Origin of the sequence: Stenotrophomonas acidaminiphila (assembly GCF_014109845.1) — a bacterium.
In the GTDB taxonomy this organism is placed as follows: domain Bacteria; phylum Pseudomonadota; class Gammaproteobacteria; order Xanthomonadales; family Xanthomonadaceae; genus Stenotrophomonas; species Stenotrophomonas acidaminiphila.
In genome coordinates this window covers 3,728,088-3,782,493 of sequence record NZ_CP043567.1, presented here as the reverse complement: position 1 = coordinate 3,782,493, position 54,406 = coordinate 3,728,088, and the positions used below count along the sequence as shown (strand labels likewise).

Here is a 54,406-nt window from a genome sequence, read left to right as displayed (position 1 = left end):
CACATGTGGGTGGCGCTGACCCTGCGCGAGGACCAGCTGCACGGGCTCGCGACCGGCGCCACGCTGCACGGCACGATCCCGGCGCTGGGCGGGCGCAAGGCCGCGTTCGAGGTCTATTTCATCAGTCCGGCCGGCGACTATGCCACCTGGCGCAGCACCCGGCAGTCGTCCGGTTACGACGTACGCAGCTTCGAGGTGCGGGTGCGTCCGCGGCAGCCGATCGACGGGTTCCGCCCGGGCATGAGCGTGCTGTTCGCATGGCCGCAGGGCTGACGGCGGGCGCCGGGGCCGCGTTCGTCGCCTCGCTGCGGCGCGAGCTGCGCCATTGGCGCGGGGATCGCTGGGAACTGGCGCTGGTCACGCTGATGCCGTTGCTGGCGATGGCGCTGATGATGGCGCTGTTCTCCGGCTCGGTACTGCGCCAGGTGCCGGTGGCGCTGGTGGACCTGGACGGCAGCGCCGACAGCCGCGCCTTGGCGCGCGCCATCGATGCCAGCCCCGGGGTGGCGCTGGCGCGACAGCCGGCATCGCTGCAGCAGGCGCAGGCGCAGCTGCGCGCACTGGAGGTGTTCGCCATCGTGCTGGTGCCGCGCGACATGAGCCGGCGCGCGCTGCGCGGCGAAGCAGCACCGGTCTACGCGTTCTACAACGCCACCTACATGGCCACCGGGCAATCGGCCGCGCGCGACATCGCCGACGCGGTGGGCGCCTACAACGCGCGCATGCTGAAGGAGCGGATCGGCCTGCAGGCCGGGCCGGCGCGCCTGCGCGCGGCGCCGGTGACGGTGCAGGCCACGGTGCTGTACAACCCGGCGCGCAGCTATGAACTGTTCCTGCTGCCGCTGATCTTCCCCGCGGTGCTGTCGCTGCTGGCGGCACTGGCTGCCGGCGGCGCCTTCGGCCGCGAGCGCCGCGACGGCCTGCTGGCCACCTGGCTGGGGCGGCGGCCGTGGGCCGCCATCGCCGGCAAGCTGGCGGCGTACGTGGCGCTGTTCTCGCTGTATGGCGCGCTGGGCGTGCTGTACGTGGCATACGTGCGCGGCGATGGCGTGGCCGGCAGCCTGTGGCTGCTGTTGCTGGCACAGCCGCTGTTCTACCTGGCCTGTTGCTGCTTCGCGCTGTTGTTCATCGCCCTTGTCCGCGACATGTGCACCGGGCTGTCGCTGGTGGGGCTGAGCATCGGCACCGCGCTGGCGTTCTCCGGCGCCACCTTCCCGGTGATCGAAGCGCCGCTGTTCACCCGCGTGTGGAACGCGCTGCTGCCGCTCACCGCCTATGTGCAGGTGCAGATGCAGCAGGTGTTCATGGGTGCGGCGTGGACGGTGTCGCTGCGCCCGCTGGGCGTGCTGCTGCTGATGGCGGGGGTGGCCGGCGGCACCGGGTCGCTGCTGCTGGTGCGCGCCGCGCGCGGCGTGCCGCGGCCGCTGCCGGCATGAGCCAGGTCGCCGCCAGCTTCCGCACCACCCTGCGCGCGGTATTCGCCGACTCGGCCGCGCGCACGGTGATGATCGGCGCGGTGCTGCTGTACTCGTTCTTCTACCCGGCGGCCTACCGCCACCAGGTCGCCAGCGACCTGCCGCTGGCGGTGGTCGACGCCGACCGCAGCGCCACCAGCCGCGCGCTGGTGCGGCATGTGGACGCGCTGCGCGCGGTGCGGGTGGCGACCCAGCCCCGGGACCTGGCGCAGGCGCGCGCGCAGCTGGAAGCCGGGCAGGTCGACGGCATCGTGCTGATCCCGGCGCGGCTGGAGCGCGACATCCTGCGCGGTGGCAGCGGCCAGCTGGTGTTGCTGGGCAATGGCGCCTACCTGGGCCGCGCCAGCGCCATCCTGGGCGGCCTGGCCGAGGGCATCGGCGCCTTCGGCCGCGACCAGGCGGTGCGCCAGGCCGGCTTCATGGGGCCGCCGCTGGCGGCACCGCTCGAACTGGTGCAGCGGCCGCTGTACAACACCCGCGAGGGCTACGGCAGCAGCGTGGTGCCGGGCGTGGCCGAGCTGATCGTGCACCAGACCCTGCTGCTGGGCATCGGCGTGCTGCTGGGCACCCGTCGCGCGCGGTCGGGGCGGCGCCTGCAGGTGGCGCCGCCGGTGCTGCTGGGCATGGCCGCGGCCTTCACCCTGGTGGCGGTTGCCGGGCTGCTGTACTACGCCGGCTTCAACGCCTGGGCGCAGGACTACCCGCGTGGCGGCAACGTGCCGGGCCTGCTGCTGGCGGTGCTGCTGTTCGCTCTGGCGTCGGTGGCGTTCGGCCTGTTCGTCGGCAGCTTCTTCGCCACCCGCGAGCGCGCCTTCCAGTACGTCACCGGGGTTTCGATCCCGCTGTTCTTTCTGTCCAATCTTTCATGGCCGGCGCTGGCCTCGCCAACGGCACTGGTGGCGCTGGCCACGCTGCTGCCGACCACCGCGGGCATCAACGCCATCGTGCGCACCCAGCAGATGGGCGCGCGCGTGCCCGAGGTCGGTGGCGAGCTGCTCAACCTGCTGCTGCTGGCGCTGCTGTACGGCGCGCTGGCGGCATGGCGGCTGCGCGTGCCGGCGCGGCCACCGGCATGACCGCGGCGCATGCCGGGGCCGACGGCATAATGCGGGCATGGATTCCCTCAGCCAGATCGTCCTCGGCGGCGCCGTCGCCGCCGCCATCGCGCCCGCCGGCCACCGTCGCGCGGCGCTGCTCGCCGGTGCCGCCCTGGGCACGCTGCCCGATCTCGACGGGCTGCTGATCATCGCCTTCACCCGCGACCCGGTGAGCCTGATGACGGTGCACCGCAGTTTCAGCCATTCGCTGTTCGTGCTGCCGCTGCTGGGCACGCTGATCTGGTGGCTGTACCGGCGCTTCGGCCACGGCCGGGTGGCGCAGGCGCCGCTGCGCTGGTGGTGGGCGATGGTGCTGGCGCTGGTCACCCATCCGCTGCTGGACGCGTTCACCGTGTACGGCACGCAGTTGTGGTGGCCGCTGATGCCGCATCCGACGATGTGGTCGAGCGTGTTCATCATCGATCCGCTGTACACGCTGTGGCTGGGTCTGGCCTGCGCGGTGGCGTGGTTCGCGCGGGCGCGCCCGCTGGCGCAGCGCGCGCTGGTCGCCGGGCTGGTGCTCAGCTGCGGCTACCTGGGCTGGTCGCTGCTGGCCAAGCACCGGGTCGAGCGCGACGCCGGCCGCGCGCTGGCGGCGATGGGGTTGGCCGACGCACCGCGGTTCTCGGTGCCGATGCCGTTCAACACGCTGCTGTGGCGGGTGGTGGCGATGACCCCGCAGGGCTACGTGGTCGGCGACCGCTCGCTGTGGGCCGACCACGGGCCGATGCGCTTCACCGGCCATCCCTCCAATGTGCAGGCGCTGCGCCAGGCCGCGGCGATCCCGGCGGTGGCGCGGCTGCAATGGTTCAACCGCGGTTTCATGCGCGCGCAGGTGCGCGACGGCGAACTGGTGCTCAGCGACCTGCGCATGGGCCTTGAGCCGGACTACAACTTCAGTTTCGCCGTGGCCCGCGAGCAGGGGGGCCGCTGGGCGCCGATTCCGCCGCGGCAATTGCGCCCGGTGTACCGCGACGCCGGTGGTCGCGCGGTGCTGGAGCAGCGGCTGGCGCAGGTCTGGCGCCGGATATGGAACGATGAGGGCGTGATGCCGGCGGCGGAGGTGACGGGCGGCTAGACGGGAGATTCCGGCGGAAGGTTGGGTGTGCTGAATTTGGAACAAATAGTGATTTTTTTAATATTTGTTCTGAATTTGTAGGCAATTACACTGGCGCCCATTCCACGAATGGCCGCCTTGCCGGCTTTCCTTCCTTCCGGAGTCACCATGAACAGCCAAGCCATTGCCCTGTACAAGCAGCGTCGTTCCCAATACGCGCTCGGCCGCAACCTGCCCATCGGCCAGGACCAGGCCACCGACCTGATCAAGCAGGCCATGCGCGAGGCGCCGTCGGCCTTCAATTCGCAGCCCACCCGCGCGCTGATCCTGCACGGGGCGCAGAGCGTGAAGTTCTGGGAGCTGGTCAAGGACGCGCTGCGCCCGATCGTGCCGGCCGCCGCCTTTGCCGCCACCGAGGGCAAGCTGGACAGCTTCGCCGCAGGCGCCGGCACGGTGCTGTTCTTCAACGACGTGGACGTGACCCGCGGCCTGCAGGACCAGTTCCCGCTGTACGCCGACAACTTCCCGGTCTGGGCCGAACACGCCAACGGTATCGCCCAGTTCGCGGTGTGGACGGCGCTGGCCGAAGCCGGCGTCGGCGCCAGCCTGCAGCACTACAACCCGCTGGTGGACGAGGCGGTGCGCCGCGAGTGGGGTATCGCCGGCAACTGGCAGCTGCGCGCGCAGATGCCGTTCGGCTCCAATGCGGCGGCCATCGGCGAGAAGAGCTACATGGAAGACGAGGCCCGCTTCAAGGTCTTCGCCTGAGCCTCCCGGCGCGCTCCTCCCCCCGCGCCGGCCCCGGCCCGTCCGCTTCGCGGGCGGGCTTTTCAATGCCCCGGGCCGAGGCCGGAGGCCGTCGGCGGCGGGGACAGGGCGTGGCGGCTCTCAGGCGGCAGCCAGCGGCTGCGCGGCGATCAGCCCGTCGAAGTAGTCGCGGGTCAGCCGCAGCTGCGCGTCGGCACTCTCGGCGGCGTTGACCACGGCGCGGAAGGCCGCGCGCTGTTCATCGGTGTGTTCGGGCCGGTCCTTCGCGTACCAGCCCAGGTGCTTGCGGGCGATGCGCACGCCCTGCGGTTCGCCGTAGAAGGCATGCAGGTCGGCGAGGTGGCCGAGCAGGATGTCGCGCACTTCCTGCAGCGACGGCGGCGGCAATTCCTGGCCGGTGGCCAGGTAGTGGGCGATCTCGCGGAAGATCCACGGCCGGCCCTGCGCGGCGCGTCCGACCATCACCGCGTCGGCACCGGTGTGGGCCAGCACCTGCGCGGCCTTGCGCGGCGAATCGACGTCGCCGTTGGCCAGCACCGGGATGTCCAGCATGGCCTTGATCGCGGCGATGGTGTCGTATTCGGCGGTGCCGGTGTAGTGCTGGTCGCGGGTGCGGCCGTGCACCGCCAGCGCGGCGATGCCGCTGTCCTGGGCGATGCGGGCGATGGCCGGGGCATTGCGCACCTGCGCGCACCAGCCGGTGCGGATCTTCAGCGTGACCGGTACGTCCACCGCGCCCACCACCGCCTCCAGGATGCGCGCCACCAGCGCTTCGTCGCGCATCAGCGCCGAGCCGGCCCACGCATTGCACACCTTCTTGGCCGGGCAGCCCATGTTGATGTCGATGATCTGCGCGCCGTGGTCGACGTTGTAGCGCGCGGCCTCGGCCAGCTGCCGCGGCTCGGTGCCGGCGATCTGCACGCTGATCGGCGCCGGCTCGCCGGCATGGTCCATGCGGTGGATGGATTTGCGGGTATTCCAGAAACGCGGGTCGGAGATGGTCATCTCCGAGGCGGCCAGGCCCGCGCCGAGCCGCTTGCACAGCTGCCGGAACGGTTTGTCGGTGACGCCGGCCATGGGCGCGAGCACCACATTGGGCGCGATGGTGTAGGGGCCGATCTGCATGCGGCGCATTGTAGTGCCCGGCGCGGCGCCGATGCCGGCGCCGGCCCGGTGCGCGGGCGTGGCTTCAGCCATCATCCGGTTTGCCGGTGGCGGCGCCGCGCCATCGCCGCGCCGCTCCGCCGCGAGCGGCCGCCGCCCGTGCACCGGTCAAGGCCAGCGGAGTAGCGGCGCGGAGGCTCAGGCGGCGTCGGCCGGGGTCATCCGCGGCATCGCCGCGGCGGCGCCTTCGCTCTCGGTGGAGCGGGCCGCGTACTGGTTGGCGAAGCGCACGTGCTTGATGAAGGCCGCGTCCGGCGCCTGCGCCAGCGAGGCCGCTAGGGCGCCGTTGAAGGCGTCGCCGGCACCGGTGGTATCGACCACCTGCGCCGCCTCGGCAGCCACGCGGTAGTAGGGCTGGCTGTCGCCGCGCAGGCGCTCTTCGTCGTGCGAGACGAACACGCCGACCGCGCCGAGGGTGACCACCACGGTGTTGCCGGACAGCTTGCGGCACAGCGCATGCAGGCTGGCGCCGTCCAGCGCCGCCACGTCGTCGGCCTCCACCCGCTCGCCGACATGGCGGCCGAGCAGGGCGGCGAACTCGGTTTCGTTCGGGGTCAGCACGTCGGCCAGCTTGAGCAGGCCGATGGTCGACGGGGCGTTGGCCGGGGCGGCGTTGAGCACGGTCAGCACGCCGGCCTCGCGGGCGATGCCCAGGGCGGCCTCGATCGACTCCACCGGCGACTCCAGCTGCGCCAGCAGCACCCCGGCGGCACTGATCAGCGCCGCGTTGGCGGCCATGAACCCGGTGCTCAGCGAGGCATTGGCGCCCGGGCCGATGACGATGGAGTTGCGGCCGCGGCTGTCCACGTAGATGCCGGCGGTGCCGGTGGGCTCGCTGCTGGCCTCGGCGGCCAGCACGATGCCGTCGGCCGCGGCCAGCTGCCGCGCCAGCGCGCCGCCGGCGTCATCGCCGAGCGCGCAGACGAAGGTGATGCCGGCGCCGGCGCGCCGCGCGGCCACCGCCTGGTTGAAGCCCTTGCCGCCAGGACCGGTGCTGTAGCGCCCGGCAATGGTCGCCCCCGGCGCGGGCAGGGCATCGCAGCGCCAGACGTGGTCGACATTGAAGGAACCGGCAACAACAACAGACTTCATGGAATCAATTTCTCTTCAGGTGGCTTGGGGGGAGCCGAAGGGGGAGCGCGCGGGCTCAGCCGAAGTGGCTGAGCACGCCGGCGATGGTCGCCGTCATCAGCGTGGCGATGGTGCCGCCGAGCACCGCGCGCAGGCCGAACTTGGCCAGGTCGTGGCGACGGTCCGGGGCCAGCCCGCCGATGCCGCCGATCTGGATGGCGATCGAGCTGAAGTTGGCGAAGCCGCACAGCGCGTAGGTGGCGATCAGGCGGCCTTCGTCGCTCAGGCTGACGCCGGCGACATTGCCCTTGATGATCTCCGACAGCTGCAGGTAGGCGACGAACTCGTTGATCACCACCTTCTGGCCGATCAGCGAGCCCACGGTGGTGGCGTCGGCCCACGGCGTGCCAATCACCCAGGCGATCGGCGCCAGCACGTAGCCGAAGATGGTCGCCAGGTTGGTCGGCTTGCCGATGGCCTGGGCCAGGCCGGTGACCTCGCCCAGCCAGGTCAGCGGTGCGTTGAGCAGCGCGATCAGGGCGATGAAGGCCAGCAGCATGGCGCCGATGTTGAGCGCCAGCTTGAGGCCGTCGCCGGCGCCGGCGGCAGCGGCGTCGATGATGTTGGACGAGGTCTTCTCCACTTCCATCTTCACCGTGCCACGGGTCAGCGGGGTGCCGGTCTCGGGCACCAGCAGCTTGGCGATCACCAGCGTGGCCGGTGCGGCCATGATCGACGCCGCCAGCAGGTGCTTGGCGTAGAACGCCTGCGCCACCGGGTCGCCGCCGCCGAGCATGCCCACGTAGGCGGCGAGCACGCCGCCGGCGATGTGCGCCATGCCGCCGATCATCATCGTGATCAGCTCGGACTGGGTCATCTTCGGGATGTAGGGGCGCACGGTCAGCGGCGCCTCGGTCTGGCCGATGAACACGCTGGCGCAGACGCTGGTGGTTTCCGCGCCGGACACCCGCATCACCTTGGTGATCGCCCAGGCCATGACCTTGACCACCGCCTGCATCACCCCGACGTGGTAGAGCACGCCCATCAGCGCCGAGAAGAAGATGATGGTCGGCAGCACCTGGAAGGCGAAGATGAAGCCGTACTTGGACACGTCCATCAGGCTGCCGAAGATGAAGCCGGAGCCTTCGTTGACGAAGCTGAGGATCTTGACGAAGCCCTGGCCCAGCCAGTCGAACACGTCGCGCCCGCCCGGCACCAGCAGCACCAGTGCGGCGAAAGCGATCTGCAGGCTGATGCCGGTGGCGACCAGCTTCCAGTCCACTGCCTTCTTGTTGTTGGAAAACAGCCAGGTGATGCCGATCAGCACCGCCAGACCGAACAGGCCGAAGCCGATCCTGCCCAAACCTTCGACCATGAGTATTCCCCGGGCGAGCCCGCAAAAGCGGCAAGCCTAGAGCAGCGGCCAGCACCGGGCAACAATCCCGATGCCGGAAGGGGGCAACGGCGGCGATCAGGCCGGCATCGGCAAGGTCCCGGGCGCTATCGGTACGGTGGCGGCGGTTACACTGGCGGCTGTCCGCGCCGCCGGCGCGCGCCGTGTTCCAGGAGCCAGCCATGCAATACCGCCGCCTCGGGTCGTCCGGCCTGCAGCTTTCCGCCCTGTCCTTCGGGGCCTGGGTCACCTTCGGCAGCCAGATCGCCCGCGGCGAGGCCCGCAACCTGATCGCCGCGGCCTGGGACAACGGGGTCAACTTCTTCGACAACGCCGAGGTCTACGCGCAGGGCCGGGCCGAGCAGGTGATGGGCGACGTGATCGCCGACCTGCGCCTGCCGCGCGACGGCTACTGCGTGTCCAGCAAGGTGTTCTTCGGCGCGGTCGAGGCGCCCAACCCGCTGCAGCGCGGGCTCTCGCGCAAGCACGTGCACGATGCCTGCCATGCCGCGCTCAAGCGCCTGCGGGTGGACTACCTGGACCTGTATTACTGCCACCGCCCGGACCCGGAGGCGCCGATCGCCGAGACCGTGCAGGCGATGGACGTGCTGATCCGCCAGGGCAAGGTGCTGTACTGGGGAACGTCGGAATGGTCGGCCGCGCAGATCGCCGAGGCGGTGGCGTTCGCCCGCGGCAACGGCCTGCATGCGCCGAGCATGGAACAGCCGCAGTACAACCTGCTGCACCGCACCCGGGTGGAGCAGGAATATGCGCCGCTGTACGCCGACGCCGGGCTGGGCACGACCATCTGGTCGCCGCTGGCCTCGGGCCTGCTGACCGGCAAGTACAACGACGGCATCGCGGCCGGCTCGCGGCTGGCGCAGCCGTCGCTGGGCTGGCTGCAGTCGGCGGTGCTGGGCGAACCGGCCGATGCGCGCCTGGACAAGGTGCGGCGCTTCACCGCGCTGGCCGCGGAGCTGGGCGAATCGCCGGCGCAGCTGGCCATCGCCTGGTGCCTGCGCAACCGGCATGTCTCCAGCGTGATTCTCGGCGCCAGCCGGGTCGCGCAGCTGGAGGAGAACCTGCGCGCGCTGGAGGTGTTCGAGCGCCTTGGCGAGGACGCATGGGGCAGGCTGGAAGCCGCGTTCGACTGATGGCGGCGACGGGCCGGGGGCGTTGCCGCCGGCCTGGACACGCGGTGGGATGCACGCGCGTGGCAAAAGCGTGTGCGACCCTCTTGCGTCGCGGATGAGAATCATTATCATCAATTCCGTCCCCGCCACGGAACCGCCGCGATGTTCGCCCAACCTGTCCTGCTCCGTCCCCGTACCCTGCACCTGCCGCAGCGTCCCGCCCCGCGCCCGCTGCCCGTCGATGACGCCATCGACAGCGGCGCGCTGCTGAAGGGCCAGCGCGAGATCCTGATCCGCCACGGCGACCGCGTTTACCGCCTGCGCCATACCAGCAACGACAAGCTGATCCTCACCAAGTAATTCCCGGCCGCATTCGCCGCCAGCCGGCGCGTGCGCGCGCCATGCACGCCTGAATCGCATCTTCTCTCCCCCTCGGCCGCGGCCGGGCCGCTGCGGCGGCCGGCCGCCGCGCCGCGGGCCAACCTTTCGATTCCAGGTACCCATGATCCGTCCTGCCGCCTTGAGCGCCGCCCTGTGGGCGACGCTGTTTCCCGCCCATGCCGACCCCGCCGCGCCGGCCGATGCCCACCAGATGGACCGCGTCCAGGTCACCGCCACCCGCACCGGGCGTGCGGTCGGCGACGTCGCCGCCACGGTCGACGTGATCGAACGCGAACAGCTCGACCGGCAGCTGGTCCATGACATCGACGACCTGGTCCGCTACGAGCCGGGCATCTCGGTGACCCGCAGCGTGGCCCGCTTCGGCCTGGGCGGCTTCCGCATCCGCGGGCTGGACGGCAACCGCGTGCTGATCCAGACCGATGGCATCGCCATGCCGCGCGGTTTCGCCATCGGCAGCTTCGCCAGCGCCAACCGCGACTTCACCGACCTGGAAACGCTCAAGCGGGTGGAAATCGTGCGCGGTCCGGCCAGTTCGCTGTACGGCTCCGACGCGCTGGGCGGCGTGGTCGCCTTCGTCACCAAGGACCCGGCCGATTACCTGGGCGACGGCAAGCACAGCCACGTCGGCCTGAAGCTGGGCTACGACGGCGACTGGCAGGGCCTGCTGGGCGGGGTGACCGCCGCCTTCGGCGGCACGCGCTGGAGCGGCATGGTCAACGTCAACCACCGCCAGGGCCAGGAAACCGGCAATACGGGCCAGGTACGCAGCGCCGACAACACCCGCACCGCGGCGAACCCGCAGGAGCGCGACGGGCGCAGCGTACTGTCCAAGCTGGTCTATGCGCCGGACCCGGACCAGCGCCTGCGGCTGACCGTGGAGGGCAACGAGGACATCACCGACACCGACGTCCTGTCGGCCATCGACCATGCCACCACCACCGGCATGAAGGCGCACGACAGGCAGACCCGCGCGCGGGTGTCGTTCGCCCATGAAATGGACGCCCTGGACGCGGCCTTCGCCGACAGCCTGCGCTGGCAGCTGTACCGCCAGGACAGCGAAACCACCCAGGTCACCGACGAGGCCCGCGCCAACCGCAGCCGCCGCCACCGCGTGTTCGACTTCGACCAGCGGGTGCATGGCGCGCAGGCGCAGTTCGACAAGCGCCTGGCCACCGGCGCGGCGGAGCACACGCTGACCTGGGGCTTCGACGGCACCTGGACCCGGATCCGGCAGAAGCGCGACGGTTACCAGGTGCTGGCCAATGGCAGCACCAGCAGCACGATCCTGCCCGACGCGTTCCCGGTGCGCGACTTCCCGGTCAGCCGCACCACCGAGCTGGGCCTGTACCTGCAGGACGAGGTGCGGCTGGCCGACGGCCGCCTGTCGCTGGTGCCGGGCGCGCGCGTGGACCACTACCGGCTCGAACCGCAGGCCGACGCGATCTTCAGCGGCGACAACCCCGGCGTGGCGCTGGCCTCGCTGCGCAAGACCAGCGTGTCGCCGAAGCTGGGCATGGTCTGGCGCCTGGACCCGCGCTGGTCGCTGTTCGCCGGCTACGCACGCGGCTTCCGCTCGCCGCCGTACAACGACGTCAACCTGGGTTTCACCAACGTCATGTTCGGTTACACCGCCATTCCCAACCCGGACCTGAAACCGGAAACCAGCAATGGCCTGGAACTGGGCGTGCGCTACATGGGGCCGGCGCTGTGGGCCAGCCTCGGCGGCTACCGCAACGACTACCGCGACTTCATCGAATCGCAGCGTTACGTCGGCACCAACGCGCAGGGGCTGATGGTGTTCCAGTCGCAGAACATCGCCGACGCCCGCATCCATGGCGCCGAACTGAAGGCGGGGCTGGAGCTCGGCGCGCTGGATGCGCGGCTGGCCGGCTGGTCGCTGCGCGGGGCGGCGGCCTGGTCGCGCGGGCGCAACCTCAGCGAAGGCGTGCCGCTGGACACGGTGGACCCGCTGCGCGGCAGCCTCGGGCTGGCCTACGACCGCGACGACTGGGGCATGCAGCTGGCCGGCAGCTTCGCCCGCCGCAAGGGCCGGGTCGCCCGCGCCGACGCGTTCCGCCCGGCCGGCTACGGCGTGCTCGACCTGATGGCGCACTGGCGCTTCGCACCGGGCGCCACCGCCCACGTCGGCGTGTTCAACCTGGCCGACCGCAGCTACATCGAATGGTCCAGCCTGGCCGGAACCCTGGCCGCCTCCAGCAGCGTGGTCGACCGCTACAGCAACCCCGGGCGCACGCTCTCGGCCAGCCTGTCGCTGGCCTGGTGAGCGGCACCGGCCGCCTCCCCCGATGGAGCGTCACCCGGCCATGGACGGCCTTCCCACCGCCCCCGAGGAACCCATGATGAAACCGCATTGCGCCAGCCTGCTGCTGGTATGCGCCGCCAGTGCCGGCGCCTCCGCCGCGCCCGCCGACCCCGTCCGCGACCACGCCACCATCGTGCGCATGCAGGGCGAGTACGCGGTGGATTTCGCCTTCGACGAAACCGTGCTGCTGCAGCCCGGCTATGCGCGCGCGCCGGCGATGCGCAGTGGCGGCAACGAACTGGTGGTCGTGGTCGAGGACACCCCCACCCGCATCGTGCTGCAGCACCTGCTGGTGGATCCGGCCAGCGGCCACGTGACCAAGCACTGGCGCCAGGACTGGACCTACGAAGCGCCGGTGCGCTTCGAGTTCAGCGCCGACCAGACCTGGCGGGTGCGCGCGCTTCCCGCCGACCTCACCCGCGGCGCCTGGACCCAGTGCGTCTACGAGGTCAGCGACGCGCCGCGCTACTGCGGCACCGGCCGCTGGCGCTACGACAACGGCGTGCCCAGCTGGACCAGCGACCCGGGCTGGCGCCCGCTGCCGCGCCGCGAGTACACCCGGCGCAGCGACTACAACGCGCTGGCCATGGTCAACCGCCACACCCTGACCCCCAATGGCTGGACCCACGAGCAGTTCAACACCAAGGTGCGCCGCGACCCCGATGGCGGGCAGCATGAAATCGCGCGCGAGTTCGGCTTCAACGACTACGTCCGCAGCACCGATGTGGATTTCAGCCCGGCGCGCGATTACTGGGCCGCCACCGCCGGCTACTGGGCGCGGGTGCGCGGGTACTGGGAGCGGTTCCTGGCGCAGGCGCCGGGGGTACGCCTGAAGACCCCGGTCGACGGCATGGCGATGATCGTGCCGCTGTTCACCCAGGCCGAGGCCGTGCAGGCGGGCCATGCGGTCGACGCGCGCCAGATCGGCGAGGTGTTCGCCGCCTGGGTCGAAAAGGCGCCGGCCACGGACTGAGCGCCGGGGCGGTGGCGTCCGTGCGGCGGCATGGCGCCGCCGCGCGGGCTCATTCCTTGAACATCAGCAGCGCCGCGACCACGATCAGCGCGAACGCGGCCCAGTGGTTCCATTTCAGCGGCTGGTCCAGGTAGACCGCCGAGAACCCGGCGAACACCAGCAGGGTGATGACCTCCTGCATGCCCTTGAGCTGCGGCGCCGAATAGACCGCAGCGCCCAGCCGGTTGCCCGGCACCTGCAGGCAGTACTCGAAGAAGGCGATGCCCCAGCTGACCAGGATCACCGTCAGCAGCGGCGCCGAACGGTACTTCAGGTGGCCGTACCAGGCGATGGTCATGAATACGTTGCTGGCGACCAGCAGCAGTACCGGGTACAGATAGGCGGTGAAGGGCGGGGCGGGCATGTCCGGGTCCGTGGGAAGGCGCGCATAGCATAGGTGCAGCACGGCCGGCCGGGCCGGCCCCGGCGTCGCGGACTTTCTTCACATGGGGTCCACTCGGGGTACGGCATCTTTCACAAAGCTGAAGAACGAGGAGGCTCCATGCGACAGACCAAGGAATCGTCCGGACTGGTGCTCGTCATCGAGGACAACCGCAACATTTCCGAGATGATCGGCGAATACCTGGAGAGCAAGGGATTCGAAGTGGACTATGCCTGCGATGGCCTGGACGGCTACCGGCTGGCGGCGGAAAACAGCTACGACGTGGTGGTGCTGGACCTGATGCTGCCGCGCCTGGACGGCATCGAGGTATGCCGCCGCCTGCGCAACGAGGCGCGCAAGTCCACGCCGGTGCTGATGCTGACCGCGCGCGACACGCTGGACGACAAGCTCACCGGGCTGGGGTTCGGCGCCGACGACTACCTGACCAAGCCCTTCGCCATCCAGGAGCTGGAAGCGCGCCTGCGCGCGCTGATCCGCCGCGAACGCCGCCAGGTGGGCGCCGAAGTGCTCAAGGTGGCCGACTTGGTGCTGGACCCGGTCAGCATGCGCGCCACCCGCGCCGGCACCGAGCTGCAGTTGTCGCCGATCGGCCTGCGCCTGCTGACCATCCTGATGCGCGAATCGCCGCGGGTGGTGACCCGGCAGGAAATCGAGCGTGAAATCTGGGGCAACGGCCTGCCGGACTCGGATACCCTGCGCAGCCACCTGTACAACCTGCGCAAGATCATCGACAAGCCGTTCGACCGGCCGCTGCTGCACACCGTGCAGAGCGCGGGTTACCGCATTGCCGATATCGCCCAGCCGATGGGCTGAGCCATGCGGGGGAGCGTACTCCGTCGCGACCGGGAGGGCCGTGCCGCGGCCCGCCCCGGAGTGCATTTCCCCTAACCGCTCTGGACCATCCACGGAACCGCAATGCTGCACGGGTTGCCGCGCAAGATCAGGACCGCTTTCATGCTGCAGGCGCTGCTGGCCGGCCTTGCAGTGCTGCTGGGCGGCTACCTGGTGCTGCTGGTGGTCAAGTTCGGGCTGGTCAACGCGCTGCTCAGGCAGGAGGCGGCGCACTACTGGGAGCTGTACCAGGCCTCGCCGGTGCAGCCGCCGCCCAATACCAGCAATGTCCGCGGCTACCTGCTGGAGACGGGGCAGTCGCCGCTGAGTCTGCCGCCCGCGCTGCGCGGGCTGGCGCCGGGCTTCCACGAGATCGGCGATGCCGACGAACTGGTGCTGGTGGACGAAAAGCCCGCCGGGCGGCTGTACCTGGTGTTCCTGCGCTCGCAGGCCCAGCACCTGGCGTTCTGGTTCGGGGTGGTGCCGGTGCTGCTGGTACTGCTGGCGGTCTATGGCGCGTCGTGGTTGACCTACCACGTCTCGCACCGGGTGGTGTCGCCGGTGACCTGGCTGGCGCGACGGGTGTCGCAATGGGACCCGCTGTACCCGGATGCGAGCGAACTGGCGCCGGAGCGGTTGCCGGCCGACGTGCAGGGCGAGGTACGGCAACTGGCCGGCGCCCTGCACACCATGGCCGGGCGCATCGGCGACCACGTCGCCCGCGAGCGCAATTTCACCCGCGATGCCAGCCACGAACTGCGCACCCCGCTGACCGTGATCCGCATGGCCAGCGACATGGCGCTGGGCGCGCAGGAACTGAGCCCGGGGCTGCAGCGCAGCCTGCAGCGCATCCAGCGCGCCGGCCGCGACATGGAAGCGCTGATCGACGCGCTGCTGATCCTGGCGCGCGAGGCCAACATCGAGCCGCAGGCCGAGTGGGTCGAGGTGGCCGACGTGGTCCGCTACGAGGCGGCCAACGCCCGCGGCAGCCTGGCCGGGCGGCCGGTGGAGCTGGAAGTCCATGTCGCCGCCGCCAGCCCGCTGCGGGTGCCGCCGCAGGTCCTGCACGTGGTGGTCGGCAACCTGCTGCGCAACGCCTGCAACTACACCGACAGCGGCCGCGTCGATGCGTACGTGGAGGCCGACCGGGTTGTGGTGCGCGACACCGGCATCGGCATGTCGCCCGAGGCGCTGGCGCGGATCTTCGAGCCGTTCTTCCGGGTCGAGCCGGAGCGGCGCCAGGGCCACGGCCTGGGCATGCCGATCGTGCATCGCCTGTGCGAGCGCTTCGGTTGGCGCATCGAGCTGGAAAGCGAACCCGGGCACGGGACCACGGTGACGGTGCGTTTCGCGCGCGATGCCGCGCAGCCCGAACGGGGCGTGGACGACGTCGCTTCCCCCTGACCGGGCGCCGCCGGCCGCGGCTGCCGGGGGGGCCCGCGCGCCCGCGCGGCGCATGCCCGGTGGCGCTGCGGCCGCCCGTCGGCGAGGGTGTGCGAGCAGGCGACAGGGCGCCGGCAGGGCGCCTGTGGCAGAATCCCGCGCTGTTCATCGCCACGGCCGCCTGCATGGATATTTCCCGTTCCCGCCCTGTTCCGGCCGCCCGCGCCGGCTCGACCGAGGGCCGCACGCATGGCTGACGAGATCGGCAACCTGCCGCGCGGCCCGCTGCGCGTGCTCAAGGCCGCGGTCTGGTCCTGGCAGGGACTGACGGCGGCCTGGAAGCACGAATCCTCGTTCCGGCTGGAGGTCTACCTGTTCGTGCTGCTGGCCCCGCTGGCGCTGTGGCTGGGGCAGACCCCGGTCGAACGCGTGCTGCTGGTCGGCTCGATGCTGATGGTGCTCGCCATGGAACTGGCCAATTCGGCCATCGAGGCGGTGATCGAGCGTTACGGCCCGGAGTTCCACGTGCTGGCCGGACGGGCCAAGGACATGGGCTCGGCGGCGGTGTTCATGATGATGATGAATGTCCTGCTGTGCTGGGGGCTGATCCTGGCGCCCCGGATTTTCTGAACCACCCGCCGCGCGATGGCGGCGCATTGTCTTCGTTGAAGGATTGCCTGCATGTCTTTTGAGTTTCTTGCCGACCCGAACGTATGGGTCACCCTGTTCATGCTCAGCGCACTGGAAATCGTGCTCGGCATCGACAACCTGGTGTTCATCTCCATCGCCGTGGGCCGCCTGCCCGAGCACCGGCGCCCGCTGGCACGCCGGGTCGGCATCGCCGTGGCCTGCATCACCCGCATCATGCTGCTGGTCTCGCTGGCCTACCTGGCGCACATGGAGAGCAACCTGTTCACCGTGGCCGGCATGGGCATCTCGATCCGCGACCTGGTGCTGATCGTCGGCGGCCTGTTCCTGCTCTACAAGGGCATCAAGGAAGTGCGCGAACTGGTCAGCGGCGGCGAGGACCAGGACCCCACCACGACCAAGGCATCGGCCGCGTTCGGCACGGTGATCGCGCAGATCGCGATCATCGACATCGTGTTCTCGCTGGATTCGGTGATCACCGCCGTCGGCATCGCCGACCACGTCCCGGTGATGGTCTGCGCGGTGCTGCTGTCGGTGGCGGTGATGCTGCTGGCGGCCAACCCGCTGGGCCGCTTCATCGACGCCAACCCGACCGTCAAGCTGCTGGCCCTGGCCTTCATCCTGCTGGTCGGCGCGGTGCTGGTGCTCGACGGCCTGGAAGTGCACGTGCCCAAGCCCTACATCTATGCCGCGATGGGCTTCTCGGTGATGGTGGAGTGGCTGAACCTGCTGATGCGCCGCAACGCCAGGCAGCACCACATCCCGGGCTCGGACAACTGGTGAGCCCTTGCCCGCCGCCGGCCCGGTGCCGGTGGCGCGCTGCTGACGGGGCCGGCACGCGCCGGCCCCGGTCGTATGCACACGTTGCACGGCGGTGGTGGCATGCTTGGGATTCCAGCCACCCCAGGACCCGCCCATGCGCCAGTTCCTCCGCCTCGTGTTGCTCGCCATCGTGGCGGGCTCGATTTCCGGCTGCGGTTACAACGCCATCCAGCAGAAGGACGAGGCGGTCAAGGCCGGCTGGTCCGAGGTGCTCAACCAGTACAAGCGCCGCGCCGACCTGATCCCCAACCTGGTCAATACCGTGCAGGGCTACGCCCAGCAGGAGCGCCAGGTGCTGACCGAGGTGACCAATGCGCGCGCCAAGGTGGGGCAGATCCAGGTCAACGCCGACGATGCCGCCTCGCTGCAGCAGTTCCAGCAGGCGCAGGGCGAACTGGGCAGCGCGCTGTCGCGGCTGCTGGTGGTCAGCGAGAACTACCCGACGCTGAAGTCCGACCAGAACTTCCGCGACCTGCAGGCGCAGCTGGAAGGCACCGAGAACCGCATCACCGTCGCGCGCGGGCGCTACATCCAGCTGGTGCAGGACTACAACACCTATATCCGCTCGTTCCCGCAGGTGATCACCGCCAAGCTGTTCGGCTACGCGGCCAAGCCGAACTTCAGCGTGGAGAACGAGGCGCAGATCGCGCAGCCGCCGACGGTGGATTTCGGCAACCGCCCGGCACCGCAGCCGCAGACGCCGCCGCCGGCACCCGCGCCGGCGCAGTAAGCCGATGAGCCGCCTGCTGCGCCTGTTGCTGCTGGCATTCCTGCTCGGCCCGGCCGGGCCGGGCACGGCCGTGGCGCAGCAGCTGGCGCCGATCCCGCCGCTGGACTCGCCGGTGGTGGACACCACCGGCACCCTGGATGCGGCGCAGCGCCAGGCGCTGGTGCAGCAGGCGCTGGCGCTGCAGCAGCGCAAGGGCAGCCAGCTGCAGATCCTGATCGTGCCCAGCACCCGGCCGGAGGACATCGCCCAGTACACCACGCGCGTGTTCGAGCAGTGGGGCATCGGCCGCAAGGGCGTGGACGACGGCGTGCTGCTGGTGGTGGCCAGGGACGACCGCCGCGTGCGCATCGAGCCCGGCTATGGGCTGGAAGGCGCGATTCCCGACGCCATCGCCAATCGGGTGATCCAGGAATACCTGGTGCCGCGCTTCCGCAACGACGACTACGCCGGCGGCATCGCCGAGGCGACCGCGGTGCTGGTGCGGTTGATCGACGGCGAGCCGCTGCCGGCGCCGGTGGCCAGCAACCGCGAGCCGGACGGCGGCAATGCCACGTTCGGCATCGCACTGTTCATCGGTGGCTTCGCCGCTGTGCTGGTGCGGCTGCTGTTCGCGCGGCGCTCGCGGCCGATGCGCGGCGCGCTGGCGGCGCTGCTCGGCGGTGCCGCGGGCTGGCTGCTGCTGTCGCTGGCCGGTGGCGGGGTGGCCGCGGCGGTGGCCTTGTTCATGTCCCTGGGCGGGATGTCGCCCGGCGGCTTCGCCCGCGGCGGCGGCTTTGGCAGCGGTGGGTTCGGCGGTGGCGGCTTCGGCGGTGGCGGAGGCTGGTCCGGCGGTGGCGGGCGTTCGGGAGGCGGCGGCGCCTCGGGGAGCTGGTGATGCGTTGGCTGCGCCATCTTTTTTCGCCTTCCGCGCATGCGCGGTTCCCTGCCGCGAGCCTGGACCGCATCGCCGGGGCCATCGCCGACGGCGAGCGCGGGCATGCCGGGCAAGTGATGTTCGCGGTCGAATCCGACCTGCCGCTGGCCGCGCTGTGGCGCGGGGTGTCGCCGCGCGAACGCGCCGAACACGCCTTCGCCGTGCTGCGCACCTGGGACACCCGCGACAACAACGGCGTGCTGCTCTACCTGCTGCTGGCCGACCATGCGGTCGAGATCGTGGCCGACCGCGGCCTGCGTGGGCGCATCGACCCGGCGCAGTGGCGCCAGGTCTGCGAGGAGTTCGGCCGCCGCCGGCGCGAGGGCGACCTGGAGGCCGCTGTGCTGGCGGCCATCGCCACGATCTCGGCGCTGCTGGCCACGCACTTTCCGGCCGACCCCGGCCAGGCCCGTGGCAACGAGCTGCCCGACCGCCCGCAGCTGCTCGGGTGAGGCGACGGTTGAGCCCCGCGGGCGCTGCGCCGAGAATAGGGGTTCGTCCGCCGGACCTGCCTGCATGATCTACCTTCACGACATAGACCCCATCGCCTTTTCCCTGGGGCCGATCAAGGTGCACTGGTACGGCATCATGTACCTGCTCGGTTTCGCCGCGGCATGGTGGCTGGGGCGCGTCCGCATCCGCGCCGGGCGCCTGCCGGGCGTGGACATGAACGCGTTTTCCGACCTGCTGTTCTACGCCATGCTCGGCGTGGTGCTGGGCGGGCGCATCGGCTACATGCTGTTCTACGCCACCGCCGATTTCCTGCACAACCCGCTGATCCTGCTGCGCGTCTGGGAGGGCGGGATGAGCTTCCACGGCGGCCTGCTCGGGGTCATGGCCGCCGGCTGGTGGTGGACCCGCAAGCATGCGCTGCATTACTTCGACACCATCGATTTCGTGGCGCCGCTGGTGCCGCTGGGGCTGGGCTTCGGCCGGCTCGGCAACTTCGTCGGCGGCGAGTTGTGGGGCAAGTTCACCCACGCCGGCTGGGGCGTGGTGTTCCCGCATGCGCCGCTCAAGGACGTGCCGGCCGGCCTGCCGACCATGGAGCAGCTGATGTCGGCCGCGCAGATCCGGCAGGACTACGCGGCGGGCCTGCTGACCCAGTACGCGCGCCATCCCTCGCAGCTGTACGAAGCGCTGCTGGAAGGCCTGGTGATGTTCGTGGTGCTGTGGGCGTACTCGATGAAGCCGCGCCCGCGCTACGCCGTGTCCGGCCTGTTCGCGCTGATGTACGGCGGCTTCCGCTTCCTGGTGGAATTCGTGCGCATGCCCGACAACGGCGTCTACCTGGCCTTCGACTGGTTCACCCGCGGCCAGCTGCTGAGCCTGCCGCTGATCGTGCTGGGGCTGGTGCTGCTGGCGATGTCGCGGCGCGCGCCGACGCTGCAGCCGGTGGTGCCGGCCGGGGGCAAGGCGTGAAGCCCTGCGCCGGAGGCGGACAATGAAGCCTTTCGCCGGAGGCGGAGAATGAAGCCTTTCGCCGGAGGCGAAGAATGAAGCAATACCTCGACCTGCTGCGGCACGTGCTGGAACACGGCACCGACAAGGCCGACCGCACCGGCACCGGCACCCGCAGCGTGTTCGGCTGGCAGATGCGCTTCGACCTCAATGAGGGCTTCCCGCTGGTCACCACCAAGAAGCTGCACCTGCGCTCGATCATCCACGAGCTGCTGTGGTTCCTGAAGGGCGACACCAACATCGCCTACCTGAAGGACAACAAGGTCGGCATCTGGGACGAATGGGCCGACGCCAACGGCGACCTCGGCCCGGTCTACGGCAGGCAGTGGCGCAGCTGGGCCGCGGCCGACGGCCGCCAGATCGACCAGATGCAGTGGCTGCTGGACGAGATCCGGCGCAATCCGGACTCGCGACGGCTGGTGGTCAGCGCCTGGAACGTGGGCGAGCTGCCGCAGATGGCGCTGATGCCCTGCCACACCCTGTTCCAGTTCTACGTCGCCGACGGCAAGCTCAGCTGCCAGTTGTACCAGCGCAGCGGCGACATCTTCCTGGGCGTGCCGTTCAACATCGCCAGCTATGCGCTGCTCACCCACATGGTGGCGCAGGCCACCGGGCTGGGCGTGGGCGATTTCGTGCACACGCTGGGCGACGCCCACCTGTACACCAACCATTTCGAGCAGGCCCGCGAACAGCTTGCGCGCGCGCCACGCGCGCTGCCGACGCTGTGGCTGAACCCCGAGGTGACCGACCTGTTCGGCTTCGCCTTCGACGACATCCGCATCGACGGCTACGACCCGCATCCGGCGATCAAGGCGCCGGTGGCGGTGTGATGAAGCTGTCGCTGATCGCCGCGCTGGACCGCAACCGTGGCATCGGCCGCGACAACGCCATGCCCTGGCACCTGCCCGACGACTTCAGGCATTTCAAGGCGCTCACCCTCGGCAAGCCGATCCTGATGGGGCGCAGGACCGCGCAGTCGCTCGGGCGCGCGCTGCCGGGCCGGACCAACCTGGTGCTGACCCGCGGCGGCCAGGTGCCGTTCGCGGGGATGCGCGCGGTGGCGTCGGTGGAGCAGGCCCGGGAGATTGCCGCCGGGGAGGCCGCCGGGGAGCTGTGCGTGATCGGCGGCGGCGAGATATACCGGCTGCTGATCGACCAGGCCACCGACCTGCACCTGACCTGGGTGGATGCGGAGGTGGCGGCCGACACCCACTTTCCCGAGGTCGACCCCGCGCTGTGGCAGGAAGTGCGCAGCCAGGCGCACCCGGCCGATGCGCGGCATGCGTTCGCCTTCCGTTTCGCCCATTACCTGCGCCGGCGCTCCTGAGCGGGACCGCAGCGGTCCCGGCGCGTCGCCGCGATGCGCCGGTCCGGGCGCGCCGCGCGGGCCGCTGATCCCAGGCCTGCCGTACCTGTACCTGCCGGCGTGCCTGGCACGGCCCGCGCAGGCATCGAAACCCTGCACCCCGGGGAGAAGGGCATGACCGCACTGTTCGACCGGATCGACACGTTCATCCTGCCGGTGGACGATTACCAGGCCGCCGTTGCCTGGTATGCCGCGAAACTCGGCCTGCAGGCCACGTACGTGGATGCGGGCCAATGCCTGGCCGTGCTGCCGTTGGCGGAGGGCGCGAGCCTGACCCTGTGGCAGCGCAAGGCCGGCGCGCCGGCGGTGGATCCACGCGCGCAGGCGGCATTTCCGATCTTCGCCACGCCCGATGCGGCGGCCGCCCTGGCGACGTTGCAACGGCGTGGCGTGCGTGTCGGCGAACTGGAGCGTGGCGACGGCGTGGTGTATTTCCGCTTCCACGACGCCGATGGCAACTGCCTGGAGGCCTGCCAGACGCTCGCCTGCTGAAGGTTACGCGGTGGGCGCGGCGCCGCCGTTGTTGCCGGGCGTGCCCGTCGGGTTGCCGCCGTTGCCGCCGCTGTTGCCGCCAGTGTTGTTGCCGCCAGCGTGTGGCCGATGCCGGCGCGGCCGGCGGCGCTCGCGGCGTTCGCCCTGCGCCTCGGTCCCTGCTTCGGCGCGGCGCTCGGACGGTGGCCGCCGCGGCGGATGCGCGCCGGGTACCGGCGCCGGCACGTCGCGGCCGGGTACCTGGACCACGCGCAGTTCGTCGCTGTCCAGCTGCAATGCGGTGAGCTTGCCCCCCCACACCGCGCCGGTGTCGATGGCGTGCACGCCCTGGGTGATGGTCAGGCCCAGCGCCGACCAGTGGCCGCAGACCATCTTCAGTTCGCGCTCGACCCGGCCCGGTACTTCGAACCACGGGTACATGCCCAGCTGCTGGGTGCCCGGCGTGCCCTTGTCTTCCATGCTGATGCGCGCGCGTGGCGTGCAGTAGCGCATGCGGGTGAAGATGTTGATGATCGCGCGCGAGCGGTCGTAGCCGGTGAGGTTGGGCGCCCAGCTGGGACCGTCGCCGTACATGTTGCGCAGCAGCTTGCGGTAGCCATTGCCGTGCAGCTGCAGCTCCACTTCGCGCGCATGCCGCTCGGCCATCGCCACCGTCCACTTCGGCGCCAGCCCGGCATGGAACATCATCCAGCCCAGGCTGCGGTCCACGTGCACCAGCTTCTGCTGGCGCAGCCAGTCCAGCAGCTCGTCGCGGTCCTCGGCCAGCACCACGCGCTGCAGGTCGGGGTTGACCTTGCGCTGCTCCTCGGCGCTGCGCGCGCCGACGGCCAGCAGCGACAGGTCGTGGTTGCCCAGCACCACCACGCTGTGCTCGCGCAGCGAATGCACCAGGCGCAGGGTTTCCAGCGACTGCCCGCCGCGGTTGACCAGGTCGCCGCAGAACCACAGCCGGTCCGCGGCCGGGTCGAAGTTGATCTTCTCCAGCAGCCGCTGGGTAACGTCGTAGCAGCCCTGCAGGTCGCCGATCGCCCAGGTCGCCATCAGTGCAGGGTCCTGGGAATGGACAGTACGAACGGCGCGACCGGCGCGGCGAATTCGGTGCCGTCGTCGGCCAGCATGTCGTAGTGGCCCTGCATGGTGCCGCGCTCGGTGCCGAGCATCACCCCGGAGGTGTAGCGGAACTCCTCGCCCGGGCGCAGCCGCGGCTGCTCGCCGACCACGCCGTCGCCATCCACGTGCTCGGTGCGGCCGTTGGCGTCGGTGATGCGCCAGTGGCGGCTGATCAGCCGTGCCGGCACGTTGCCGCGGTTGTGGATGCGGATCGTATAGGCGAACGCGTAGCGCCCGTCCTCGGGCGCCGACTGTTCGTCGATGAAACGAGGCGATACCTCGATCTCGATCGCGTACTGGCGGGAATCGTCCATGCGGGCAAGTGTAAGCAAAAGCGGTGTGAGCGGATGTCAGGCAGCGGTGGCGGTGGCGTTGGCCAAGGCGATGAAGTCGGCCACCTCCAGCTGCTCGGCACGCGCGTCGCTGCGCACGCCGGTGGCGGCGAAGCCGGCTTCATCGACGATGCCGTTCAGGGCGTTGCGCAGGGTCTTGCGGCGTTGCCCGAAGGCGGCCTTGACCAGGTGCGCGAAGTGCTGCGGATCGGCGATGCCGACCGTGGCCGGGTCGCGCGGCACCAGCCGGACCACCGCCGAGTCGACCTTGGGCGGCGGCCGGAACGCGCCCGGCGGCACCACGAACAGCGAGGTCACCTGGCACCAGGCCTGCAGCATCACGCTCAGGCGGCCGTAGACCTTGCTGCCGGGGCCGGCGGCCATGCGGTCCACCACTTCCTTCTGCAGCATGAAGGTCATGTCCGAGATCGCCGCGGCGTGTTCCAGCGCATGGAACAGGATCGGCGAGGAGATGTTGTAGGGCAGGTTGCCGACCAGCCGGATCGGCGAACCACCGGCCAGCTCGGTGAAATCGACCTGCAGCACGTCGCGGTGGACGATGGTCAGCTCGCCCAGCGGCGCGGCCGCGGCGGTGAGCGGCGCGATCAGGTCGCGGTCGAACTCGATCACCGTCAGCTGCGGATGCCGGCGCAGCAGCGGGAAGGTGATGGCGCCCTGGCCCGGGCCGATCTCGACCAGGCGGTCGCCGGGCCGGGGGTTGACCGCCAGCACGATCTTCTCGACGTAGTGCGCGTCGGCCAGGAAGTGCTGGCCGAGCTGCTTCTTCGCCGGCGCGGTGAAGCCGGCGCCGGCGCGCGGGGAATGGGAGGGATTCATGGGGTGATTTTACGTTGTGCGGCCAGCCGCGCGCACAGCGCGGTGGCGGCCTGCAGGCTGGACGGGTCGGCCGTGCCCTTGCCCGCCAGGTCCAGCGCGGTGCCATGGTCGACCGCCACGCGCGGGTAGGGCAGTCCCAGGGTGACGTTCACCGCCTGCTCGAAGCCGCTGTACTTGAGCACCGGCAGGCCCTGGTCGTGGTACATCGCCAGCACCGCGTCGAAGCCGCGCAGCCTGGCCGGCAGGAAGGCGGTGTCGGCAGGCAGCGGCCCGGCCAGGTCCAGGCCTTCGCCGCGCAGGCGTTCCAGCAGCGGGATGATGACGTCCAGTTCCTCGCGGCCGAGGTGCCCGTCCTCGCCCGCGTGCGGGTTCAGGCCGAGCACGGCGATGCGCGGCCGCTCCAGCCCGAAGTCGCGGCGCAGCGCGGCGTGGGTGGTGCCGATGACCGTGCGCAGGCCCGCGGCGGTGATCGCATCGGGCACGGCGCGCAGCGGCAGGTGGGTGGTGGCCAGGGCCACGCGCATGTGCGCGTTGGCCAGCATCATCACCACCTCGACGCCGGCCTGCCGGGCCAGCAGTTCGGTGGTGCCGCTGTAGGCGATGCCGCCTTCGTTGATCGCCGCCTTGTGCACCGGGCCGGTGACCACGCCGTCGAGCCCGCCATCCAGGCAGGCCTGGCCGGCGCCGAGCAGGGCGTCGATCACCGCGCGCGCGTTGGCCGGATCGGGCTGGCCGAAGCGGCACGGCGCGGCGTTGCGCACCTCGCGCAGGCGCAGGTCGCCCGGCGCCGATGCGTGGGCGTCTTCGGGCAGCAGGTTCAGTGGCAGGTCGAGCGCGGCGGCGGCGGCGCGCAGCGTGTCGGGGTCGGCGAATGCCAGCAGCCGGCAATCGCTGCGCGGCTGCTGGACGAGCCGGACGCAGAGTTCCGGGCCGACCCCGGAAGGCTCGCCCGGGACCAGAGCGAGCTGGGGAACCATGGGATCAGGGCTTGGCGGGTTCGGCCGTGCCGGCGGCCGGCTCGGCGGTGCCCTCGGCGCGGTCGCCGGTGCGGAAGCTGACGTAGGCGTCGCCGCGCAGCTCCTGCAGGAAACGGTTGTACTCGTCGTCCAGCTTGCGGCGGCCGATCTGGTCGCGGATCTGCGCGCGCTTGTTGTCGTCGGTCACATCGGTCTGGCGGGTGGCCACGCGCTGCACGATGTGCCAGCCGGCATCGGTGCGGAACGGCGCGGTGACGCCGCCGTCCTGCACGCTCTCGACCTGGCGGCCGAAGTCCGGGCCGAACGCATCGGCCGGGAACCAGCCCAGGTCGCCGCCCTGGCCACGGCTGTTGGTGTCCTCGGACGACTCTTTGGCGACGGCCTCGAAATCGGCACCGCCGGCGATGCGCGCGCGCAGGGTCTCGATCCTGGCCTTGGCCGCGGCGTTGTCCACCTGGTCGGTCACCCGCACCAGGATGTGGCGGGCGTGGTACTCGGTGACGGTGCGGGTGCCGGCGGCACTGTCGCTGTCGCGTACTTCCACCAGCTTCAGCAGCTGGAAGCCGCTCGGGCCGCGGATCGGGCCGATCACGTCGCCGGCCTTCATCGCCTTGATCTGCGCGGCGAACGCGCCGGGGATCTCGTCGAGGCTGCGCCAGCCCAGGTCGCCGCCTTCCAGCGCGTTGGGGCTGTCCGAATAGCGCACCGCGGCGGCGGAAAAGTCCAGCTCGCCCTTGCCGATCAGGTTCTTGATGCCGTCGATCTTGCTCTGGCCGGTGGCGATCTGCTCGGCGCTGGCGCCGTCCGGCAGGGCCACCAGGATGTGCGCCAGGTGATACTGCATGCCGCCGGCGTTCTGCTGCGCCAGCGCCGCGTCGACCTCACCCTCGCTGACGCTGATGCGGCTCTGCGCGAAGCTCTGGCGCAGGCGCTGGGTGATGATCTCCTCGCGCACGGAGTTGCGGAAATCCTCGAAGCCGATGCCGTCCTGGGCCAGCCGCTGGCGCAGGCCGTCCACGTCGGTACCGTTCTGCTGGGCGATGCTGGCCACGGCGTGGTTCAGTTCCTCGCCATTGACGCGGATGCCGCTGCTCTCGGCGCGGGCGACCTGCAGCTTGACCAGCACCAGGCGCTCGAGCACCTGGCGTTCCAGCACGCCCTGCGGCGGCAGCTGGTGCTCGCGGCCGGCGTACTGGGACTTGATGTTGTTGACCGCGCGCTGCAGTTCGCTCTGCAGGATCACGTCCTCGTCGACGACGGCGGCGATGCGGTCCAGCGGCTGCGCCTGCTGCGCGGCGACCGGTGCGGACACGCCGGCAAACGCCAGCAGGGTGGCGAGGACTGCGGATAGGGTCTTGGTCATGGAATCAGGTTCGGATCGTAGTCGTCGTCGTTCGCCTCGATGTTGCTGGGCGGAACGAGGTACAGGTCGTCTCGGTTGTAGCCGAGAATAGCACGGCGCAAGGTGCGGTCCGTGTTCTGCCCGACCGAGCTCAGGCCCTTGAGCACGAACTCGACCTGCAGGGAATTGTTCATCTCGCCCTCGCGGTTGCGCACGTAGCGCCGGGCCAGCGCGCGCACCGCCAGGCAGCAGCTGTCCCACTGCACGCCGCCGATGATTTCCAGCGGCTTGCTGTCGAGCATCGAGTAGTAATAGCGGCCGACGATGCTCCAGCGCGGGTTGATCGGGTACAGGAACGACAGGTCGGCCTGCTTGAGCTGGTCGACGTTGGTGCTGGGGTTGCGCCGGTAGCGGTAGGTCAGGTTGACCACGCCGTCCCCGGGCATCAGGTAGCGCGCGCGTACGCTGGACAGGTCTTCCTTGCGGTACTTCGGGTTCCACTGGTAGGTGCTGCCCAGGGTCCAGCGGTCGTTGATCGCCCAGTTGACGTCGGCGACCCAGGCCGAGTTGCCCTGCTGGACGATCGCATCGCCGCTGCCGAGCGTGGTCCTGGAGTCATCGAAGTAGGAAATCTGGCCGATGCTGGCCGACAGCTTCTCGCGGCCGTCGGCCTGGCGGATCAGGCGCGTGGTCAGGGCCGTGGTCAGCTGGTTGGCGTCGTTCTGGCGGTCGGCGCCGGTGAAGCGCGAATCGCGGAACAGCTGGCCCCAGCTGAAGGTGAAGGCGCGGGTATCGAACAGCGGCAGGTCGCGCTGGTCGCGGTACGGGGTGTTCAGGTAGAACAGGCGCGGCTCGAGGGTGTGCAGGTAGGACCTGCCGCCGATCTCGGTCTCGCGGTCGAAGAACAGCCCCATGTCCAGGCTGGCGATGGGCAGGCTGCGGTGCGGCGAGGTATTGCCGCGCAGCTGTTCCGGGGTGGCCGTGGCCGGGTCGATGCCGGCCGCCACCAGCTGGTCGCGGCGGAGGCTGTCGGCCAGGCCGCGTTCCAGTTCGTAGGCGGTGTAGCGCCAGGCCAGGGTCGGGGTGATGTACCACGCGGCGCCGGCCAGCGGCATCGATACGTAGGGCTTGACGTCCAGGCGCGAGCCGCCGTCGACCCGGGTCAGGCTGCCGTCGCGCACGTATTCGCCGTCGACGATGGTCTTGCCGTGGATGTCGTCGTGGGTGAAACGCACCGCTTCGGCGTAGACGCCGGCCTGGAACCAGCGGCCGAAGCTGTCGTCCCAGGTGCCGAACAGGCGCGGCTGCCGGCTGTAGGGCAGGGCGGCCTCGGTCAGGGTGTAATCGGTCAGCTGCCACTGGTCGGCCATCAGGCCGGCGGTCCAGGTGCGACCGGTGCCGTACAGGCCGGCGGTGCTCTGCAGGTTGGAGGCGGTCACCCCGAGCAGGCGGTTGGCGAAATCCTCCATGTAGCGCTCGTCGCTGACCCAGGCCAGGCTGGCGCGCGCCTGCCAGTGGCTGTCGATGTTGTGGTAGCCGCTGAAGACGATCTTGCCGCGCTCCCGGTCGCGCAGCGAATCGTTCGGCATCCACTCGGTTTCCAGCTGGCCGCGGCCGCCGCCGTAGAGGTAGCGGAACTCGTTGTCCAGCATCAGCCCGCGCCGGCTCATCCAGCGCGGGGTCAGGGTGTCGTCGTAATTCGGCGCCAGGTTGAAATAGATCGGCTGCGCATAGTCGAAGCCGTTGCGCCCGGACTGGCTCAGCTTGGGATAGAGCAGGCCGGTCAGGCGCCGGTCGTCGATCGGGAACTTGAACCACGGCATGTACATCACCGGCACTTTGCCGACGCGCAGCACCGCGTTGCGGGCGGTGCCGAAGCCTTCGTCGTTGTCCACCTCGATCTGCGGCGCGGCCAGCTTCCACACCGGCTGCGACGGATCGCAGGTGGTGTAGGTGGAACGGTGCATCTGCCCGACCGAGCCCTGCAGGTCGATCGAGTCGGCACTGCCGTTGCCGCGGCGCGAGACCAGCTGGTACTTGATGTCGCTGATCTTGTGGCTGTCCGTTTCCTGGTTGCCCTCGGCGCGCCGGGCGGTCAGGCGGATCGACGAATCCGAATAGCGCACGTTGCCGTCGGCGATGTAGTTGCCGGTCTCGGTATCGAAACGCAGGTTGTCGGTGCCCATGAACTGGTCGCCGCGCTTGAGCGCCACATTGCCCTTGTACAGGGGGATGGTGCTGGTGCCGGAGAGCTGGTCGCCCTCGATGTCGGTGGGCAACTGGTCGCGGGTGGCGGCCGCGGCCGGGTCGGCCTTGGGCGCGTCGTCGAAGGCCGGCAGCACGTCGGTGGCCGGGCACAGGTTCCAGTTCACCGGCTTCTCGCTGGCCATCGCCGACAGTCCGAAGGCGATGCTCAGGGGCAGGGGAAGCAGGCGGAGGGCTGGGCGCACGCGGATCGGATTCAGGAAAAATGGCCGCTAGCTTGCCGCATCGCCTGCATGGGGGCAATGAAGATCGGCCGCGGGCGCGGGGCCGGATTCATTCGCCCGTCACCGGGTGAGCAGGGCGCCGACATGGGCCACGCTGGATTCGGCCAGGGCCTGCAGGTCGTACCCCCCCTCGAGCATGGAGACCAGGCGGCCGTCGGCATGGCGGTCGGCCAGTGCCGCCAGCTCGGTCGTCAGCCAGCCGAAGTCCTCGGTCTCGACCATCAGGTCGGCCTGCGGGTCGTGCAGGTGGGCGTCGAAACCGGCCGACACGAACAGCAGCTGCGGGCGGAAGGTGTCGACCAGCGGCAGCAGCTCGTCGGCCCAGGTGTTGCGGAAGCGGAACCCGCCGCTGCCCGGTGGCAGCAGGATGTTGCAGACATTGCCCACGCCGCGCTCGCGCATGTTGCCGGAGTACGGGAACAGGCCCGATTCGTGGCTGCTGTAGTAGGCCACCCGCGGGTCGGTCTCGAAGATCGCCTGGGTGCCGTTGCCGTGGTGGACGTCGAAATCGACGATGGCGACCCGTTCCAGCCCGTGCACGTCGCGGGCGTAGGCCGCGGCCACGGCGATGTTGTTGAACAGGCAGAAGCCCATCGCGGTGTCGGCGGTGGCGTGGTGCCCGGGCGGGCGTACCGCGCAGAACGCGCGCCGGTCGGGGCCGCGCATCACCGCGTCGACCGCGGCCACGCCGGCGCCGGCCGCGTGCAGCGCGGCGCTGGCCGAGCCCGGCGAGGTGAAGGTGTCCAGGTCGATCCGCCGCAGCGGCGCGGTCTGCGCCTGCAGCATGTCGTCGATCAGCTCGCGGGTATGGACCCGGGCCAGTTCGCCGAGCTTGGCCGGCGGCGCCTGGCGCCAGTCCAGCTGGTCCGGAAACGCCGCACGCAGTGCGTCCAGCACCGCGCGCAGCCGTTCGGGCGATTCGGGATGGTCGGGGCCGGGGTCATGGCCCAGGCAGGCCGTGTGGGTGAATACGAGCATGTCGGCACTGTAACCGGCCGCGCCCGGGGGCGTCAGCCGTGCCGGCGCTCGTGGTTCCACAGCACTTCGCCGTGGCCGTCGGCCCGCGCCAGCACCCGCGCCAGCACGAACAGCAGGTCGGACAGGCGGTTCAGGTAGCGCACCGCCTCGCCACGCACGGCCTCGACCCGGGACAGGGCCACGGCCTCGCGCTCGGCGCGGCGCACGATGGTGCGCGCCAGGTGGCAGCGCGCCGCCGCCTCGCCGCCGGCCGGCAGGATGAAATCCTTCAGCGGCGGCAGGTCGTCGTTGTAGCGGTCCAGGTGCCGTTCCAGCGCATCGATGTCGGCGGCCTGGATGGCGGCATGGCCGGGAATGCACAGCTCGCCGCCCAGGTCGAACAGCTGGTGCTGGATCGTGGTCAGCAGCGCGCGCACGTCGTCCGGCAGCGCCACCGCCAGCAGCACGCCGATGGCCGAGTTGGCCTCGTCCACGGTGCCGTAGGCATTGACCCGCAGCGAGTCCTTGCCGGTACGGCTGCCGTCGCCCAGGCCGGTACTGCCGTCGTCGCCGGTGCGGGTGTAGATCTTGGAGAGCCGGTTGCCCATGGCGCGCGGCCGCTCAGTGCGCGATGCGGTCGGCGGCCGCCTGGCGCGCGAACGCCTCGGCGGCGACCTGCGCCAGCGCCGCCATGCCCGTGTACAGGGCCGCGGTGCGCATGTACGGCAGCAGCCAGTCGGTGTAGTTCTTGAACCAGCCGGCGACGGTCGGCTCGGCGACGACTTCGCTGGTCCAGTAGAAGCCGCCCTGCGCGAACAGGTGGCACAGCACCACCGCGCCGACCAGGGTCGCGGCGAACAGGCCCAGCGCGCGCCAGCTGGCGCCGGTGTAGGCGCGGCGCAGCAGCATGCCGCCGGCCCACATGGCGAAGTAGGCCGGGACCAGTGCCCAGTAGCCGGCCGACACGCAGTAGTGCGCCCAGAAATCCATGCCCTGGCCGCTGATCACGGCCCAGTCGATGGCCACCGCCAGCGCCATCAGCAGCGGGAACGCCCAGCGGGTCCAGCTGCGCAGGTAGAAGCCGCCGATGAAGAACACCGCCCAGGACGCGTCCGGGATCGGCGCGAAATGGTTGATGCGGGTGCCGACCATCAGCAGCACGAGCAGGGTCAGGACGAAGGTGCGTTGGACGTTGGCGGTCATGATGATGAAGGATCTGGCGGAATCAGACCGCCATTCTAGCCGCAGTCGCGCCGGGGCCGCGGTTGCGGCGCGGCATCGCGGCGGCGATCGCGGCGACCGAGCCTTTATCATGGCGGCATGAGCGACCTTCATGATGTGGTGATCGTCGGTGGCGGACTGGTCGGTGCCAGCCTGTCCATCGCCCTGGACCGGCTGGGGCTGGACGTGGGGCTGGTGGAGGCGACCCCGGCCGGGGCGCTGCCGGCGGTGTTCGACCAGCGCAACCTCAGTTTCGCCGCGGCCACGGTCAACGCGCTCACCGCGCTGGGCGTGATGCAGCGCCTGCAGGGGCCGCCCGGCCCGATCCGCCGCATCCACGTCAGCCGCGCCGGCGATTTCGGCCGCGTGCTGCTGGACGCCGGCGACTACGGCCGCGATGCCTTCGGCCAGGTGGTGGTGGCGCGCGATTTCGGCCACGCGCTGGAGGCGCGCCTGGGCGACCTGCAGCGGTTGACCCGCTACCGCCCGGCGACGTTCGTCGGCCTGGGCGACTGCGCCGATGGCCGCCGCGCGGTGCGCATCGCCGATGCCAGCGGCGAGCGCCGCCTGCGCGCGCGGCTGGTGGTCGGCGCCGACGGCACCCGCAGCGCGGTGCGCCAGGCCCTGGGCATCGAGGCCAGCGAACACGATTACCTGCAGACCCTGTTCGTGGCCCAGGTGCGCACCGCCAAGGCACCGGACGGCACCGCCTGGGAGCGTTTCACCGACACCGGCCCGACCGCGCTGCTGCCGCGCGGCGACCGCCACTACGGCCTGGTCCATGGCGTGGCCCGCGACGCGGCCGACGCGGTGCAGGCGCTGGACGACAGCGCCTGGCTGCAGCGCGTGCAGGCGGTGCTGGGCTGGCGCGCCGGGCGGCTGCTGGAAAGCGGCCCGCGCAGCGCCTACCCGCTGGTCCAGGTGCTGGCGCGGCACCTGGTCGGCGAGCGCGCGCTGCTGCTGGGCAACGCCGCGCAGACCATCCACCCGCTGGGCGCGCAGGGTTTCAACCTTGGCCTGCGCGATGCGCTGACCCTGGCCGAGCTGATCGGCGATGCCGCGCGCGACCCGGGTGCCGACGACCTGCTGCAGGCCTATGTGCAGCGCCGCGCGCCCGACCGCGAGCAGACCCTGGCCTTCTCCGACGGGCTGGCGCGCCTGACCGGCAACCCGGCGCCGCTGCTGCGGCCGCTGCGCAGCCTCGGGCTGGTGGCCGCCGCGCAGGCCGCGCCGCTGCAGTCGTTCCTGGTCGGTGGCGCGATGGGATTCCGCGGGCAGGTGCCCGCACTGTGCAGGAGCCAGGTGCAATGAGCCGGCGTGGCGGATTGGATGCGGTGGTGGTCGGGGCGGGCGTGGTCGGCAGCACCTGCGCGCTGGCGCTGGCACGGGAAGGGTTGCGGGTGGCGCTGGTGGAAGGGCGCGAGCCGGCGCCGTGGTCGGCGCAGCGGCCGGACCTGCGCGTGTTCGCCTTCGCCCACGACAACGCCGCGCTGCTGGCGTCGCTGGACGTGTGGCCGCAGGTGGCGCAGGCCCGGGCGCACCCCTACCTGCGGATGCGGGTGTGGGACGCGGCCGGCGGCGGCGAACTGGCCTTCGATGCCGACGCCCTGGGGCGCCGCGAGCTGGGCTGGATCGTCGAGAACGGCCTGCTGGTGGACCGGCTGTGGGCGGCACTGCCCGGCGCCGGCGTGCACCTGCATTGCCCGGCGCGGGTCGAGGCGATGGAGCAGGACGAGCGCGGCGTGCGCCTGCGCCTGGACGACGGCCGCCGGGTCGACGCGGCGGTGGCCATCGCCGCCGACGGCGGCGAGTCCACCCTGCGCGCGCTGGCCGGGCTGGAGGTGTCGCGCCACGACTACGGCCAGCGCGGCGTGGTCGGCTACGTGGACAGCGAGCGCCGCAACGAAGCCACCGCCTGGCAGCGTTTCCTCGATACCGGCCCGCTGGCGGTGCTGCCGGTGGACACGCACCGCAGTTCCATCGTCTGGACCCTGCCCGACGCCGAGGCCGAGCGGGTGCTGGCGCTGGACGACGAGGCCTTCGGCCGCGAACTGACCAACGCCTTCGCCGGCCGCCTGGGGGCGATGCGCCCGGTCTCGCCGCGCGCGGCCTTCCCGCTGCGCCGGCAGCTGGCCAGCGACTATGTCGCCGGCCGCGTACTGGTGCTGGGCGACGCCGCGCACATGGTGCACCCGCTGGCCGGGCAGGGCGTCAACCTCGGCCTGCGCGACGTGGCCGCGCTGCGCGGATTGGTGCGCGACGCGCACCAGCGCCGCGCCGACTGGGCCGCGCCGCACCGGCTGCGGCGCTGGGCGCGGGTGCGGCGCAGCGACAACACCGTCGCCGCGTATGGCTTCGACGCGATCAACCGGGTGTTCTCCAACGACGAAATGCACCTGACCCTGGCGCGCGGCGCGCTGCTCGGCCTGGCCGGGCGCATGCCGCCGCTGCTGTCGCTGTTCTGGAAGCGCGCCTCCGGCCTGTAGCCGGGTTCAGTCCACCAGCCAGCCGGCCAGTTGTTCGCGCGCCAGCTTACCGCGCCGGGCGCTGTCGAGCGCGTTGAACTCGTCGGCCAGCGCCGGGTTGGCCTGCGCTTCCTCGCGGCTGATGAAGCCGTCGCCATCCACGTCCAGCGCCTGGAAATCGATGCGGTAGTTGCCGGCCACGCTGTCCGGCTGGATCGAGCGCACGATCACCGTGGCCTGGCCGGGTTCGCCCGGCAGGCGCACCTGGTGGGTGACCGCGCCGCTGGCCAGCGGCTGCGCGCGCACCCCGGCCGGCGCCGCCGGCAGCGGTGCGGTGACGGCGCTGTCGCGCGGGGCATGCTGCGCCAGCGCGGGCACGGCCGCAGTGGCGGCCAGCAGCAGGGCAAGGGTAGGCAGGCAGGGACGGATCACGGCAGACCTCGGGGACGGACGACGGGGCTCGCCTGCCGGGCCGCCCGCCCTCACTTCTTCATCCAGCCTTCCAGCTGCGCCTTGTCCAGGCGGCCGCTGCGGTGGGTGTCGAGCGCATCGAACTCGCGCGCGAGCGTGGGGTTGGCCTGGGCTTCCTGGCGGCTGATGAAGCCGTCGTGGTTGCGGTCCAGCGTGGCGAAGTCGATATGGTAGTCGCCACGGACCGAATCGGGTTCTTCCGAGGTCACCGTGACCGGCGTGCCCTTGTCGATGAGCGTGGTCCTGCCGGTTTCCTGGGTCAGCGCCGGAGCACTGGCCGCGCACAGCAGCAGGGCGGGAAGCAGCGGGCGGGAAACGTTCATGGGTGGACTCCAGTGAGGGAAAACACGCCCCCGATGCTTGGCCCGCCGCCGTTAAACCGGCCGCAAGAACCCATGCAGGCCGGCTGAATGTTGCCACCGGTTCAGCGCCGGCCGTGTTTGCCGCCTCAGCCCGGAATGAACGGAAAGGCCAGCTTCAGCAGGCCCTTCAGGCCGCCCTCGACCGTGGAACTGACCGCCTTGGCGCCGAGGCTGTTCAGGGCGCGGCGCACGTCGTCCCAGCGCAGCTGCGCGACGTCCTTCTTCAGCAGGTCGGCCACTTCCTCCGACGTCGGGGCCAGCTTCTTCAGCGCCGCCACCGTCGCCTGCGGGTCGGGCTGCAGGAAACCCCAGCGCTCGGCGATCTTCAGCAGCGTGTCGAAGCGCACCGCCACCACCTCGCGGTTGCGCTCGTAGACCGGCAGCGCGCCGACTTCCAGGATCGCCTGCTCGAAGCGCTGGGCATCGTCGGGGTGTTCGATGCGCACGGCCAGGAAGCCGTCCTTGCGGCTGCGCTCGCTCACGTGCTTGGCCCCCGAGCGCAGGTTGGCTTCGGTCAATACGGTGGCGACGATGCGCTGCAGCGCGGCGTCGGCGTCCTCGGGCACCAGCGCGCGCCAGCGCGCGTAGCCGTCGCGGCGCAGGCCCTTGACCTTGGCCGGGGTCACCCGCAGCTGCAGCGCCACCGTGGCGTTGGAGGCGCCGCGGTCGACCGCGCCGTCGCGCTCGAGCAGCACGAAGATCAACAGCTCCAGGTCGCGCTTGGTCAGCGACTGGAAGCCCTGCAGCAGGGTCAGGCGCAGGAATTCATTGCCGAAGCCGGCCGGGTCATTCAGTTCGATGGCATGCATGCGTGTCCTCCCAGGGTCCACAGCATGCCCGATCGCGGTTGCGTGGGATGAGACGCCGCGCGGCAGCCCGGCGTCCCGGCCTCACTGCCCGTATTCACGCCCGCGGCGGTCGGCGCGGAAGGTCTCGATGGCACCGCGGTCCTGCAGGGTCACGAACACCTGCCGGCCATCGGCACCGCCGAAGGCCACATTGGTGGGCTTGCGGCCGCGCAGCGGCACCTCGCGCAGCAGCTGGCCGGCGGGCGAGACGATGGCCACCACCCCGGCACCGTAGCGGGCGATGTACAGGTTGCCGTCGGCGTCGCAGCGCATGCCGTCCATGCCGTGGTCGTCGAAGCGGATCAGCAGGCGCTTGCTGGACAGCGCGCCGTCGTCGCCGCGGTCGTACACCCACACGGTGCGCTGCACGCTCTCGTTGACATACAGGCGGCGGCCGTCGGGGCTGACCTCGATGCCGTTGGGGGTGCCCATGCCGGTCTCGAGCAGCGATGCGCGGCCGTCGCGGTCGATGCGCCACAGTTGGCCGTTGTCCGGGTTGGCCCAGTCCGGGTCGCTGGCATAGAGCGTGCCGTCGGGCGCCTGCGCGATGTCGTTGGGCTGGTGCGCGCCGTCCAGGCGGGCGAACACCGACACCGCGCGCGTGGCCGGGTCCACCCGCAGCACGGCATGGCCGGAATAGTCGGCCACCAGCAGCGCGCCGTCGCCGGCCACGCGGATGCCGTTGCCGATGCTGCCCGCGGGCAGGCTGACGAACAGCTCGGCGTTGCCGTTGGCATCGACGCGGCCGATGGTGCCGTCGCGGCCGAGGTTGACCACGTACAGCGCGCCGTCCGCGCCGCTCGCCGGGCCTTCGATGCCGGCCGTGAACACGCCGTCGCCGACATGGTCGCGGACCACGAAATCGGAGGCGGCCGCGGCGGCGGCGCACAGGGCCAGGCCGAGCGTGGCGGCGGCATGGCGCAACAGGACGTGACGGACGATGGCGGCGCTCTCCCTGCGGGCAAGGGCCGCAGTGTGCCAGAGCCGCGCCGCCGCGCGGCCGGTGGTTGCAGGCGAAAGTCCCGCGCCGCCGGGGCGGCCGCCAGCGCCGCTCAGGCGCGTGCCGGCATCGCCAGCACGGTGATCTCTTCGCGGTCGTGGTACAGCTGCTTGGCGCGCACGGTCAGCGGCCGCCCGGCCTGCGCGGCGAACAGGTCCAGGCACAGGCGGGTCTCGTCCCAGCGCTTCTTCATCGGCAGCTTGAGGTTGAAGATCGCATGACGGCACCAGCCTTCGCGCATCCAGGTGGCCATGCGCTCGGCCACCCGTCGCGGCTGTTCGACCATGTCGCAGACCATCCAGTCCAGTGGCGTTTCCGGCTGCCAGTGGAAGCCGTCGGCGCGCAGGTGGTCGACCAGCCCGGTATCGAGCACGTGCTGGCGCAGCGGGCCGTTGTCGATGCTGGTCACGCGCAGGTGCTGGCGGGTCAGTACCCAGGTCCAGCCACCGGGCGCGGCGCCCAGGTCGGCCGCGCGCATGCCCGGCTTGACCAGCGCCTCGCGTTCCTCGGGCGTGAGCAGGGTCAGCAGCGCCTCGTCCAGCTTCAGCGCCGAACGCGAGGGTGCCTCGGGCAGCAGCTTCAGGCGCGGGATGCCCAGCGCCCACGGCGCGCTGTCGCGGGTGTCGGCGACGCCGACGAAGGCATGCGTGCCATCGACGAACACCACGTGCAGGCGCGGCAGCCGGGTGTTGTCCTTGTCGGTCAGCAGCCCGGCCTTGCGCAGCGCCGGGCGCAGCGCGTTGCCGAAACTGCGTGCCAGCCCGGCCAGCGGCTTGCCCGCGTCCGAGTCGGGGTGTTCCACCCACAGCTCGCCGAAGCGCGGCTGGCCCTGCAGTGCGGCGATGATCGGGCTGATGCGGTCGGCCGGGTCCAGCTGCGGCAGTTCGGCCAGCAGGCGCAGCTTCTGCCGCGCGAAGATCAGCCCGCGCCACGGCAGCGCGCGGTCGAGCGCGTCGGCGGCGTCGCTGGCAAACACCACGTAGCCGTCGTTGCGCCGGGTACGCGCGTAGCCGGCGATGCCGGCATGGGCCGCGCGCTCGGTCAGTTCGGCGGCCAGCTCCGGCTCGAAGCCCTGGCGGCAGTAGCACAACAGGCCGGTCATGTAAGTCCCTGGAATGAGGCGGAAGGCATGCCCGCGCGCATCGCGCGGGTGCGCCGGATCAATAGCGCGCGCCGTCGCTGTGGCCGTAGTGGCGCAGTACCGCGCGCGCGGCATCGCGGTGCAGGCCCTGCACCACCTCGATGCCGCGACGGTTCAGTTCGCCGACCCAGTCGGCCGGCAGCGGGCCCTCGTCGAACTCGGTCAGCTCCTCGACGTCGGCGGCGCTGGCGCCGATCAGCAGGCGGTCGATGCCGGCCCAGATGGTCGCGCCGTAGCACTGGCAGCACGGCTGCGAGGACGTGGCCAGGGTCACCGGCGACAGCACGTCGTTCAGGCGCGGGCTCTGCAGCCGCTGCTGCGCCAGCATGTAGGCCATGTTCTCGGCATGCGCCAGCGAGGTGCAGTGCGGCACCACCCGGTTCACCGCCGCGGCGATGACGCGGTCGTCCGGGCCGAACACCGCCGCGCCGAACGGGCCACCGGTCTGCGCGTCCACGTTCAGCCGCGACAGCTCGATCGCCAGCGCCACCTTGGCGTCATCGCCGGGGTACACGCGGCTGGTATCGACGACTTCGTGGATCCAGGCGGGGAGGGTCAGGTGGACTTGCGCGTACAGCATGCGGGGCGGGGCCTCGTGAGCATGGGACAGGGGAAAGCGGCGGCCAGTGTAGCCCGGCGCGCCGCGGCCGGCCGTGCATGGCGCAGCCGCGTGCCCCGGGCCGCGGCGCGGGCGGGGGCGTGGGGTGCGGGCTGGCAGGGGGCGGCGGGCATCGCGCACGCCGCCCGCCGGATCAGCCGGCCCAGGTGTCGCGCAGGGTCACGCTGCGGTTGAACACCGGCGTGTCCGCCGTGTGGTCGCGGCGGTCGGCGACGAAGTAACCGGTGCGCTCGAACTGGAACGACTGCTCGGGCGCCGCGCTGGCCGCGGCCGGCTCGACGTAGCCGGTGACCACCCGGCGCGATTCCGGGTTGAGGTAGTCGCGGTAGCTCTTGCCGTCGGCTTCGTCGTCCGGGTCCGGCACCGAGAACAGGCGGTCGTACAGGCGGATTTCCGCTTCCACCGCATGCCGCGCGCTGACCCAGTGGATGGTGCCCTTGACCTTGCGGTTGGCGCCTTCCATGCCCGGGCGCGACTCCGGGTCCAGCCAGCCGCGCAGCTCGACGATCTCGCCTGCCTCGTTCTTCACCACCTCGTCGACGCGGGCGATGCCGGCGCCGCGCAGGCGCACTTCGCCGCCCGGCACCAGCCGCTTCCAGCCCTTGGGCGGGACTTCGGCGAAATCCTCGCGCTCGATCCACAGCTCGCGCGAGAACGGCACCTGGCGCTCGCCGAACGCTGCGTCCTTGGGGTGGTTGCTGAAGGTCAGCATTTCCTCGTGGCCTTCGGGCAGGTTGCCGAGCACCAGCTTCAGCGGCTCGATCACCGCCATGCGGCGCGGCGCGGCGCTGTCCAGGTCCTCGCGCAGCGCGCCTTCCAGCACGCTGAAATCGATCAGCGAGTTCTGCTTGGAAATGCCCACGCGCTCGGCGAACAGGCGCATCGCCGCCGGGGTGTAGCCGCGCCGGCGCAGGCCCTGCAGGGTCGGCATGCGCGGATCGTCCCAGCCGTCCACCAGCTGCTCGGTGACCAGCGCCATCAGCTTGCGCTTGCTCATCACCGTGTAGTTGATGTTCAGCCGCGAGAACTCGATCTGGCGCGGCTTGGCCGCTTCGCGCGGCAGGCCCTTGTCCACCAGCGGCTGGGTCAGCGCCGGGTCGTGGGCGAAATCGACGTTGTCCACGCACCAGTCGTACAGCGGGCGGTGGTCCTCGAACTCCAGCGTGCACAGCGAATGGGTGATGCCTTCCAGCGCGTCGCCCAGCGCGTGCGCGTAGTCGTACATCGGGTAGATCGGCCAGGCGTTGCCGGTGTTCTGGTGCTCGACGTGCTTGATCCGGTAGATCGCCGGGTCGCGCAGGTTGATGTTGCCGCTGGCCATGTCGATCCTGGCGCGCAGGGTGCGGGTGCCGTCGGCGAACTCGCCCGCGCGCATGCGCGCGAACAGGTCCAGGTTCTCCTCGACGCTGCGCTCGCGGTAGGGCGAGGGCCGGCCCGGCTCGGTCAGGGTGCCGCGGTAGGCGCGCACTTCCTCGGCCGACAGGTCGCAGACATAGGCCTTGCCGTCGCGGATCAGCTTCTGCGCGCCCAGGTAGTAGGCCTCGAAGTAATCCGAGGCGTGGCGCAGCTCGTTCCACTCGAAGCCCAGCCAGCGCACGTCGTCCTGGATCGCGGCCACGTACTCGGGGTCCTCGCGCGCCGGGTTGGTGTCGTCGAAGCGCAGGTTGCACACGCCGCCGAACTCGCCGGCGATGCCGAAGTTCAGGCAGATCGACTTGGCGTGGCCGATGTGCAGGTAGCCGTTGGGCTCGGGCGGGAAGCGGGTCTTGATCGCGGTGTGCTTGCCGCTGGCCAGGTCCTCGCGGACGATCTGGCGGATGAAGTCCCGCTTTTCGGCGGGAGCCGTCTCCGGCGTGGCAGCAGCGGCAGGCGTGTTCTCGGACATGGGGGCGCAGGGTATTGAAATAGAACGCAAGTTTAGCCGAGCCGGGCGCCGGCTGCCGGACCGGCGCTATGCTGGGCGCCCCGCCCGCAGGCAGCGCCCATGACCCGCCCCGTCCTGGTGATCGGCAACCGCAACTACTCCTCCTGGTCGCTGCGCCCCTGGCTGCTGCTGCGCCAGTTCGGCGTCGAATTCGACGAGGTGGTGCTGGCGCTGGACACGCCGGAGTTCGCCGCCCAGGCCCTGCGCCATTCGCCCACCGGCAAGGTGCCGGCGCTGCGCGATGGCGACCTGGTGCTCTGGGATTCGCTGGCGATCTGCGAGTACGCCAACGAGCGCTGGCTGGGCGGCCGCGGCTGGCCGCCCGAGCTGCCGCGGCGCGCGCTGGCCCGTGCCGCCGCGGCCGAAATGCACTCGGGTTTCGCCGCGCTGCGCACCCAGTTGCCGATGAACAGCCGCCGCCGGCCCGACGGCTACCGCTGGGACGCCGCCGCCCAGCGCGACATCGACCGGGTGCAGGCGCTGTGGCGTACGCTGCGCCGCGAACACGGTGCCGGCGGCGATTTCCTGTTCGGCGGCTTCGGCATCGTCGATGCCATGTTCGCGCCGGTGGCGATCCGCTTCGACGGCTATGGCGTGGCGCTGGACGACACCGCCGCGGCCTACCTGCAGGCGCTGTCCGCGCTGCCGGCGCTGCGCCAGTGGCGGCAGGCGGCCGAACAGGAAAGCGCGCGCGTGGCCGCCACCGACGCCCTGTGCCGCCCGGGCTGAGCCCGCGCGCCCCGCCATTCCACGGAGAACCCCATGCAACTGGTCTACCAGACAAACAACCTGTTCGACGCGCACCTGGTCAAGCATGCGCTGGAGGACGCCGGCATCCCGGCCTTCGTGTTCGGCGAATCGCTGCTGGGCGCCGGCGGCGAGCTGCCGCTGTTCGGCCTGCTGCGGGTCTGCGTGCCGGACGCGGCCAAACCCGAGGCCGACGACATCGTCGCCGCGCTGGGCTTGGACGACGCCGCGGGCGGCCCCATCTGTGACGATGAGCAAGCGCCGGGATTCCTGCCGGCCTGAGGAGCAGACCATGCTGGGTATCGGACACGGGCGGTTGGGCATCGGCGCGTTCAAGCAGCGCCTGCCGCGGCCGGAAGAAGCGTTGCCGGGGCGCGAGGCGCCGCTGCCGCTGCACAACGTGCATTTCGTCAACGGCCGCCCGCTGCGCGGCGATTTCGCGGGGCTGGACGTGCTGGACGTGGGCCTGGGCTGCTTCTGGGGCGCCGAGCGCAAGTTCTGGCAGCTGCCGGGCGTGGTGACCACCGCGGTCGGTTACCAGGGCGGGCTCACCCCCAACCCCACCTACGAGGAAGTCTGTTCCGGGCTCACCGGCCACACCGAAGTGGTGCGGGTGGTGTTCGACCCGGCGCAGGTCGCGCTGGACACGGTGCTGCGCACCTTCTGGGAAAACCACGACCCCACCCAGGGCATGCGCCAGGGCAACGACACCGGCACCCAGTACCGCTCGGCGCTGTACTGCCACACGCAGGCGCAGTTCGATGCGGCCATTGCCAGCCGCGATGCCTACCAGCAGCGGCTGACCGCCGCCGGCTATGGCGACATCACCACCGAAATCCTGTTCCCGGCGCCGCCGTTCTACTACGCCGAGGACTACCACCAGCAGTACCTGGCCAAGAACCCGAACGGCTACTGCGGCATCGGCGGCACCGGCGTGAGCTGCCCGATCGGGCTGGACGCCTGAGGTGATGGAGGCCGCGCCACGCCGGTTGCTGGTGGTGTGGCACGGCTTCACCGGCGCCACCCGGGCCATGGCCGAAGCGGTCGCCGGGGCGGCGCGCGGGGACGCCGGGGAGGCGCTGGAGGTGTGCCTGCTGCGCGCGGCCGATGCCGGGGCCGACGACGTGCTGGGCGCCGATGCGGTGGTGTTCGCCACCCCGGAGACGCTGGCCTCGATCAGCGGCGCGATGAAGGACTTCTTCGACCGCAGCTACTACCCGTTGCTGGGCCGCTGCGACGGCAAGCCGTACGCGCTGGTGGTCTGCGCCGGTTCGGACGGGCAGCCGACCATCGCCCAGCTGCGGCGCATCGCCACCGGCCTGCGCCTGCGCGAAGTGGCCGAGCCGCTGCTGGTGCGCACCCATGCGCAGACGCCGGAGGCCATTGCCGCACGCAAGCTGCTGCCGGAGGCCGACCTGGCGCGCGGCCGCGAACTGGGCGCGCTGCTCGCGGCGGGGCTGGCGCTGGGGATTTACTGACGCCGCGCGGCGGGCAGAAAAAAACCGGGGCCAGCGTTGCTTTCTCTCCACCCGGGCGGCCGGCCCTGCGCGAGAGAAAACAACGCTGGCCCCGGCTTGTGGGCGATCAGGCCGCCAGTTCGTCGGCAATGCGCTGGCGCAGCGCCTGCAGGTCCTTGGCGAAGGCATCGATGCCGGTGGCCAGCTTCTCGGTGGCCATCGGGTCGGCGGCCATGTCCGCATCGAACCGCGCCTGGTCGATCGGCGTGACGTCCACCGCCTCGGCGGCGGCCGGCACCAGCCTGCGCGGCAGCTCGCTCATGTCGGCGTCGAGCTTTTCCAGCAGGTCCGGCGAGATGGTCAGGCGGTCGCAGCCGGCCAGCGCCTCGATCTGCGCGGTCGAGCGGAACGAGGCGCCCATCACCACCGTCGGCGAGCCGCGGCGCTTGAACTCGGCGTACACGCCGCGCACGAACCTCACGCCCGGGTCCTCGTCGATGCTGGCCGGCGCCTGGCCGTGGGCCACGTACCAGTCCAGGATGCGGCCGACGAACGGCGAGATCAGGAACGCACCGGCCTCCGAACAGGCCAGTGCCTGGGTCGGGTTGAAGATCAGCGTCAGGTTGCAGTCGATGCCCTCGGCCTGCAGCACGCGGGTGGCTTCCACCCCGGCCCAGGTGGCGGCGATCTTGATCAGCACCTTGTCGCGCGGCACGCCGGCCGCTGCGTACATGGCGATGAACTGGCGCGCCTTGGCGATGGTCGCGGCGGTGTCGTGGGCCTGGTCGGCATCGACCTCGGTGGAGACGCGGCCCGGCACCAGCTCGGCCAGCATCGCGCCCACGCCGATGGTCAGGCGGTCGACCACGGCCCTGGCGACCTCGGCGCGGTCGCCGGCCTGGGCGCGGCCCCATTGCAGCTCGCGTTCGATCAGCCCGGCGTACACCGGCAGGTCCAGGGCCTTGCGCACCAGCGTCGGGTTGGTGGTGCAGTCGACCGGGCGCAGGCGCTTGATGGCGTCGTAGTCGCCGGTATCGGCGACCACGACGGACAGTCCGCGCAGCTGGGCGAGCTTGGATCGGGTCATTGCAGGTTCCTGTTGCGGGGCCGGCGCACGGCGCTCAGCGGTGGAAATCGCCCGCGGCTTCGGGCTGGTAGTGGACGGCGGTCACGCGCAGGCGCAGTTGGCGGCCACCGGGGGCGGTCCAGTCGATGGTCTGGCCCACGGACAGGCCCAGCAGGGCGCTGCCCACCGGCGCGAGCACCGAGACACGGCCCTTGTCGAAATCCGCCTCGTGCGGATAGACCAGGGTCAGGGAATGTTGTTCGTCGTGCAGTTCGTCCACGCAGTCCACGCGCGAATGCATGGTGACGATGCCTGCGGGGATGTCCTCCGGCGGCAGCACCTGCGCGCGTTCGAGCTCCTGGGACAGGGCGACGGCGGCCGGGTGCCGGCTCAGGGCCGGGGAATCGAGCATGGCCTCGAGGCGGGCCATGTCACGGCTGGAGACGACGATCGATGGCGGCAGGCCGCTGTTGGTCGGCATGGAAAAAACTCCTGCAATTGTTGAGAGACATGCAAAAGGCGGCGCCAATCCGGCACCGCCCGGGGCCTATTGTGCGGGGATTGTGAAACGGAAGCGACCCACCCCGATCATGGGGGCGGGGCGACGGCGTTGCAATGTGTCCGCGGCACCGGTTCAGGCGCGCGCGGGCGCTGCCGCAGGCCGCACCGGCGGCCCGGCTCAGAGCGCCAGCAGATCCGGTGGCAGGCGCTGGAACAGGCCGGCCAGCTGCTGCAGGAAATCGCCCATCGCCGAGCTGCGGCGCCAGACCATGGCGATGCGCCGGCTGGGCGCGTCGTCGCCGGCAAAGCCCAGCAGGCGGATGTCCTGCGAGCGCGCCACCGGCGGCTTCACCGCCAGCATCGGCAGCAGGGTGACGCCGACGTTGGCCGCCACCATCTGCCGCAGCGTTTCCAGGCTGGTGGCCTGGAATTCGGATTTCTCCAGCGCCCCGGCCAGGTGGCAGACGTCCAGCGCCTGGTCGCGCAGGCAGTGGCCGTCCTGCAGCAGCAGCAGGCGCTGGTCGGCCAGGTCGGCCATGCGCAGCGTGGAGTGCGCGGCCAGCGGGTGGCCTTCGGGCGCGGCCAGCACGAACGGCTCCTCGAACAGGAACTCGGTATGCAGCTGTTCGTCGTGCAGCGGCAGCGCCAGCAGCGCCGCATCGAGCTGGCCATTGCGCAGCTGGGTCAGCAATACGTCGCTCTTTTCCTCCACCAGCAGCAGTTCCAGCTGCGGGAAGCGCGCGCGGATCGCCGGCACCACGTGCGGCAGCAGGTACGGCCCCAGCGTGGGAAAAATGCCCAGGCGCACGGTGCCGGCCTCGGGGTCGCGGCTGCGGCGCGCGGCCTCCTTGAGCTGCTCGACTTCGGCCACGATGCCGCGCGCACGCGCCGCGGCCTCGCGCCCGGCCGGGGTCAGCATGACCTTGCGCGGCGCGCGCTCCACCAGCGGCACGCCCAGCTCCTCCTCCAGCTTCTTGATCTGGGTGGACAGCGTGGGCTGGCTGACGAAGCACGCCGCCGCGGCGCGGCCGAAGTGCTTGTGCTCGGCCAGCGCCACCAGGTATTTGAGGTCACGCAGGTTCATCGGGTTGGCCTCGCAACGGCGGACGGGGGCACGGGGGCGGCGCAGCCGGCCGCCGCGCCTGTGGCGATGCCGCCGGGCGGGCCGGCGGCATCGGGGCTCAGGCGGTCTCGGCCACCGCCGCGGACGGCTGCGGCGCCGGGCTGCGGATCAGGTGGTCGAAGGCGCTCAGCGCCGCGGTGGAACCGGCACCCATCGCAATGATGATCTGCTTGTACGGCACCGTGGTGCAGTCGCCGGCGGCGAACACGCCCGGCACGCTGGTCTGGCCGCGCTCGTCGATGACGATCTCGCCGCGCGGGCTCAGCTCCACCGTGCCACGCAGCCACTCGGTGTTCGGCAGCAGGCCGATCTGCACGAAGATGCCTTCCAGTTCCACCCGGTGCGAATCGCCGCCGACGCGGTCGGTGTAGACCAGGCCGCTGACCTTCTGGCCGTCGCCCAGCACCTCGGTGGTCTGCGCGTTGAGCACCACGGTCACGTTGGGCAGGCTGTGCAGCTTGGCCTGCAGCACCTGGTCGGCGCGCAGCTTGCTGTCGAACTCGAACACGGTGACGTGGCTGACGATGCCGGCCAGGTCGATGGCCGCCTCGACGCCGGAATTGCCGCCGCCGATCACCGCCACGCGCTTGCCCTTGAACAGCGGGCCGTCGCAGTGCGGGCAGTAGGCCACGCCCTTGTTGCGGTACGCATCCTCGCCGGGCACGTTCATCTGCCGCCAGCGCGCACCGGTGGACAGGATCACCGACTTCGACTTCAGCGACGCGCCGTTCTCCAGCTGCACCTCCACCAGGCCATCGGCACCGGCCGGCACCAGCTTGGTGGCGCGCTGCAGGTTCATGATGTCCACCTCGTACTCGCGCACGTGCTGCTCCAGCGCCGCGGCCAGCTTCGGGCCTTCGGTGTACTGCACCGAAATGAAATTCTCGATGGCCATGGTGTCCAGCACCTGGCCGCCGAAGCGCTCGGCCGCCACGCCGGTGCGGATGCCCTTGCGCGCGGCGTAGATCGCCGCGGCCGCGCCGGCCGGGCCGCCGCCCACCACCAGCACGTCGAACGGGTCCTTGGCGGCGATCTTCGCCGCTTCGCGCCTGGCCGCGCCGGTATCCAGCCGCGCCAGGATCTGCTCCAGGGTCATGCGCCCGGAGTCGAACATCTCGCCGCCCTGGAACACCATCGGCACCGCCATCACCTGGCGCTGCTCCACTTCCTGCTGGAACGCGCCGCCCTCGATCACCGTGGTGCTGATCTTCGGGTTGACGATGGCCATCAGCGCCAGCGCCTGCACCACGTCCGGGCAGTTGTGGCAGGTCAGCGACATGTACACCTCGAAGGCGAACTCGCCGTCCACCGCCTTGATGCCGTCGATCACCTCCTGCGCCACCTTCGGCGGGTGGCCGCCGGTCCACAGCAGGGTCAGCACCAGCGATTCGAATTCGTGGCCCAGCGGCAGGCCGGCAAAGCGCACGCCGTGGCTTTCGCCCTCGCGGGCGATCACGAACGACGGCCGGCGCGCATCGCTGCCCGTGGTGTCCAGGGTGATCTTGCCGTTGCCGGCGGCGACGATGTCCGCCAGCAGGCTGCGCATGTCGGTGCTGGCGGCGCTGTCGTCGAGCGAGGCGATCAGCCGCAGCGGCTGGCGCAGCAGGCCCATGTACTGCTGCAACTGGGTCTTGAGGGTGTCGTCGAGCACGGCGCAACTCCTTGTTCGAGGCAAAACGGGGGGAGGACGCGGTTGCCAGGGCAACCCGCCGGGAAAGTAGGGGTGAACCGAAACCGCGCCTGGCGGGCAGAACCACGGGCTGGCGCGACGCGGCTTCGGTTCACCCCCACGCCCGCCAGGGCGGGGTGGGAGTGAGGGGCGGCTTAGATCTTGCCGACCAGGTCCAGCGACGGGGTCAGGGTCTTCTCGCCTTCCTTCCACTTGGCCGGGCACACTTCGTTCGGGTGCGCGGCGGTGAACTGGGCGGCCTTGAGCTTGCGCAGGGTCTCGGACACGTCACGGGCGATCTCGTTGGAATGGATCTCCATGGTCTTGATCACGCCTTCCGGGTTGATCACGAAGGTGCCGCGCAGGGCCAGGCCTTCTTCCGGAATGTGCACGCCGAAGGCGTTGGTCAGCTGGTGGGTCGGGTCGCCGACCAGCGGGAACTTCGCCTTGCCCACGGCCGGCGAGGTCTCGTGCCACACCTTGTGCGAGAAGTGGGTGTCGGTGGTGACGATGTAGACCTCGGTGCCCGCCTTCTGGAACTCGGCGTAATGCTCGGCCGCGTCTTCGATCTCGGTCGGGCAATTGAAGGTGAAGGCCGCCGGCATGAAGATCAGCACCGACCACTTGCCCTTCAGGCTTTCCTCGGTGACTTCGATGAACTTGCCGTTGTGGAAGGCGTTGGCCTTGAACGGCTGGACCTGGGTATTGATAAGGGACATGGAACTTCCTCTTGGTTGAAGGGACGGGTGGTGAACCGTGGAGTACAGGCTAATAGGCAGTGCCTAATAAAACAAATGAATTGAATGCATCGCATCAATAGATATTGGCTATTGATCCGGCCCCGCCAGCGGGCCCTGACCCCGATATCGGGCGCTTTTCCGGCTTTCCAAGCCAGCGGCTGGCCAAAACCTGAACGGGCGGCATAGGCAGGCTCGATCCCGGGCCGGTACCGCCGCGGTAGGCAGCGGCAGGCCGGGTGACTATCCTCCCGGTCCCGGAAACATCCCGCGAAGAGGTAGTGAAGTGTCCACCCCCCAGGTTGCCGCGCTGTTGCGGGAAGGCGCCGCCAGGCTGCCCGGCGAGGACGCCCGGCACGAGGCCGAACAGCTGCTGCTGCACGTGCTGGGCGTGGACCGCGCCTGGCTGTTCGCCCACGCCACCGACCCGGTGGACGACGACGCCTGCCAGCGCTTCGAACTGCTGCTGCAGCGCCGCGCCGAAGGCCACCCGCTGGCCTACCTCACCGGCCGCCGCGGCTTCTGGACCCTGGACCTGCAGGTCAACGTCGCCACCCTGATCCCGCGCCCGGAAACCGAGCTGCTGGTGGAACAGGCACTGGCGCGGCTGCCGCCCGGGCACATGGCGCGCGTCGCCGACCTGGGCACTGGCAGCGGCGCCATCGCCCTGTCCATCGCCAGCGAACGCCCGCTGGCCACGGTGATGGCCACCGACCTGCTCGGCCCCACCCTGGCCGTGGCGGTGAAGAACGCCCAGGCCCACGGCCTGGACAACGTGTGGTTCCGCCGAGGCCACTGGTACGCCGCGCTGGGTGTGGACCGCTTCGACATGATCGTCAGCAACCCGCCCTACATCGCCGCCGGTGACCCGCACCTGCAGCAGGGCGACCTGCGCTTCGAACCGCCCCCGGCGCTGGCCTCCGGCGCCGACGGCCTGGACGCCATCCGCGAAATCATCGCCGGCGCCCCCGATCACCTCGTCCCCGGCGGCTGGCTGCTGCTGGAACACGGCTGGGACCAGGGCCCGGCGATCCGCGCGCTGCTGGAGCAGGGCGGCTTCGACGAGGTGGAAACCGTGCAGGACCTGGAGCAGCGGGATCGGGTAACCCTGGGGCGGCTGCGGGGGATTTCCTGACGTTGACCTCGCTCGGGTGCGGTGATCAGATCGCCACAGGTGCTCAACACACCTTTACTAGGCGGTCGCCGCGCCCGAAAGCCATGCGGCTTTGTTTTTATGCCATGGTTCAAACCTATGGCCGGGCGGCGCGCAGCTATAAAACACCCGAAAGGGAAAATCTGCGGGCGGGCCTAGTACCGTGTTGAAGCGCCTGGCCGCCTCTCTCAACAGGAGGCGGCGTTGATCATTCAACGAATACTAGGAGATCGTCATGACCAAGCAGGTCGGAACCCCGCTCAAATCACGCACCCTGAAAGTCGGCTGCCAGTACTACGAAAGCCGCGCCAAGGAAAAGGACCGCCGCTTCAAGCCCCGGCAGGTGCCCTACCTGCGACTGTGCGGCGACTGGCTGGAGGCCGCAGGCCTCAAAGTCGGCCAGAACGCGCGGGTGATAGTGACCAGGAGGGGCATCGTGATTGCTGCTGACGAATGACTGAGCTGGGTTCCCGCCAAGTGCCCCAGGTATTTCCCCAGATGATGACCCTGTTGCGCCTCGTCATCTGAGTTAGGTCGTGCTACGAAGCGGCTTTGGCTCAAATGAATTGCTAAACACTTCCGCCGGAGATTCTGAACTTAGGCTCGCCATAAGATCCAAAAAGCACATCTTCGGTAGCGTCCTCCAAAACATTGTCGTAGAGCTTGTAGTCAGTAAACCCAAGATCTCGTGCGAGTATCAAGACTTGCTCCAGCACCTCTCGCGAGAGATGTTTTGATATTGCCAGAGTTCTAAACGGCGGCGGCTCCTTGCCGCCGAACATCGAATAGCTAAGCACCCCAGTTTGAGCTAGTTTATTGGAGATGGCTTCTATGTCTTCTAGATATTTGCAGACGCCGTAGCTGAGGCCCTTAAGAGTGGTGTGCGAGTCAGGAGATGGCGCCACTCGGTTTTCTATTTCGCTAATTTTTTGTGCAATTGTTACAACTTTCACTCCGTCATTGGAAATAGTTAGGGTCTGATTTGTCTTGCTGCTTAGATAGGTCGAATAGTAAGAATCTTCTTGAAGCTCGGGTCTAAATTTAGTCTGAAGAACAAACAGGGCTATGAGGAAAATCGGAACGTTCGTAATGGCAGCGACTGTTAGGGCCCTCATCTCCCATGAATCAACGGGGAGTCGGGTGACTGTAAAAAGAAATGTGGCATTGATTGAAAATAGACCGGCTAACCAAGCAGCTAGGAGCTGGATCGGCTTGGTTATTCTCTCGGGCCTAATATGTGAATCTGTCATGTCGAATGCTTGGCGCTTGAGTTAGGTCGAGCCGTGGAGAGGCCTCGGCTTGAGAGAATGGTTAGATGTCGTTATCTTTGTCCCCAGTCTTTCGCTCGTATGGCCGCGCGGCTGCGTACGCCTTGAACAAACTATCAGTAAATTGGTAGTATCGATCTCTTGAGCGTTCAAGAACATTGCCGTATTTCTCGCTCGCAAGTTGCCCTACATAAACGGAAATTGCACTTGGATCGATATTCAACTCCCTTGCAATATCCCCATAAAGGTTGGTGGTATAAACTTCGTCTGCATCGACGCTAGCGAACTTTTTCAAGATATGCTCGCGAGTGTAGCTATGGCCTACAGCTTTCTTGTACGCGGCCTCTTGGATTGGTGCCGATCCTTTGAAAGCAATGTCCGCCAGCGCTTCTCTCGCGATTGCCTCAGTAACGACATCAGTTCGCTGTGATATCGCTCGTAATAGAGCATGTTTCCCGACTAGGTGTACGTAGAATGGATGGCCACGAGCGATAGTGGTGATCCAGGTAATTGCTGCGAGCTCGAAAGAATACTTGTTGTTGAGTGCGGCCATTGCTCGGGAGATAATTTCGGCCAATTCATCTCCGTCCATTGGTGGAACAAAAATGGTTCCGTCAGCAATCTGTCTCGCTACGGATTCATGATCGGAGATGAGTTCACGGACGTCCGAGGCTACGCCTACTAAAGCAAAGGTAATTTTCTCTGGCCCTAATGCCTTTATGATGGAGGCAATTCCACTTTTGTCGGAAATCCGATCAAACTCATCGATTACGATCAAAACTCCGTCCGCAGCAACGCCGCTTGAGACGATTTGACGGCATGCATTGATGAAAGTTGATGTAACCTCTGCCTGAATCTCCGTTTTTCGCTCAGTTATTGAGCCAGAGAGCTTTCCGGAAAGTTCGATCACTTTTACACCGAGCTTTCCGCCTCCTTCTTGTGAGCTTGTTCTTTCGGAAACCTTAAATGGAATCCAAGGGGCGAGCGCTTGCTCATCAGTGAGTAGGCGTAGACACAGCTTTTCTACATTTGTAACGCTGTCATCGCATGTAACATAGATGGGTAGGTAGTCAAACTTGCTGTGTGGCGCCGTTGCGAGGCGAGAGATCGCGGCTTCATCATTTATCGCAATCTGTGCAAGCACCCGCGACAGTGATGATTTTCCAATACCTCGTTGGCCATAAAGTACGATCTGTGCACCGTCGGACTGCAGCGCCGCCGCAAGCGAGTCGAGGGTCGCAGCCCTGCCTGCGAAACGATCAATGTCTTGTACTTCTCTAGCTGGTGTAAACGCATTATGTGGCGTGATTTCTGTCACAAATCCCCTTCCCCTGGTGGTTTGTATAATGCTTAACGCTTAAATTAAACCGAACCGCGAAGCGGGTTCGGTTTGAATAGATTGTTAGGCAGCAAGACGAGTTACTTCTTAGCCGCCTTCTTGGCCGCCTTCTTTGCGGTGGTGCTTGGGTGAGTTGCTGCCGTTATTGCAGCTTTGAGCTTAGCAGTCGTTTCCTTTAGCTGCGCATCTTTGACTTTCACCTGCGCCTTCGCCGACGCAACGTCAGCTTTGAGCTTGGCGTTCTGGGCCAAAAGCTTCTTCTCGCGAAGGGTGTAGTTACCGTCACCTGGTTTCTTGGGCATTTCTTCTTTCCCCTGATGTGTGGATGAAGCGAGCGATTGTTCTTGCTGCCTAACACTTAATTCGGCCGCCATCACGGCGTTGCCCAAGTGTCACCCTTTATGACGCCAATGTGAAGATGTGGTGATGCCTAAAAGACCAATGGCTTGGAAGGGGTGAGGGGTGTGGTGCGGTCCCGAGGCCGAGGGAAAACGCCGCGCGTTTGCGGCCATATCGGTTACACCCCCCGAATTGCTCGGCATAACGCAAGCACTCAAGCGCTTGAAGGGATGATTTGCTTTGACCGGGACCGGCGGCGTCCCTTCTTCCGACCAGAAGAAGGGGCCGGCAAACCTCAATACAACCCCTGCGCCAACATCGCATCGGCCACTTTCACGAACCCCGCGATATTCGCGCCATCGACATAGTTGACGCTGCCATCCGTACGTTTGCCATGCTGCACGCAGTTGGCGTGGATTTCTTTCATGATCACGTGCAGGCGTTCGTCCACGTCGGCGTGGCGCCAGGACAGGCGCAGGGCGTTCTGGCTCATTTCCAGGCCGGAGGTGGCGACGCCGCCGGCGTTGCTGGCCTTGCCGGGGGCGTACAGGGTGCCTGCCTGCAGGAAGATGTCCACCGCTTCCAGGGTGGAGGGCATGTTGGCGCCTTCGGCCACGCACAGGGCGCCGTTGTGCACGAGGGTGCGGGCGTCGGTTTCGTCCAGTTCGTTCTGGGTGGCGCAGGGCAGGGCGATGTCGGCCGGAATGTGCCAGGGGCGGCGGCCTTCGAGGAATTCGAAGCGTTTGTCGCCGGCCAGTTCGGACAGGCGGCCGCGGCGTTCGTTCTTCAGCGCCATCACGTCCTGCATCGCCTGTTCGTCGAAGCCGTCGCGGGCGTAGAGGGTGCCGCCGGAGTCGGAGAAGGTGAGCACCTTGCCGCCGAGTTCGGCTGCCTTGAGTAGCGGGGCTCTCTAGAGTCCGGGTTTCATCGTAGTGGCTTTGGCCGCCAGTTTGAGTCGCTTGGCCTCCGGCACGCTCATGCCGCAGAACTTGCTGCGCCGCGGATGGTAAGAGGCCTCACTGAACCCGTGTCGGCGGCAAAGTTCCTTCCCCGCCACGCCAACTTCGGCGTGACGCAGGAAGCCAATGATCTGCTCTTCGGTAGACCGCTTCTTCACATCCAATCTATCTATCGTTCGGGATTGACTTCAAATCAACCTGCTACTCAAAGCCGAGAGGGTGTTGAGGGCCTAATGCTAGAGTTAAATCAAGCTGCGAAGCGGGTTCGGCTTGAATGAATTGTTAGGCCCCATCTGGGGCGGCCCTTTTTGAGCGCCATGCAGCCAGGGCTTGAATGACGTACTGCAGCCTGGCGACCTGCTCTTGGGAGAGTGGCGCACGCTTAGTCTTGCGGAGTATGGACTCAAACATGTAGCCAGACCGGAAGAAATAGGGACGAACCTCAAGGAAGCAGATGGCAGCCTCCATAGAATCGGGGTCACCAGCCACGATGCGGTCCAGCGCCCCTTCGAAGCCGCCGGGAAACGCCAGTTCGTTGTATCTAGAGTGGAAGATCTCACACGCACGCTCCCATTCGCGGCGTTTGTCAGGGCTTCGATCCCGCTGTGCGAATGTCTCATGCACGCGCGAGTGCAGCCGCGTGACCTCTTCGGCGTTTGATTGAATCAGCAGCTTGAGGTGGTCTGAGGGATGGGGCATAACGCCTGAGTTAAGCCGCGCCGCGAAGCGGCGTCGGCTTGAATGAAGTGTCAGGCGGCTGCCCCGCGCTGTATGAGGACAAGATCATCAGCTGTCTCCGCCGTGTAGTGCACCAGCCCGCCAAAGTCAGTATCCACCATGATGCCAGCGCCGAGATACGCCCAGCCTTCCTCGCCCGGCAAGTACTCGTTTGTGTCCATTGAGGCGATAACTCGGCCGCGGTACTGCGTGTCGATCTGAACGACGTCTCCGGGCTCTATATCTGTGCCATCCTCATATTTCATGCTGCCACCTAACGCCTGAATTAAGCCGACCCGCGAAGCGGGTTTGGCTTGAATGAATTGTTAGGCCTCAGCAGAGAACGCGGGCTTGGGGCACGCATTTCCTGCGGCGGCCAAGGAAGCCAAAGTTGCCGTATTGGTAGCTCGAAGTTCATGGATGCGCTCAGCAGACGGCTGTAGCCCCTCCTCAGAGTTCTCGACGGTCCGCACAGAGACCTGGATCTTACCGCACTGAACCGACCCAGTGCCCGATACTTTGCCAAAGCCGGGGATGTAATGAGTACCCCACCCGTCATACACTGAAAGCAACTCCGGAGGCTGACTGGAGCCAGCAGGTGCGACGAGAGCAAACATGAGCAGTGTGGCTAGAGCGAAACTTCCCATGAGGCCTAACGCCTATTCGGCCGCCTAATCGCGACGTTGCCCGAGTGTCCCGCTTTCTGGCGCTATTGTGAAGATGCGGTGATGCCAGGAATATCAGTGGCTTGGAAGGAGTGAGCGGTGTGGTGCGGTCCCGAGGCCGACAGTAAACGCCGCGCGTTTGCGGCCATATCGGTTACACCCCGAGTTGCTCGGCATAACGCAAGCGCTAAGCGAAGAATCCGTGGTGGTCGCACGCCCGTCCGCGTGGCTCTGTGCATGGCGATGTTATCCGCGGTGCGCCGGGAACCGATGATGAGAGCGCACTACCAGCAATTGCGGGAGCGAGGGAGGCTGACCAAGGTCACGCTGGTGGCCCGCATGCGCATGCTGCTGACGATAATAAATGCGCGGCGCCGTGACGAACTGAGGGCCGTGGCAGCCATGGCGACTTGACTACTCATCGGAAGACAGTTGCTGATTAAGCCGCGTCGCGCCGCGCCGCAAAGCGGCGTCGGCTTGAATGAACTTTCTAGACCTCAGCCTTGTTCGATGAATGCACAAGTCCGGCAGCCTCCAAGAACAGATCGCGAGCAATTCCCTGGGCATCCGGAAGGCTGATTGCCGAACGCCCATAGGCGCGATGGGCATGCTCCGCAACACCTTTCG

General features: G+C 69.2%; 58 protein-coding genes and 2 pseudogenes (1 of these 60 running past the window's edge). 28 read left to right on the top strand and 32 right to left on the bottom strand.

The window, feature by feature from the left end; translation table 11 throughout:
• The 5 genes from F0P95_RS17260 to F0P95_RS17240 all read left to right on the top strand — a co-directional run.
• Positions 1-273, top strand: partial view of an HlyD family secretion protein gene (locus F0P95_RS17260; RefSeq protein WP_182335254.1) — the 3' portion only. It extends 738 nt beyond the left edge of the window; 273 of the gene's 1,011 nt are visible here — the last part of the coding sequence; its start codon lies beyond the left edge, outside the window; it ends in the stop codon at positions 271-273.
• A complete protein-coding gene (locus tag F0P95_RS17255) occupies positions 258-1,436 on the top strand; it encodes an ABC transporter permease (protein WP_182335253.1) in 1,179 nt (392 codons plus the stop codon). Before F0P95_RS17260 ends, F0P95_RS17255 begins: the two co-directional genes overlap by 16 nt.
• On the top strand, positions 1,433-2,551 hold the full coding sequence (locus F0P95_RS17250; protein ID WP_182335252.1) for an ABC transporter permease: 1,119 nt from the start codon (positions 1,433-1,435) through the stop codon (positions 2,549-2,551). The genes F0P95_RS17255 and F0P95_RS17250 overlap by 4 nt, the downstream gene beginning before the upstream one ends.
• A 37-nt stretch (positions 2,552-2,588) precedes the next feature.
• A complete protein-coding gene (locus F0P95_RS17245) occupies positions 2,589-3,650 on the top strand; it encodes a metal-dependent hydrolase (protein WP_182335251.1) in 1,062 nt (353 codons plus the stop codon).
• Between the two features lie 147 nt (positions 3,651-3,797).
• Entirely contained in the window at positions 3,798-4,397 is a 600-nt protein-coding gene (locus F0P95_RS17240) for a nitroreductase family protein (RefSeq protein WP_182335250.1), read from the top strand.
• Between the two features lie 120 nt (positions 4,398-4,517).
• On the opposite strand, the gene dusB is transcribed toward F0P95_RS17240, so the two are convergent.
• The 3 genes from dusB to F0P95_RS17225 all read right to left on the bottom strand — a co-directional run bounded on the left by dusB (position 4,518) and on the right by F0P95_RS17225 (position 8,007).
• Positions 4,518-5,522, bottom strand: a complete 1,005-nt coding sequence (gene dusB / locus F0P95_RS17235) for a tRNA dihydrouridine synthase DusB (RefSeq protein WP_054668774.1) — start codon at positions 5,520-5,522, stop codon at positions 4,518-4,520.
• Positions 5,523-5,699: 177 nt separating this feature from the next.
• Positions 5,700-6,653 (bottom strand): ribokinase, encoded by a 954-nt coding sequence (locus tag F0P95_RS17230; protein WP_182335249.1) that lies wholly within the window; start codon positions 6,651-6,653, stop codon positions 5,700-5,702.
• Between the two features lie 55 nt (positions 6,654-6,708).
• A complete protein-coding gene (locus F0P95_RS17225) occupies positions 6,709-8,007 on the bottom strand; it encodes a NupC/NupG family nucleoside CNT transporter (RefSeq protein WP_054667572.1) in 1,299 nt (432 codons plus the stop codon).
• Positions 8,008-8,207: 200 nt separating this feature from the next.
• On the opposite strand from F0P95_RS17225, the gene F0P95_RS17220 reads away from it, so the two are divergent.
• The 4 genes from F0P95_RS17220 (at position 8,208) to F0P95_RS17205 (ending at position 12,856) form a co-directional block, all read left to right on the top strand.
• Entirely contained in the window at positions 8,208-9,179 is a 972-nt protein-coding gene (locus F0P95_RS17220) for a potassium channel beta subunit family protein (RefSeq protein ID WP_182335248.1), read from the top strand.
• Between the two features lie 141 nt (positions 9,180-9,320).
• Positions 9,321-9,518, top strand: a complete 198-nt coding sequence (hemP, locus tag F0P95_RS17215) for a hemin uptake protein HemP (protein WP_182335247.1) — start codon at positions 9,321-9,323, stop codon at positions 9,516-9,518.
• A gap of 142 nt (positions 9,519-9,660) precedes the next feature.
• A complete protein-coding gene (locus F0P95_RS17210) occupies positions 9,661-11,844 on the top strand; it encodes a TonB-dependent hemoglobin/transferrin/lactoferrin family receptor (RefSeq protein WP_182335246.1) in 2,184 nt (727 codons plus the stop codon).
• 76 nt (positions 11,845-11,920) lie between these two features.
• Positions 11,921-12,856 (top strand): DUF6607 family protein, encoded by a 936-nt coding sequence (locus F0P95_RS17205; RefSeq protein WP_182335245.1) that lies wholly within the window; start codon positions 11,921-11,923, stop codon positions 12,854-12,856.
• A gap of 49 nt (positions 12,857-12,905) precedes the next feature.
• Here F0P95_RS17205 and F0P95_RS17200 read toward each other — a convergent pair whose 3' ends face one another.
• Positions 12,906-13,259 carry a DMT family protein gene (locus tag F0P95_RS17200; protein ID WP_182335244.1) on the bottom strand — a complete coding sequence of 118 codons (354 nt, stop codon included), beginning with the start codon at positions 13,257-13,259 and terminating at the stop codon, positions 12,906-12,908.
• 138 nt (positions 13,260-13,397) lie between these two features.
• Here F0P95_RS17200 and F0P95_RS17195 point away from each other — a divergent pair, with 138 nt between their 5' ends.
• The 11 genes from F0P95_RS17195 to F0P95_RS17145 all read left to right on the top strand — a co-directional run bounded on the left by F0P95_RS17195 (position 13,398) and on the right by F0P95_RS17145 (position 21,944).
• Positions 13,398-14,111, top strand: a complete 714-nt coding sequence (locus F0P95_RS17195; protein ID WP_054667567.1) for a response regulator transcription factor — start codon at positions 13,398-13,400, stop codon at positions 14,109-14,111.
• A gap of 102 nt (positions 14,112-14,213) precedes the next feature.
• Complete coding sequence (locus tag F0P95_RS17190; protein WP_182335243.1) at positions 14,214-15,533, top strand: sensor histidine kinase; 1,320 nt, start codon at positions 14,214-14,216, stop codon at positions 15,531-15,533.
• Between the two features lie 228 nt (positions 15,534-15,761).
• Entirely contained in the window at positions 15,762-16,142 is a 381-nt protein-coding gene (locus F0P95_RS17185) for a diacylglycerol kinase (protein ID WP_182335242.1), read from the top strand.
• 51 nt (positions 16,143-16,193) lie between these two features.
• Positions 16,194-16,943: a TerC family protein gene (locus tag F0P95_RS17180; RefSeq protein WP_182212715.1), complete on the top strand. Its 750-nt coding sequence runs from the start codon at positions 16,194-16,196 to the stop codon at positions 16,941-16,943.
• A 133-nt stretch (positions 16,944-17,076) separates the two neighbouring features.
• Positions 17,077-17,712: a LemA family protein gene (locus F0P95_RS17175; RefSeq protein ID WP_182212716.1), complete on the top strand. Its 636-nt coding sequence runs from the start codon at positions 17,077-17,079 to the stop codon at positions 17,710-17,712.
• A 4-nt stretch (positions 17,713-17,716) separates the two neighbouring features.
• Entirely contained in the window at positions 17,717-18,586 is an 870-nt protein-coding gene (locus F0P95_RS17170) for a TPM domain-containing protein (protein ID WP_182335241.1), read from the top strand.
• A complete protein-coding gene (locus F0P95_RS17165; RefSeq protein ID WP_182335240.1) occupies positions 18,586-19,077 on the top strand; it encodes a TPM domain-containing protein in 492 nt (163 codons plus the stop codon). Before F0P95_RS17170 ends, F0P95_RS17165 begins: the two co-directional genes overlap by 1 nt.
• Positions 19,078-19,141: 64 nt before the next feature.
• Complete coding sequence (gene lgt, locus F0P95_RS17160; protein ID WP_182335239.1) at positions 19,142-20,047, top strand: prolipoprotein diacylglyceryl transferase; 906 nt, start codon at positions 19,142-19,144, stop codon at positions 20,045-20,047.
• 74 nt (positions 20,048-20,121) lie between these two features.
• Positions 20,122-20,916, top strand: coding sequence for a thymidylate synthase (locus F0P95_RS17155; RefSeq protein ID WP_182335238.1), 795 nt, complete (start codon positions 20,122-20,124; stop codon positions 20,914-20,916).
• Entirely contained in the window at positions 20,916-21,413 is a 498-nt protein-coding gene (locus F0P95_RS17150) for a dihydrofolate reductase (RefSeq protein ID WP_182335237.1), read from the top strand. The genes F0P95_RS17155 and F0P95_RS17150 overlap by 1 nt, the downstream gene beginning before the upstream one ends.
• Positions 21,414-21,566: 153 nt before the next feature.
• Entirely contained in the window at positions 21,567-21,944 is a 378-nt protein-coding gene (locus F0P95_RS17145) for a VOC family protein (protein ID WP_182335236.1), read from the top strand.
• A 3-nt stretch (positions 21,945-21,947) separates the two neighbouring features.
• On the opposite strand, the gene F0P95_RS17140 is transcribed toward F0P95_RS17145, so the two are convergent.
• The 9 genes from F0P95_RS17140 to F0P95_RS17100 all read right to left on the bottom strand — a co-directional run bounded on the left by F0P95_RS17140 (position 21,948) and on the right by F0P95_RS17100 (position 31,191).
• The gene (locus F0P95_RS17140; protein ID WP_182335235.1) at positions 21,948-22,985 is read right to left on the bottom strand and encodes a symmetrical bis(5'-nucleosyl)-tetraphosphatase; all 1,038 of its coding nucleotides are present in this window, start codon (positions 22,983-22,985) and stop codon (positions 21,948-21,950) included.
• A complete protein-coding gene (gene apaG, locus F0P95_RS17135) occupies positions 22,985-23,368 on the bottom strand; it encodes a Co2+/Mg2+ efflux protein ApaG (RefSeq protein WP_054667547.1) in 384 nt (127 codons plus the stop codon). Before apaG ends, F0P95_RS17140 begins: the two co-directional genes overlap by 1 nt.
• A gap of 36 nt (positions 23,369-23,404) precedes the next feature.
• Positions 23,405-24,223, bottom strand: a complete 819-nt coding sequence (rsmA, locus tag F0P95_RS17130) for a 16S rRNA (adenine(1518)-N(6)/adenine(1519)-N(6))-dimethyltransferase RsmA (RefSeq protein ID WP_182335234.1) — start codon at positions 24,221-24,223, stop codon at positions 23,405-23,407.
• A complete protein-coding gene (pdxA, locus tag F0P95_RS17125) occupies positions 24,220-25,200 on the bottom strand; it encodes a 4-hydroxythreonine-4-phosphate dehydrogenase PdxA (protein ID WP_182335233.1) in 981 nt (326 codons plus the stop codon). Before pdxA ends, rsmA begins: the two co-directional genes overlap by 4 nt.
• A 4-nt stretch (positions 25,201-25,204) precedes the next feature.
• Entirely contained in the window at positions 25,205-26,563 is a 1,359-nt protein-coding gene (locus F0P95_RS17120) for a peptidylprolyl isomerase (protein ID WP_182335232.1), read from the bottom strand.
• A complete protein-coding gene (gene lptD, locus F0P95_RS17115) occupies positions 26,560-28,992 on the bottom strand; it encodes an LPS-assembly protein LptD (protein WP_182335231.1) in 2,433 nt (810 codons plus the stop codon). Before lptD ends, F0P95_RS17120 begins: the two co-directional genes overlap by 4 nt.
• Positions 28,993-29,091: 99 nt before the next feature.
• Complete coding sequence (locus tag F0P95_RS17110) at positions 29,092-30,009, bottom strand: histone deacetylase family protein (protein ID WP_182335230.1); 918 nt, start codon at positions 30,007-30,009, stop codon at positions 29,092-29,094.
• 32 nt (positions 30,010-30,041) lie between these two features.
• Entirely contained in the window at positions 30,042-30,596 is a 555-nt protein-coding gene (locus tag F0P95_RS17105; RefSeq protein WP_182335229.1) for a cob(I)yrinic acid a,c-diamide adenosyltransferase, read from the bottom strand.
• Positions 30,597-30,609: 13 nt separating this feature from the next.
• Positions 30,610-31,191 carry a hypothetical protein gene (locus tag F0P95_RS17100; protein WP_182335228.1) on the bottom strand — a complete coding sequence of 194 codons (582 nt, stop codon included), beginning with the start codon at positions 31,189-31,191 and terminating at the stop codon, positions 30,610-30,612.
• A gap of 117 nt (positions 31,192-31,308) precedes the next feature.
• Between F0P95_RS17100 and ubiH the strand changes: the two genes are divergently transcribed.
• A complete protein-coding gene (gene ubiH, locus F0P95_RS17095; protein WP_182335227.1) occupies positions 31,309-32,520 on the top strand; it encodes a 2-octaprenyl-6-methoxyphenyl hydroxylase in 1,212 nt (403 codons plus the stop codon).
• Positions 32,517-33,695: a UbiH/UbiF family hydroxylase gene (locus F0P95_RS17090; RefSeq protein WP_182335226.1), complete on the top strand. Its 1,179-nt coding sequence runs from the start codon at positions 32,517-32,519 to the stop codon at positions 33,693-33,695. Before ubiH ends, F0P95_RS17090 begins: the two co-directional genes overlap by 4 nt.
• A 6-nt stretch (positions 33,696-33,701) precedes the next feature.
• On the opposite strand, the gene F0P95_RS17085 is transcribed toward F0P95_RS17090, so the two are convergent.
• The 7 genes from F0P95_RS17085 to F0P95_RS17055 form a co-directional block, all read right to left on the bottom strand.
• Positions 33,702-34,106, bottom strand: coding sequence for an EF-hand domain-containing protein (locus F0P95_RS17085; RefSeq protein ID WP_232528710.1), 405 nt, complete (start codon positions 34,104-34,106; stop codon positions 33,702-33,704).
• 50 nt (positions 34,107-34,156) lie between these two features.
• Positions 34,157-34,468 (bottom strand): EF-hand domain-containing protein, encoded by a 312-nt coding sequence (locus tag F0P95_RS17080; RefSeq protein WP_182335225.1) that lies wholly within the window; start codon positions 34,466-34,468, stop codon positions 34,157-34,159.
• A 125-nt stretch (positions 34,469-34,593) separates the two neighbouring features.
• The gene (locus F0P95_RS17075; protein ID WP_182335224.1) at positions 34,594-35,316 is read right to left on the bottom strand and encodes a hypothetical protein; all 723 of its coding nucleotides are present in this window, start codon (positions 35,314-35,316) and stop codon (positions 34,594-34,596) included.
• A gap of 81 nt (positions 35,317-35,397) precedes the next feature.
• Positions 35,398-36,297: an SMP-30/gluconolactonase/LRE family protein gene (locus tag F0P95_RS17070; protein ID WP_182337071.1), complete on the bottom strand. Its 900-nt coding sequence runs from the start codon at positions 36,295-36,297 to the stop codon at positions 35,398-35,400.
• Positions 36,298-36,407: 110 nt separating this feature from the next.
• Entirely contained in the window at positions 36,408-37,457 is a 1,050-nt protein-coding gene (gene rlmM, locus F0P95_RS17065) for a 23S rRNA (cytidine(2498)-2'-O)-methyltransferase RlmM (RefSeq protein WP_182335223.1), read from the bottom strand.
• 58 nt (positions 37,458-37,515) lie between these two features.
• Complete coding sequence (locus F0P95_RS17060) at positions 37,516-38,076, bottom strand: nucleoside deaminase (RefSeq protein WP_182212717.1); 561 nt, start codon at positions 38,074-38,076, stop codon at positions 37,516-37,518.
• Positions 38,077-38,248: 172 nt separating this feature from the next.
• Entirely contained in the window at positions 38,249-40,000 is a 1,752-nt protein-coding gene (locus F0P95_RS17055; RefSeq protein ID WP_182335222.1) for a glutamine--tRNA ligase/YqeY domain fusion protein, read from the bottom strand.
• A gap of 99 nt (positions 40,001-40,099) precedes the next feature.
• Between F0P95_RS17055 and F0P95_RS17050 the strand changes: the two genes are divergently transcribed.
• Genes F0P95_RS17050 through F0P95_RS17035 form a run of 4 tightly spaced genes read left to right on the top strand, consistent with a single transcriptional unit; the run spans position 40,100 to position 42,264 of the window.
• Entirely contained in the window at positions 40,100-40,768 is a 669-nt protein-coding gene (locus F0P95_RS17050; protein ID WP_182335221.1) for a glutathione S-transferase, read from the top strand.
• A 33-nt stretch (positions 40,769-40,801) separates the two neighbouring features.
• Positions 40,802-41,068: a putative signal transducing protein gene (locus tag F0P95_RS17045; protein WP_182335220.1), complete on the top strand. Its 267-nt coding sequence runs from the start codon at positions 40,802-40,804 to the stop codon at positions 41,066-41,068.
• Positions 41,069-41,078: 10 nt separating this feature from the next.
• A complete protein-coding gene (gene msrA, locus F0P95_RS17040; RefSeq protein WP_182335219.1) occupies positions 41,079-41,750 on the top strand; it encodes a peptide-methionine (S)-S-oxide reductase MsrA in 672 nt (223 codons plus the stop codon).
• 4 nt (positions 41,751-41,754) lie between these two features.
• The gene (locus F0P95_RS17035; protein ID WP_182335218.1) at positions 41,755-42,264 is read left to right on the top strand and encodes a flavodoxin family protein; all 510 of its coding nucleotides are present in this window, start codon (positions 41,755-41,757) and stop codon (positions 42,262-42,264) included.
• Between the two features lie 106 nt (positions 42,265-42,370).
• Here the strand turns inward: F0P95_RS17035 and F0P95_RS17030 are convergent, their stop codons facing one another.
• The 5 genes from F0P95_RS17030 to ahpC form a co-directional block, all read right to left on the bottom strand.
• Positions 42,371-43,330 (bottom strand): transaldolase, encoded by a 960-nt coding sequence (locus F0P95_RS17030; RefSeq protein WP_182335217.1) that lies wholly within the window; start codon positions 43,328-43,330, stop codon positions 42,371-42,373.
• Positions 43,331-43,364: 34 nt separating this feature from the next.
• A complete protein-coding gene (gene rnk, locus F0P95_RS17025) occupies positions 43,365-43,790 on the bottom strand; it encodes a nucleoside diphosphate kinase regulator (RefSeq protein WP_182335216.1) in 426 nt (141 codons plus the stop codon).
• A 198-nt stretch (positions 43,791-43,988) separates the two neighbouring features.
• Positions 43,989-44,894 carry a LysR substrate-binding domain-containing protein gene (locus F0P95_RS17020; protein ID WP_182335215.1) on the bottom strand — a complete coding sequence of 302 codons (906 nt, stop codon included), beginning with the start codon at positions 44,892-44,894 and terminating at the stop codon, positions 43,989-43,991.
• Positions 44,895-44,991: 97 nt separating this feature from the next.
• Positions 44,992-46,584, bottom strand: a complete 1,593-nt coding sequence (gene ahpF, locus F0P95_RS17015; RefSeq protein ID WP_182335214.1) for an alkyl hydroperoxide reductase subunit F — start codon at positions 46,582-46,584, stop codon at positions 44,992-44,994.
• A gap of 173 nt (positions 46,585-46,757) precedes the next feature.
• Positions 46,758-47,321, bottom strand: coding sequence for an alkyl hydroperoxide reductase subunit C (ahpC, locus tag F0P95_RS17010; RefSeq protein WP_054667503.1), 564 nt, complete (start codon positions 47,319-47,321; stop codon positions 46,758-46,760).
• 304 nt (positions 47,322-47,625) lie between these two features.
• Here ahpC and prmC point away from each other — a divergent pair, with 304 nt between their 5' ends.
• Complete coding sequence (prmC, locus tag F0P95_RS17005; protein ID WP_269150858.1) at positions 47,626-48,474, top strand: peptide chain release factor N(5)-glutamine methyltransferase; 849 nt, start codon at positions 47,626-47,628, stop codon at positions 48,472-48,474.
• Positions 48,475-48,727: 253 nt separating this feature from the next.
• Positions 48,728-48,949, top strand: a complete 222-nt coding sequence (locus F0P95_RS17000) for a SymE family type I addiction module toxin (RefSeq protein ID WP_161615261.1) — start codon at positions 48,728-48,730, stop codon at positions 48,947-48,949.
• A gap of 112 nt (positions 48,950-49,061) precedes the next feature.
• Here F0P95_RS17000 and F0P95_RS16995 read toward each other — a convergent pair whose 3' ends face one another.
• The 7 genes and pseudogenes from F0P95_RS16995 to F0P95_RS16965 form a co-directional block, all read right to left on the bottom strand.
• Positions 49,062-49,742, bottom strand: a complete 681-nt coding sequence (locus F0P95_RS16995) for a hypothetical protein (protein ID WP_182335213.1) — start codon at positions 49,740-49,742, stop codon at positions 49,062-49,064.
• A 61-nt stretch (positions 49,743-49,803) separates the two neighbouring features.
• Positions 49,804-51,078 carry an AAA family ATPase gene (locus F0P95_RS16990; protein WP_182335212.1) on the bottom strand — a complete coding sequence of 425 codons (1,275 nt, stop codon included), beginning with the start codon at positions 51,076-51,078 and terminating at the stop codon, positions 49,804-49,806.
• 101 nt (positions 51,079-51,179) lie between these two features.
• On the bottom strand, positions 51,180-51,488 hold the full coding sequence (locus tag F0P95_RS16985) for a hypothetical protein (protein WP_182335211.1): 309 nt from the start codon (positions 51,486-51,488) through the stop codon (positions 51,180-51,182).
• 245 nt (positions 51,489-51,733) lie between these two features.
• Positions 51,734-52,324 (bottom strand): annotated as a pseudogene (locus F0P95_RS16980) (dehydrogenase family protein); the annotation flags it as partial.
• A gap of 63 nt (positions 52,325-52,387) precedes the next feature.
• Positions 52,388-52,555, bottom strand: a pseudogene (locus F0P95_RS16975) (transposase); the annotation flags it as partial.
• A gap of 124 nt (positions 52,556-52,679) precedes the next feature.
• Entirely contained in the window at positions 52,680-53,096 is a 417-nt protein-coding gene (locus tag F0P95_RS16970; protein WP_182335210.1) for a hypothetical protein, read from the bottom strand.
• 50 nt (positions 53,097-53,146) lie between these two features.
• Positions 53,147-53,380, bottom strand: coding sequence for a hypothetical protein (locus F0P95_RS16965; protein ID WP_054667492.1), 234 nt, complete (start codon positions 53,378-53,380; stop codon positions 53,147-53,149).
• Positions 53,381-54,406 lie beyond the last annotated feature (1,026 nt).

Excerpts from the sequence above, each read along its gene's own strand:
- F0P95_RS17205 (WP_182335245.1), top strand. The coding sequence starts at position 11,921 with ATGAAACCGCATTGCGCCAGCCTGCTGCTGGTATGCGCCGCCAGTGCC.
- hemP (WP_182335247.1), top strand. The coding sequence starts at position 9,321 with ATGTTCGCCCAACCTGTCCTGCTCCGTCCCCGTACCCTGCACCTGCCG.
- F0P95_RS17030 (WP_182335217.1), bottom strand. The coding sequence starts at position 43,330 with ATGACCCGATCCAAGCTCGCCCAGCTGCGCGGACTGTCCGTCGTGGTC.
- apaG (WP_054667547.1), bottom strand. The coding sequence starts at position 23,368 with ATGGACGATTCCCGCCAGTACGCGATCGAGATCGAGGTATCGCCTCGT.
- F0P95_RS17140 (WP_182335235.1), bottom strand. The coding sequence starts at position 22,985 with ATGGCGACCTGGGCGATCGGCGACCTGCAGGGCTGCTACGACGTTACC.
- F0P95_RS17090 (WP_182335226.1), top strand. The coding sequence starts at position 32,517 with ATGAGCCGGCGTGGCGGATTGGATGCGGTGGTGGTCGGGGCGGGCGTG.
- F0P95_RS17255 (WP_182335253.1), top strand. The coding sequence starts at position 258 with ATGGCCGCAGGGCTGACGGCGGGCGCCGGGGCCGCGTTCGTCGCCTCG.
- F0P95_RS17185 (WP_182335242.1), top strand. The coding sequence starts at position 15,762 with ATGGCTGACGAGATCGGCAACCTGCCGCGCGGCCCGCTGCGCGTGCTC.
- rlmM (WP_182335223.1), bottom strand. The coding sequence starts at position 37,457 with ATGACCGGCCTGTTGTGCTACTGCCGCCAGGGCTTCGAGCCGGAGCTG.
- F0P95_RS17020 (WP_182335215.1), bottom strand. The coding sequence starts at position 44,894 with ATGAACCTGCGTGACCTCAAATACCTGGTGGCGCTGGCCGAGCACAAG.
- F0P95_RS17110 (WP_182335230.1), bottom strand. The coding sequence starts at position 30,009 with ATGCTCGTATTCACCCACACGGCCTGCCTGGGCCATGACCCCGGCCCC.
- F0P95_RS17250 (WP_182335252.1), top strand. The coding sequence starts at position 1,433 with ATGAGCCAGGTCGCCGCCAGCTTCCGCACCACCCTGCGCGCGGTATTC.
- F0P95_RS17075 (WP_182335224.1), bottom strand. The coding sequence starts at position 35,316 with ATGCATGCCATCGAACTGAATGACCCGGCCGGCTTCGGCAATGAATTC.
- F0P95_RS16995 (WP_182335213.1), bottom strand. The coding sequence starts at position 49,742 with ATGACAGATTCACATATTAGGCCCGAGAGAATAACCAAGCCGATCCAG.
- F0P95_RS17145 (WP_182335236.1), top strand. The coding sequence starts at position 21,567 with ATGACCGCACTGTTCGACCGGATCGACACGTTCATCCTGCCGGTGGAC.
- dusB (WP_054668774.1), bottom strand. The coding sequence starts at position 5,522 with ATGCAGATCGGCCCCTACACCATCGCGCCCAATGTGGTGCTCGCGCCC.
- F0P95_RS17100 (WP_182335228.1), bottom strand. The coding sequence starts at position 31,191 with ATGACCGCCAACGTCCAACGCACCTTCGTCCTGACCCTGCTCGTGCTG.
- F0P95_RS17245 (WP_182335251.1), top strand. The coding sequence starts at position 2,589 with ATGGATTCCCTCAGCCAGATCGTCCTCGGCGGCGCCGTCGCCGCCGCC.
- ubiH (WP_182335227.1), top strand. The coding sequence starts at position 31,309 with ATGAGCGACCTTCATGATGTGGTGATCGTCGGTGGCGGACTGGTCGGT.
- F0P95_RS17200 (WP_182335244.1), bottom strand. The coding sequence starts at position 13,259 with ATGCCCGCCCCGCCCTTCACCGCCTATCTGTACCCGGTACTGCTGCTG.
- F0P95_RS17210 (WP_182335246.1), top strand. The coding sequence starts at position 9,661 with ATGATCCGTCCTGCCGCCTTGAGCGCCGCCCTGTGGGCGACGCTGTTT.
- F0P95_RS17120 (WP_182335232.1), bottom strand. The coding sequence starts at position 26,563 with ATGACCAAGACCCTATCCGCAGTCCTCGCCACCCTGCTGGCGTTTGCC.
- pdxA (WP_182335233.1), bottom strand. The coding sequence starts at position 25,200 with ATGGTTCCCCAGCTCGCTCTGGTCCCGGGCGAGCCTTCCGGGGTCGGC.
- F0P95_RS17045 (WP_182335220.1), top strand. The coding sequence starts at position 40,802 with ATGCAACTGGTCTACCAGACAAACAACCTGTTCGACGCGCACCTGGTC.
- F0P95_RS17035 (WP_182335218.1), top strand. The coding sequence starts at position 41,755 with ATGGAGGCCGCGCCACGCCGGTTGCTGGTGGTGTGGCACGGCTTCACC.
- F0P95_RS17170 (WP_182335241.1), top strand. The coding sequence starts at position 17,717 with ATGAGCCGCCTGCTGCGCCTGTTGCTGCTGGCATTCCTGCTCGGCCCG.
- F0P95_RS17105 (WP_182335229.1), bottom strand. The coding sequence starts at position 30,596 with ATGGGCAACCGGCTCTCCAAGATCTACACCCGCACCGGCGACGACGGC.
- F0P95_RS17240 (WP_182335250.1), top strand. The coding sequence starts at position 3,798 with ATGAACAGCCAAGCCATTGCCCTGTACAAGCAGCGTCGTTCCCAATAC.
- F0P95_RS17230 (WP_182335249.1), bottom strand. The coding sequence starts at position 6,653 with ATGAAGTCTGTTGTTGTTGCCGGTTCCTTCAATGTCGACCACGTCTGG.
- F0P95_RS17000 (WP_161615261.1), top strand. The coding sequence starts at position 48,728 with ATGACCAAGCAGGTCGGAACCCCGCTCAAATCACGCACCCTGAAAGTC.
- F0P95_RS17155 (WP_182335238.1), top strand. The coding sequence starts at position 20,122 with ATGAAGCAATACCTCGACCTGCTGCGGCACGTGCTGGAACACGGCACC.
- lgt (WP_182335239.1), top strand. The coding sequence starts at position 19,142 with ATGATCTACCTTCACGACATAGACCCCATCGCCTTTTCCCTGGGGCCG.
- F0P95_RS17175 (WP_182212716.1), top strand. The coding sequence starts at position 17,077 with ATGCGCCAGTTCCTCCGCCTCGTGTTGCTCGCCATCGTGGCGGGCTCG.
- rsmA (WP_182335234.1), bottom strand. The coding sequence starts at position 24,223 with ATGAATCCCTCCCATTCCCCGCGCGCCGGCGCCGGCTTCACCGCGCCG.
- F0P95_RS17150 (WP_182335237.1), top strand. The coding sequence starts at position 20,916 with ATGAAGCTGTCGCTGATCGCCGCGCTGGACCGCAACCGTGGCATCGGC.
- F0P95_RS17190 (WP_182335243.1), top strand. The coding sequence starts at position 14,214 with ATGCTGCACGGGTTGCCGCGCAAGATCAGGACCGCTTTCATGCTGCAG.
- F0P95_RS17195 (WP_054667567.1), top strand. The coding sequence starts at position 13,398 with ATGCGACAGACCAAGGAATCGTCCGGACTGGTGCTCGTCATCGAGGAC.
- msrA (WP_182335219.1), top strand. The coding sequence starts at position 41,079 with ATGCTGGGTATCGGACACGGGCGGTTGGGCATCGGCGCGTTCAAGCAG.
- rnk (WP_182335216.1), bottom strand. The coding sequence starts at position 43,790 with ATGCCGACCAACAGCGGCCTGCCGCCATCGATCGTCGTCTCCAGCCGT.
- F0P95_RS17055 (WP_182335222.1), bottom strand. The coding sequence starts at position 40,000 with ATGTCCGAGAACACGCCTGCCGCTGCTGCCACGCCGGAGACGGCTCCC.
- F0P95_RS17220 (WP_182335248.1), top strand. The coding sequence starts at position 8,208 with ATGCAATACCGCCGCCTCGGGTCGTCCGGCCTGCAGCTTTCCGCCCTG.
- ahpC (WP_054667503.1), bottom strand. The coding sequence starts at position 47,321 with ATGTCCCTTATCAATACCCAGGTCCAGCCGTTCAAGGCCAACGCCTTC.
- F0P95_RS17080 (WP_182335225.1), bottom strand. The coding sequence starts at position 34,468 with ATGAACGTTTCCCGCCCGCTGCTTCCCGCCCTGCTGCTGTGCGCGGCC.
- F0P95_RS17180 (WP_182212715.1), top strand. The coding sequence starts at position 16,194 with ATGTCTTTTGAGTTTCTTGCCGACCCGAACGTATGGGTCACCCTGTTC.
- F0P95_RS17050 (WP_182335221.1), top strand. The coding sequence starts at position 40,100 with ATGACCCGCCCCGTCCTGGTGATCGGCAACCGCAACTACTCCTCCTGG.
- F0P95_RS17165 (WP_182335240.1), top strand. The coding sequence starts at position 18,586 with ATGCGTTGGCTGCGCCATCTTTTTTCGCCTTCCGCGCATGCGCGGTTC.
- F0P95_RS16965 (WP_054667492.1), bottom strand. The coding sequence starts at position 53,380 with ATGAAATATGAGGATGGCACAGATATAGAGCCCGGAGACGTCGTTCAG.
- F0P95_RS16970 (WP_182335210.1), bottom strand. The coding sequence starts at position 53,096 with ATGCCCCATCCCTCAGACCACCTCAAGCTGCTGATTCAATCAAACGCC.
- F0P95_RS17225 (WP_054667572.1), bottom strand. The coding sequence starts at position 8,007 with ATGGTCGAAGGTTTGGGCAGGATCGGCTTCGGCCTGTTCGGTCTGGCG.
- F0P95_RS17060 (WP_182212717.1), bottom strand. The coding sequence starts at position 38,076 with ATGCTGTACGCGCAAGTCCACCTGACCCTCCCCGCCTGGATCCACGAA.